We start from the raw sequence: 50,138 nt of genomic DNA, 5'->3' as shown, positions 1-50,138 counted from the left end.
TATTAGCACCAAAGCTAAAACAGCCAAATGATAGGAACCGGGTGCCTATTAATAAAACAATCCCTGCCGAAATCAAGCGAGGAGACAGATGAAAACAAAACAAGCAAAACCAGTGAAAGCCGAACAACTTAGAAGTTATTATGAAGAAAGCCGTGGCTTAGAACGTGATCTTATCAATGAATTTATAAGGTCGCGCAGAACGGCATGGCGTGTCGCGAGTACTGTGGGTCTTTTTGGCTTATTCGGTATGATATGTGGAGTTGTTGGATTTTCTCAACCAGCTCCTACTCCCTTAGTATTGCGCGTTGATAATACGACGGGTGCAGTTGATGTTATCTCAATCATGCGTGAACACGAAGAAAGCTATGGTGAAGTTGTAGATAGGTATTGGCTAAACCAATATGTGCTTAACCGCGAAACTTACGACTACGATACCATTCAACTGAACTATGACACAACAGCACTTTTAAGTGCGGCATCTGTTCAACAAGAATATTATAAAATCTATGATGGAGAAAATGCACGGGACAAAGTGCTTTCCAACAAAGCACGTATCACAGTTAAAGTACGATCAATCCAGCCTAATGGACTCGGTCAAGCAACTGTACGTTTTACGACTCAGCAACTTGACAGCAACGGTGCTGCTACTGGACCAAAGCAGCACCAGATTGCAACAATTGGTTACACCTATATCGGTGCACCCATGAAATCATCTGATCGATTGCTTAACCCCCTTGGTTTTCAAGTAACAAGTTACCGTTCTGACCCAGAAATACTGTTGAATGATTAAGGAATTGATTGTTATGAAAAAACTTGCGTTCGTTGTTCTATTGTCTTCGTTTTCTTCTCTTTATACGGTACCTGTGCAGGCGCTCAAAAGTCCATCAAATTCACAATATGATCACCGCATTCGCTATATAACATATAACGAAGCCGATGTGGTTCAAATTGAAACAGTTCTTGGTGTGGCAACACATATTATTCTTGAAGAAGGTGAACAGTATATAACTCATGCCTTTGGCGATTCTGAAGCCTATGCCTTTGCTCATAAAGGGCGGCATATTTTTATTAAACCAAAAGCAGAGCTTGCCAATACCAATCTCATCGTTGTAACTGACAAACGGAGTTACAAATTCCGACTACAGTTTCGGAATGACCGTGCGGGATCAACTTATGAATTGGCTTTCCATTATCCCGATTCAAACGATGAAAAGTCAGAAGAAAACAATCGACGCCTTGCGATTGAACGTGGTTTTCACCAAAGCGTCAACGGCTATAATCTCAGTTATACCATGAGCGGTCACCAAGATATTGCTCCGATAAATGCTTGGGACAATGGGCGCATTACTTATTTCAAATTTCCCGCTAACATGGATATGCCATCGATTTATGTCGTAGATGCTGAAGGCAATGAAAGCTTAATACCACGCACCGTTATCGGCAGTTCTAATGATATTATCGCCGTTCATAAGGTCAATCCTAAATGGCTCATACGGCTTGGTAAACGCGCTCTAGCTGTTTTTAATGAAGCCTATGACCCCAATGGCGGCGTACCAAACACAACAGGGACAGTATCTTCGGTGGTTTATCGTATCAATAAAGGAGGAAAATGATGTTTGACAATAAGGAAGGAGAGGGAAAAGGTACAAAACTGGACAACGTCGAGCAAAAACATATTGAAGGTGCCTATGGAGGGTCCGAACTAGGTTCTGAACGTCGTCCGACAATTCCAGGTACCCGTGCATTGTTAGTGGTAGGACTTATTGTCATAGTAACGATACCGATTGCATTGACTTGGAAAGCTTTTACAATGCGTAATACCGTGGAAGTTGAGGAAGAAAAACCACAACAAATAGTACAGCAAATTATACCAAACTACGTCCCTCGGATTATAGAAGAGCCAAAGACTGTAGAAGAAGCAGAAAAATCAACACAAATAGAAGATTCAAACCTAGATATTCCACCGGCCTTGAGTAAGCTTCTTCAAACAGCCATTCCTCCACATATGCTCCAAGATTCTGAAGAATTAGCACGCAAACGTATGCTCAGTTCTAGCCTTAACAACGGTGGTAGCGAAGGATCTACAGATACGAATAATAAAGCATCGAATAATGATAGAGGTAGTGGCGTATTATTTGATAACCTTCAGCCCGTGCGTTTAGGTCAATCACATGCGATGCAACTTCGTAACCGTGACTTTTTGATTACACAAGGAACGCAAATAGATTGTACGTTAGAAACAAAGATCATTACATCACAACCCGGAATGACGACGTGCTATTTAACACGCGATATTTATTCCACAAGTGGACGTGTTGTTTTGCTTGACCGTGGTTCTAAAGTCGTTGGTTTTTACCAAAGTGGCATACAACAAGGACAAACGCGCGTGTTTGTGCAATGGTTACGCATCGAAACACCTTCTGGTGTTGTTGTCAATCTTGACTCACCAGGCACAGGTCCTCTAGGTGAAGCGGGTATTGGTGGCTGGGTTGACAGACATTTTTGGGAGAGATTTGGTAGTGCAATTATGGTAAGCATTATCGGTGATTTAGGAGAATGGGTAAGAGGAAAAGTTAATAAAAGCAGCAAAGAAAATAAAGAGAATTCACAAAATAAAGATGCTCAGAATGCTGAATCTATAGCAATCGATGTTCTTCAAAATTCCATCAATATCACACCAACACTTTACAAAAACCAAGGCGAACGAGTAAATATTTTTGTTGCTCGTGATCTGGATTTCAGCAATGTCTACAGTCTCGTCACACGTTAACCCGATACAGAAAGATCAAGCAGTTTTTCAGCTTCTGCAACCGCTTGATTGTTTCTTAGAAGATCCCACGATCACTGAATTATCGATTTGCCGCCCCTATGAAGTATGGACGAAAAGCTTTAAGGGTTGGCAAGTACATAGCGTACCAGAGTTAACAACCACTTTTTTGCAAACGCTTATTACAGCTATTATCGTTTATAACGGTATGGCTCCCAGAAGTATTAATTATGTGCTCTTGCCTGGTGGACAACGTGGTACAATTATACAAACACCAGCTGTTGTTGATGGTGCTCTTTCCTTTGTAATTCGTAAACATTCTCTTGTAGTTAAGACGTTAGAAGAACTCAAAGAAGAAGGGGCATTTGACGATTTTTCTGATGTAAGTTTTAATAAGCCTTCAGCAAAAGAAGCCAATAACTTGTTATCGAAGCAGGACTTCACACGGTTGGAACCATTTGAAGTTCAACTTTTGCAACATAAACGTGATGGAAAAATTCTTGAATTTTTACAAGAATGCGTCCTTCACAAACGCAACATTATTATTGCAGGTAAAACAGGATCTGGTAAAACAACATTTGCCCGCTCTTTAATTGAAAAGGTTCCTGTAGAGGAGCGTATTATCACAATTGAAGATGTTCATGAGCTTTTTCTACCCAATCATCCCAATCATGTACATATGATTTATGGTAACAATGTAGGCCGTGTTTCAGCTGAAGAGTGTCTAGATGCGTGTATGCGTCAGTCGCCCGACCGAATTTTTCTCGCTGAATTGCGAGGCAATGAAGCATGGGAATATCTCAATTCGCTCAACACTGGCCATCCTGGATCGATTACAACGACGCATGCCAACAGCGCTTTGCAGACATTTGAACGATGTGCCACCTTGATTAAAAGATCAGAAGTTGGCCGGCAACTCGAGTTAGAAATGATAAAAATCGTTCTCTATACAACAGTTGACGTAGTGTTGTTCTTTAAAGATAGAAAACTCTCTGAAGTCTTTTACGACCCAATTTTTGCTAAATCAAAAATCGCTTAAGGGAAGCTTCCTCTCTCGGTAAGATGATACAAACAAACAATAGCCGTAACTAGTTGTTACGGCTATTTATTTAACTTTTCCTATTCTCTTTTCTTTTCCAATGGATCTTCTACACTCTTCATGAATAAAAGAAGAAAAAAGTTAATAGACAACAACTCTACGAGAAAACCAAATTATACATAAGGCTCTCTCTATTCTCTTACCTTTGATCATTCTTCCCATTTATCTTTTGAAAAAGTATGTTTAATGCAAAAAAAATAGCTATAAAATACATATTTCAACAAAAGAAAAGAAGAAATTTTGATTCGCATATCAATGAAAGCTTCGTAAAACAGGTCCTTTCAATCATCATAAATAATTATCGTCATCAAGACCAAAACTTACCGTTTAAAAATTCTAAGTGCTATTTTCAAGTGATTAATAAATATGTTTTTTCACCAAACAATCTCCAGATACGGAAAACCTCATACGAAATAAACTATCATTTCGATTTAGCATCCATAAACCACATTCTATTTGGTAATAAAAAGTATAGTCGCATATCGACGTCTTCTTCGGACGAAGAAAGATTCTTAACCTGCGGCTGTTCGTAAACAACTAAATTTCTCTTAAGCAAGCTTTGCTAACCATATCACGTGGCTTATGTCCCCATCCTAAAGAGGATATCCATAGACTACACAGGTAAGCTCTACTCTCTGAATATTCCTGCTCTCTTCTCTGCACCTCAAAAGCAAAAATTCCTAAAAGCACAGATATACAATCCCTCTTCTTAAGCCACGTCACATTGATTTATAAAGAGTGTTCATTATTTTGCGTGTTGGATAAAAGATCTTAGTACCGTAAGATTCTCTCATTTCAAAGCTGTCTACTAACCAAAACCATGCTCTTGCACATTACAAGCGAATAAAGCCGTATAGAATGAAACTGTACAAAAAAGCACTAAAAATACCTTTTATAAACCATCCACAATGCCAAAAACTGTCGCAACATTGGGAGTTTGCAAAGTGTCTAATGGCACCCAACTTGCTCTTTTATGAAGTGTAAAAATGGAGATGCTCTATAAATTTTATATTATTCATCGGAGCTTTACCATTATACCATCCACGAGCACTGTCGCGAAATGAGCTGGGGCTCCTTAAAGAAAGGTTTCTTTAAAACAAGCGCATAAATTGACAAGCCAGGTGTATTTGGGTTGGGGCGTTCTGTTTTGTATAAGGATTGTGATCTTATTAAAAAACGAGAGAAACAAAAGCGTGAAGCAATGCATAATCTCTATTATTTAAAAGACATTACTCTAGATACTTTTGAAAGTCATAAAACTGAACTAAAAAATGACGGCAAAATAGAAACTGGTTTGCACCTTTACAGCTTCATATTCTCCTCAAATTAGGAGGCTGTATACCGGTTTCAGAGATTATGCCAACAGAGAGATACGTAATACTCTTAACTCCCATCTGGTAAGTAAAAGCGGCAACAGCAAAAGCTCTTTTAGAAAAACAACGCCATAAAGTCATTAATGAACAGGCAATGAATTAGAGAAATGTTCCAGATTTTTATCAAACACTCTGCAAAGCAACAATAATGATACAACTGGCTTTGCGTCTGCTTATTCTTACAGGTGCTCGTACCCATCTCTTACATCAATTCGTGAAGATCAGATTGAAGAGGATATATAGACAATTCTTGGCTCGAGAATATGAAAGGTCTGTGTAATACTACAGGAGATTTCAGCATACCCTTATGATCAGAAGCATTAAAAATTTTAAAACAAGCGTGCTTGTTTTTTCGCAATGATTTCTTTTTTCTGCAACCGGTCGTGGTCCTTATTAATGTGAGTTTCCTATCACAATATATAAGAGAGATTAGTCTGAAAACCTGTCCACGTAGATTTCGCTCTAGTTTACGTAATTGGCTAACAGACTCCACCTATCACACCTCAAAGGGTGAAGCTTTTTACACGCACTGAGCTGCAAATTATCCGCCTCCTCGCCTAGCAGATTTCACCTTCTAACCACTTTAATTACCACATCCTAAATAAGATAGTGTTTTACAGCACAACAGAATAAATATCAAAACAATGACCGATTATACCGTTAATACTTGGACACCTCTCTTTCATGTTAAGAAATATCTTTTATGCTAAAAAATAAAATAAAAAACACTTTTACTGCTTAAATAACTTTCTTCAGCATATATACAAGAAAAAATGAAATCCCCTAACATAATAAATGAGACCTAAACCTAGAAACCTCTATTTTTTATAGATAAAAACATATAAAATCAAAACCTATGAAACTCATAAAAACACAACATGTTTTCTTTGATGATTGAATTCACTCAACTCAAACGAACCTATAAACATCCCTATTCCACATTCGCAACACGTGTTCTTAGAATTCTCACTAGCGTTTTCCAAATTTTTGGAAAAAACTATAAATTTGATATTTTTTAAAAACGTCTTATTTTCTCTTTAATGAATTTAAATCTATGACGTTACAATAGTTTTAAATTACAGCCCCCTTAACTGTATGATTATCTCTACACAAAAGAGAGGGATTTTACGTTCTCCATTTTGAGAACTATAAATTTTGTTTTTTAATGCGATTAACAATAAAATCTTTAAAATAAAAAATATGACCTTTATATATAATGCTTTTATCAAAAATTCCTAATCCATGAATATTAGCAATGTTTTCGATATTATAATAAATGTGTCGTAAAATGACGAACTGTCATAATAATCACTCCTGTGTATTTCATTTAAATAATTTACATGCGTTTAATGTTTGTATCAGGATTTATTTTTTGTTCTATATTTATACAGAGTTATCATTTTTTATAAAAAATGATTAATTGAATCTGCATCAAAATATAAATTATGATAATAATTTAATAAAAATAAAAACACATAGCATATTGATTTTATTGTTTTTACATAGAACGCTATTTAAAGTATAGTCTACCCAAAAGACTATTGCCTTTTTAAAGGCAATAATAACTATGCTAACCGCCTCATAGAAGCCAATAAATTTTTAGAGATTAAGCCTCAAAGAGGCACAAAAAACACGCACAATTTTCTATTTTTCTTTTTACTGTTCGTTAAAAGGTCAGTTTTCAAAGATAATATTCAACTATGAGTTTTCTGCTCAGCCATTGCAAGAATTGCTTAACTTTTTAGGGATTACTTCACTTTTAGAATGATTATAGCTACTGCGCCCCCATAAGCAGCCGATCTTCTTTTAGAGATTTAATTGCTAAAAGGAGATACAATTTTCCACCTTGCGCTTTATTTTCATCAATCAGTAAATTTTCAAAGGCGGCGTTCAACCATGAGTTTTTTAATTTCAGCAATCGCTTTCGCTGGATTTAATCCCTTTGGACAAGTTTGCGCACAATTCATAATCGTATGGCAACGATAAAGGCGGAAAGGATCTTCTAAATTATCAAGACGTTCACCACACATCTCATCACGTGAATCCGCAATCCAGCGATAAGCTTGAAGCAAAACAGCGGGACCCAAATAACGATCACCGTTCCACCAATAACTTGGACATGAAGTCTGACAACACGCACACAAAATACACTCATAAAGACCATCGATTTTTTGGCGATCGGAGTGACTTTGTAACCATTCTTTTGCAGGTTCAGGAGAAACTGTTTGTAACCAAGGCTCAATAACTCGGTGTTGCGCATAAAAGCGATTCAAGTCAGGAACCAAATCTTTAACAACCGGCATGGAAGGCAAAGGGTAGACTTTAATGGGGTGTTTTACATCATCCATACCTTTGGTACAAGCCAATGTATTGGTTCCATCAATATTCATCGCACATGAACCACAGATGCCTTCACGGCAAGATCGACGAAGTGTCAAAGTTGGATCAATATGGTTTTTAATAAACAAAAGCCCATCAAGAATCATAGGACCACAAGCAGAACGATCCACATAATAAGTATCTAAATGAGGATTTTCCTCATCATCAGGCGACCAACGATACACGTGAAATTCCGTCAGCTTTGTAGCACCTTCAGGTTTAGGCCAAACCTTTCCCGGTTTTACTTGAGAGTTTTTGGGAAGCTTAATTTGTACCATATTTCATTCTCCCCTTAATAAACCCGTTTTTTAGGTGCAATGCGCTTTAAATCGATCCCACCATCAGCTTCAGATGTTAATGGGTCCACATGGACAGGTCGATATGATAATGTCACCTTACCCTCTTTTGACAAATGTGAAAGCGTATGTTTCCGCCAGTTTTTATCATCACGCTCTGGATAATCTTCACGAGCATGAGCGCCACGGCTTTCTAAACGTGCTTCGGCAGAATGAACAGTCATGATTGCATTCGCCATGAGATTTTCAAGCTCTAATGTTTCAACCAAATCAGAATTCCATATCAGAGAACGATCTGTGACTTTGAGATCCGACAATTCCCCCCAGATTTTATTCATCCGCTGACATCCTTGTTGCAAAGAATCTTCTGTACGGAATACTGCCGCATCTTCTTGCATCGTGCGTTGCATTTTTTCACGCAATAGAGCTGTTGGTATCGCCCCTTGTGCAAAACGTAAACGATCAAAACGCGCTATAATTTCGTCAACAGCTTCTTCATTGAGGGGTGGAATTTCTGCATTCCGATCAATAACTTCCCCCGCGCGAATGGCAGCAGCACGACCAAACACCACAAGATCAATTAATGAATTTGACCCCAAGCGATTAGCCCCATGAACAGAAGCACATCCTGCTTCTCCTACCGCCATCAGCCCTGGTTGAATACGATCAGGCGAATCAGCCGTTGGATTGAGAACTTCCCCGTAGTAATTGGTAGGAATCCCACCCATATTATAATGGACCGTTGGCAAGATGGGGATAGGCTCTTTTGTTACATCCACACCTGCAAAAATCCGAGCTGATTCCGAAATTCCCGGTAAACGCTCGTGCAAGATTGCAGGATCAATATGGTTGAGAACCAAATGAATATGGTCCTTCTTAGGTCCAACACCACGTCCTTCACGAATTTCAAGTGTGATACAACGCGAAACCAAATCACGTGAAGCCAAATCCTTAAAGGAAGGTGCATAGCGCTCCATAAAGCGTTCGCCTTCAGAATTGATTAAATAGCCTCCTTCACCACGAGCTCCTTCTGTAATTAAGCAGCCAGAACCGTAAATCCCTGTCGGATGGAATTGCACAAACTCCATATCCTGAAGAGGCAATCCAGCACGTGCGATCATTCCACCACCATCACCCGTACAGGTATGCGCCGATGTCGCGGAAAAATAAGCGCGTCCATAACCACCGGTTGCAAGAACAACCATTTTAGCAGAAAAACGATGTATTGTACCATCATCGAGATTCCATGCCACAACCCCCGTACAAACCCCATCCGTCATGATGAGATCGAGTGCAAAATATTCAATAAAAAATTGCGCATTATGCTTTAAGCTTTGTCCATAAAGCGTATGCAAAATGGCGTGGCCTGTACGATCAGCGGCTGCGCAAGTACGCTGAACAGGTGGACCTTCACCAAATTGTGTCGTATGTCCACCAAAAGGACGCTGATAAATTTTGCCTTCTTGCGTCCGCGAAAAAGGAACGCCATAATGTTCTAATTCATACACAGCAGCAGGAGCATTACGCACCAAATATTCCATTGCGTCGGTATCACCCAACCAATCAGAACCTTTCACGGTATCATATAAATGCCACTGCCAATTATCAGGTCCCATATTTGAAAGCGATGCAGCAATTCCCCCTTGTGCTGCAACCGTGTGTGAGCGCGTTGGAAAAACCTTCGTAATACAAGCTGTCTTTAATCCTTGTTCCGCCATACCAAGCGTTGCACGTAATCCTGCACCACCTGCCCCAACAACAACAACATCAAATTTATGATCTACAGTGCGATAAGGGGCGTTACCTGCTTTAGCGCCCAGAGATGATCCTGTACCCGCCATATTTGTTTAACCCCCTAATGCAATTTTCAAAAGAGAAAAAATAATGATACCACCTATGAGAAAACAAAATAAAATATTTAACGTCAAAAAGAATATCCGGAAACCTTCACGTGGAATATAATCTTCAATCACCACTTGCATACCAAGTTTCATATAATAAAGGACCGAAAAAGTCATCAATCCCATCAAAATAGCAACAATAGGATGTGCAAGTCTTGCACGCACAATGCTATAGTCCTTTCCCACAAGCGAAAGAATAAGAACAATAAAAAATATCAAAAGTGGTAGATTGATAAACCCTGTCAAACGTTCTAGCCAAAAATGCTCTGTTCCTTCATGAGCACTGCCACGCCCCCGTACTTTTCCAAGTTCCGTTCGAAAATCTTTTTTCATATCTCTTTTCACCCCCAGCTAAACAACGGTATATCCAATAATCCAAATCGCAAAAGTAACAATAAGAGAAATAAACACTGTCGCCCAAGCAGTGACTGTTGCCTTTTCTTTTGCCAAAAGGCAAGGTTTCAGATCCCAAACAATGTGGCGAACACCACCAACCATGTGATGAACCCCTGCCAAAGTATAAAGAAACAAAATACACAATCCAAACCAAGAACTATAAATCTCGTGAACCGTTCTGAATGCCTCCTCCCCGCACGCAATAGCAATTAACCAAACAGCAAGAAAAACCGTTCCAACATAAAGTGCCATACCCGTAATGCGGTGTGCAATGGACATAGCCATAGTAATTGTCCAACGATAAATACTTATATGAGGGGAACGAGGGCGCTCTTTTATCCTAGTTGTCTCTGTCATAAAATATCCTGACCTGGTTTTTACTGCAACCGCAATGAACGAGAAAGTTCGCGCAAAACGACTAAATATATTCTCTCGTTTTCACTTGTTTGGCATCTCAAGATACCGATACTACAGGTCGGTTGTCTCAAATAACGGATTAAAGGTCACGCATAAAAAAACCGATTACTCCACGGATATGATCCGCAAAACTTGCTTTAATCTAATACAATTTTATCTTCACGTCAAAGGTCTAACATCTTTTCTCAAATATAAACAGGCATTTTTTCAGATTAAACTTATCCTTTTGAGTATCCATGATATATGCAATGGTATCTTAAATTGCACCCATGATTAAGGATAAAAAGAGGAAAAAATTGATAGATTAAACATTTTTATGTCCCCTCCAAGCCTCTTAAAAGGCAAAACGAATCACGAAAGACACAAATAAGCGGCATAAAAGCCGCTTTTGCATAAAGTTTAGCCGATATAATCTTTACTCAGCAACTTTCTTTTCAACATCTGTGCTGACAGATGCTGCTTCTACTTTCTCAATAACCTTTTCAGCTTTTTTCCGATAATCTCTCTTTTCAGCGATACGCGCAGCTTTACCTCTCAAACCACGAAGATAATAGAGTTTTGCACGGCGCACTTTACCACGGCGCACCAGCTCAACACCTTCAATCAACGGAGAATAAACAGGAAACACCCGTTCCACCCCTTCACCATAAGAAATCTTGCGCACTGTAAAGGTCTCATTCAACCCACCGCCTGAACGTGCAATACAAACACCTTCATAAGCCTGAACACGCGTCCGCGTACCCTCCGTCACACGCACCATGACACGAACTGTATCTCCTGGCTTAAAGGCTGGAAATTGGCGCTTTTCTTCAATTTTTGCACATTGTTCAGCTTCAAGTTGTGCGATAATATTCATTTCTTTTATCCTTCATGTTCTTTATCGAACAGTCAGAGCGCTCAACTCTTACCAAAAAAGCCTTTATTAAGAATAAGGAGCTCTTTAGGCTATGTCTTACACAGGAGCGAATACACCATTCCTTCATTTTAATTTTGGAACTACAGAAAACCTTTTATAAAAAACTCTCTAAAAAGAGAGCCATGCAATACACTACCTTATCATATGAATCAAGTTTTCTGATGATTTTTATCATAACGCGCATAAAGATCAGGGCGACGTTGACGTGTTAACAATTCGGCTTGGCTTTGACGCCAATCTGCGATCGCTTTGTGATGACCTGAGAGCAATACAGGCGGAATACCCCGCCCTTCGAAAAGAGAAGGGCGTGTATATTGCGGATGTTCCAGCAAGCCATTTTCAAAACTTTCACACCTTGCAGAAGCTGCATTCCCCATCACTCCAGGCAGAAGACGTATAATAGCATCTAAGATAACCAATGCGGCTGTTTCACCCCCTGAAAGAATATAATCACCAATAGAAACTTCTTCTAATTCTCGTGCTTCTATGACTCGCTCATCAACCCCTTCAAAACGTCCACAAACTAACGTTACACCCGTATCACGAGCCAAGCTATGCGCGTAAGCTTGGTCAAAAGGGCGCCCACGTGGACTCATCAACAATCTTGGCGAATCCTGTGGACAACAATCAAGAGCCGCCGCCAATACATCCGCCCGCATTACCATACCCGCCCCCCCACCAGCAGGTTTATCATCAACGCTATGGTGTTTGTCTAAAGCAAAATCCCTAATCTGTACCGTCTCCAGTGACCAAATTCCGCGCTCTAAAGCTTGCCCTGCTAAAGAATACCCTAAAAAACCAGGAAACATTTCAGGATAAAGGGTTAAAACGCGCGCCTGAAACTTCATTTTATTTCTCATCCTTATTTTCTTAAACAGACTCTTAATAGCAAAAATAGCACAAACAAGATTTTTAACGCTATAGCGTTAAATTGAATCTCCTTGATCTGCGCTTTATTCAATACGATCCTTCTAAATACTTGCACTAAAAAAGACTCTAAAAACTCAGAACTATTTCGAGATAAAGTGCTTACAATATCTGCTCAAAAGTGCATTTTTAATATTTCCACACATTCCACTTTTTATTGACGAAATTTATCTGTTATTTTTTCCTTCATCTTTATTTTTAGATTCAAGCTATTTCCTTTTTATCATTGTCTCCCCCATCACTTAAACCAGCTGCCATGGGATCAACAACAAGAAAACCAGAATTCATACAAACTTCTGGTACCGCCGCCTTACTAAAGGGAATAAGGACTCTTTTACCTGTATTCAAACGTATTTCAAGCAAATCACCAGCCCCGAAATTAAAAAAACCACACACTTCACCTAAGATTTTTCCCCCACAATCTTGGACACACAAGCCTATTAAATCGACTTGATAAAACTCATCCTCCATCAAATCATCAATTAATTGATCACGCGTCACATAAAGGCGAATACCTTTTAAAGACTCAGCCGCATTACGATTTTCTATCCCTTTAAAACGTACAATCGCCTTATTTTTTTGTATGCGAAGAGTTATAATTTCATAAGAACGCCCCATATCATCATAAAGAGTGCTGTAAAACTTAAAACGCTGTGGCTCAGCACTTAGAATTTTAACAAAAACATCTCCTTTTATACCATGAGGCATACCAATAATGGCAAGATAGACTTTATTTTTAAGCTTTTCTTTATTATACTTCATACGAAAATATTATCTCTCAAAAATGAACCTTTCAATCTTATAGTTTTCTATTCAATCTTGTTGCCATATGAGACAATCTTCTAAAAGACCTTTCTTGGTAACAAAAACAAATTAATAAAGGAGAAAGTCTTATGGCAAATATTATGCTATTTTACAAAGATATCACGCCAATCAACAAAGTTTCCCATAAAAATCTAAAATTTGCTCCTCCAAGTGATATGTCTTTTGCCAAGGATACTCACTGGGTTCCTTTAGCAAGTACTGAATATTTTCAAGCAGCACTAGACTATCCTATTTTATTTATGTGCGCCGAAGATGAACAAAAAAAACGGCACTACACATCCGCAGCTCTTGTCGGCCTTTCTAATGACGAAAATGACTATATCGCTTCTGATAAAAGTTGGAAAAATAATACTTATGTTCCTGCTTTTGTCCGTCGCTATCCTTTTGTTTTGGCACAAATTAGCAATGAAAAAGAACTTTCTGTTTGCTTTGATCAACAGTCAGGTATGTTTAATGAAGTTGCAGGAACAGAACTTTTTAATTCCGACGGCTCTATTTCTCCTTTTATGGAAGAACGTATTCGTTTTCTTGAAAGTTTTAAAATCGCTATGGAAAAAACCTCTGAGTTTATTGATGCTCTTGTAGAAATGGATCTTCTAAGCCAAAAATCTATCAATGTGAAAAACGATAAAGGTCTCTCAGCTCAATTAGAACATTTTTGGGTTGTTGATGAAGAAAAATTGAATAAATTATCAGCAAGCCAACTTGCCAAACTTCATAAAAATGGCTTTTTAGGATTAATTTTTGCGCATTTGATGTCAACGCACAATCTTGTGAAAATACTCTCTCTCAAAGGTGAAAAGCAACTTATCAATCGTGAAGAGCAACCCCAAAACAAGAATGGTCATTCTAACGATGAAAAATCTAAAAAGAAAGAAACTCTCAACTAGATAATGCCTATCAAAAACGACAAGAGAAAAGATGAAAATATTCCTCTCATTCCAGCAGACCATGCAATTTTAAACGCAAGGAAAAATTGGTTAGAGTGTCTTACCCAAACACGTCGTATGTCAGCACAAACAGTGCAAGCCTATGAACGTGATACGCGGCAGTTTTTGTCTTTTCTCTGTCAACACTTAAGTCATACACCAACCCTTACAGATCTTGCTCATTTACGCATCAGTGACTTGCGTGCTTATCTTGCTTATCGGCGTACAAACAATGTAAGTGCTCGTTCTTTAAGCCGCGGAGTAGCAGGCATCCGTTCTTTTTTCAAGTACCTATCACGTGAAGGAATCGTCAATGTTCCGGCGGCTCAACTTATCCGAAGCCCCAAACACCCAAGATCGCTCCCAAAACCTTTAGCGATCAAATCAGCACTTCACATAGTCAAACAAGAAAACCAGCTAGAAAATGAACCTTGGATTAGCGCTCGTAATGCGGCTGTCCTCATGCTTCTCTATGGCTGTGGAATGCGAATATCAGAAGCCTTAAGCCTCACACCAGAACAATTTTCTGATCCTGAAAAAACAAGTTTATTTATAACAGGAAAAGGTGGAAAAACACGCCTTGTTCCTCTCATCAAAATTGTTTACGAAGCTGTACAAAATTATCTCAAATGTTGCCCATATCCTTTAGTGGATAACCAACCCATATTTCGCGGGGCACGAGGCGGTCCCCTACAGCCCGCCATTATTCAGAAAACTGTACGCAACTTACGAGCAAGCCTTGGTTTACCAGAAACTGCAACGCCCCATACACTGCGCCATTCTTTTGCCACCCATCTTTTATCACGGGGGGGAGATTTGCGCACGATTCAAGAACTTCTTGGGCACGCTAGTCTTTCCACCACACAAATCTATACCCATGTCGATACAGACCATTTGTTAAAAATTTATCAAAAGGCCCATCCCCGTTCCTAAAAGTGTCTCATCAAAAAATTAGAGTGTTTCAACCTCAAGTGCCAAAGCATGAACACAAGTAGCTAACTCTTCTTGTAAAACTTTATAAATCGCTCGATGTATTTCTACGCGTGTCATATTAGAAAAAGAAGAAGATAAAATTTTCACTCGAAAATGTGTTTCTCCTTTACCATCAAAAGCATGTTCATTATGAGAATGCCCCTCATGAAGATGACTTTCGTTAATCACTTCAAGCTTTTGCGGATGAAAAGCATCCTGAAGCTTTCTCTGGATTATTGTTTCTATAAACATTTTTCATTCCTCAAACAAAATGAACGTGCAAAAATACACCTTTTTCATAATAGAATAAGTGTGAAAACAAATTTTTCAAAAGTCAATTCTTGTAAAATTAATCAATTTTGCATAAACCAATAATATGACAATAACATCTAAATTATTCGATTCAATTCGCATAAGCTCAAATAAAAAACAAAACGCTGAGCCAGAAGCACAACAGTGTCAGTGGGAAGGTTGTGAAAAAACAGGGGCCCATAAAGCACCAGCAGGTCGAAATCACGAAGGACAATATTTATATTTTTGTATTGAACACGTACGTGCCTATAATAAAAATTTTAATTACTTCTCTGGTCTTAGCAATAAAGATATCGCAAAATTTCAAAAGGATGCTCTCACAGGACATCGTCCGACATGGCCTACAGATCTGAGCAATGGTACATCGAAAAAAACAGCCGCTAATTATGCAAAGATTCGCTCTGGAACAGCTGCCTATCAAAATCGTATGCGCGATCCCTTCGCGCTTTTTACTGGGCAGCATTCAAGCAATAAATTCTCACGAAAATTAAAGCCCTTAGAAGCAAAAGCTTTTGATACACTGGGACTACAGGCAAACGCTTCAGCAGAAGACATCAAAATGAAATATAAAGAATTGGTAAAAAAGCACCATCCTGATTCCAATGGTGGTAATCGTGCTTCAGAAGAGCGCTTTCGTGATGTTTTACATGCTTATAATTTGCTAAAAAAGTCTGGTTTGTGCTGAAAACATGCGCTTATATGAGTCTATTTTCATTTAGACCATCATTATTTGCGCAAAATGTTACTTTTTTTGCAAAACATTATAGAATACGTAAAAAATCTTTCTTCAATATCTAAGGCTCTCATTATAGAGCATTGCATAAATACTCTAACTCTTGTATCGTTTCTAATGAATAAATAGCATCCTCTCCCTTCCAGAAACACAATGACAAATCTTACCGTTGAAAATTTGCCCGATATTACACTTTGTGCTCGCGATCTATTTCATATTGAAACAGATCTGAAAGTCCCTGCTTTTAGCACAAAAAGTTCCCATGTTCCTGATATCGATTCTGATTATCTTTTTGATCTGCAAACAACTTTAGCGATTCTCGCAGGTTTTACCTTCAACCGCCGTGTAATGGTTTCTGGCTATCACGGTACAGGGAAATCAACGCATATTGAACAAATTGCTGCACGTCTCAATTGGCCTTGTCTTCGAATTAATCTCGATAGTCATGTAAGTCGTATCGATCTTGTAGGAAAAGACGCTATCGTTTTAAAAGATGGCTTACAAATCACTGAATTTAAAGAAGGCATTTTGCCATGGGCTTATCAAAATAATATTGCTCTTGTTTTCGACGAATATGATGCGGGGCGTCCCGATGTTATGTTTGTCATCCAACGCGTTCTTGAAACCTCTGGAAAACTAAGCTTACTTGATCAAAGCCGAGTCATCTCTCCACACCCAGCCTTTCGTCTTTTTGCAACAGCAAACACCATTGGTCTTGGTGATACAACTGGTCTCTATCATGGTACCCAACAGATCAATCAAGCTCAAATGGACCGCTGGTCTATTGTTACGATACTCAATTATTTACCCCATGATAAAGAGGTTAATATCATTTGTTCAAAGGTCAAATCCTTTCAAACGACTGAAGGAAAAAAGATAATTTCACAAATGGTTCATGTTGCTGATATGGTACGCCAATCTTTTATCAATGGAGATCTTTCAACTGTCATGAGTCCACGTACCGTCATTACTTGGGCAGAAAATACAACGATTTTTCAAGATGTCGGCTTTGCCTTCCGATTAACCTTTCTCAATAAATGTGATGAACTCGAACGTGCCACTGTTGCAGAATTTTATCAACGCGCCTTTGGACAAGAGCTTCCCGAATCACTTATTCATGGTGTTTCGCCTTAAGGAATCTGTCACTCATGGCTACCGATATTGGCGACAACAAAAATCCGGCAAAAGATTCTTCCAACAACACTCTTAATATTGAAGCTTTTAAAAAAGCACTTTCCACCTGTATGCGTGCAATTGCAGGCACAAACAACCTTGAAGTTTCCTTTAGTCATAACCGACCATCTTTAAGCGAAAGTTGCGCGCGTTTACCAGAATTACCTCAATACGCAACGAATAAAGACATCACCATTACCCGCGGATTAGGTGATTCCATGGCTCTGCGCAAAGCATGGCATGATAACCGCATTCACATGCAATTTTCTCCACTAGAATCAGAAGCACGTGCTGTCTTTGATGCCTTAGAACAAACACGTGTTGAAGCAATTGGTACTTTAGCCATGGAGGGGCTTGCAAAAAATCTTGATATCATGCTCGCCGATAAATACAAAAGAGCCCATTATCATAAGATTAGCAACCAAAGTGAAGCCCCCATCCAAGAAGCAATTGCACTTTTATTGCGTGAAAAAATAACAAAGCGCGCAGCTCCAAGAGAAGCCGGTCCTGTCTTAGAACTGTGGCGTCAAGAACTCGAACAAAAAGCAGCAGCAGAACTCAATGAACTCCCACATCATATTTACAACCAACAAGATTTTGCACAGATTGTTCGCCAAATGCTTGTTACACTCAAAATGACAGTGCAACAAGCTGAAGCTTCTAACAGTGAAAACAATAAAAAATTAAAAAATGCGTGTGAACCTCAAGACCAAGGAGAAGAAGAGAGTAAAAACAAAAAACACGCTCAAAGTGAAGAACAAACCAGCACTGAACAAGAAAGTGATGTGCAAGATGACGGAAAAACACAAGCGACACAATCAAACAACAATGATCAAGCTGACGGCGAGCAAAAAAATGGACCTTGGCAAGAAAAGCCGAGCAAACCCAAACACCTTTTTTCTGATTCGGAACAAATGGAAAGACTTGGCAATTATAAAATCTTCACCCGTCAATTTGATGAAATTTTGGAAGCAACAGATTTTTGTTCTGAAAACGAGTTAGATCACTTACGCCGTTATCTTGATAAGCAAATCAATCATCTCCAAAACATCGTTGGACGTTTAGCAAACCGTCTCCAGCGCCGCTTGATGGCGCAACAAAATCGCAACTGGAACTTTGACCTTGAAGAAGGATATCTTGATACAGCACGGCTTCCACGTCTAATTATTGACCCCATGCAACCCCTTTCTTTTAAAATGGAAAGCAACACCCAATTTCGGGACACAGTTGTTTCACTTCTCATTGATAATTCTGGCTCAATGCGCGGACGCCCCATTAGCGTTGCTGCAAGTTGTGCTGATATTTTGGCACAAACTCTTGAGCGTTGTGGTGTCAAAGTTGAAATTTTAGGTTTTACCACCAAAACTTGGAAAGGGGGCAAATCGCGCGAACAATGGCTTACCCAAAACAAACTCCATAATCCTGGACGCCTCAATGATTTATGCCATATCATCTATAAAAGTGCTGATACCCCATGGCGTCGCGCACGACGCAATTTAGGTTTGATGATGCAAGAAGGATTATTAAAAGAAAATATCGACGGAGAAGCTTTGATTTGGGCTCATCAACGCCTTTTATCACGGCGTGAACAACGTCGCATCCTCATGGTCATTTCTGATGGCGCTCCTGTTGACGATTCGACACTATCGGTCAACGCCAGCAATTATTTAGAAAAACACTTACGCGCAGTGATTCAAGAAATCCAAACACACTCCCCTATCGAACTCATTGCCATTGGAATTGGTCATGACGTCACACGTTATTATCAACGTGCTGTAACAATTATGAATGCTGAAGAACTCGCCGACGCCATAACAAAACAATTAGAAATACTTTTTAGTGATAAAAGAACTCATTTTCATAAGAAATAAACCTGCCTTAAATCAGCAACGATTACATTTAAAACATTATCTCTATCATTAAACCATCGGAATTTGATGACTAACAACCTGAGAAGATAATCCCACAAATTGAATATCGAACTTTAAAGAAGCTTCTACTTTACTGGATGCATTATGAATCCTAAAAGAAATGCTCCAACCATCTTCAAAAATTATAATGAGTTTGTTTTTACTTTCTGGTTTTAGTGCAACTGATAAAACTTTTCTTGGAATTTTTCATTTACGTCCATATCCCAGAGTGCCATTCAAATTAAAAGACTGAATAATTACCCGTTTTTGTCTCGATCTTGTGTTATTTCATTATATTTAAATATTGAAATACACGTATATAGAAAAATATCTCCACTAGACATAGCTCTAAAGTGCTGCTCTCACAGAAAATATAATGCATAGACTTTCACCTTCAGTAACACAAAAAGATAAAAGTTGTATTTATTATACGCAAAAAAAGAATCATCCAAAGAGGATATTTTAAACACTAAGAATTATTTTATAAAAGAATCAGCATAAATGGATTCATAGCGATTTTTGCCGAAAAATCGCTAAAGCAAGCGAGAGCCAACCTGTTCCTAACCTTCCCAAAACAGTACTCACCACGGGTGATCTATCAACATAAGCTCCCATCTCCTGGATAAAAGAAAAAATCTTTACTCACATAAAATATAAGAAAAACACGAAAAAAAGAATATTACTTCATTCACGAAAAAGAACACACCATTATATATCTTATCCGCACTCCTACTTTAAAGAAACATTCTTCCTTGCTTCCAAGCTTATTTCACGACAGCGCCCATATATGGCATAATGCAAAATCCAGAATCATCCTTTACTTTACAAGCTACAAGCCAAAAGCAAAATCCTACTTTCAAGCTTCCAATGTTTTTAAGATAAATCAATATACTTCCAGCGCCTAATATTGCACTTCTATTACATTAAAGCTCTTCATAAGAGTATTGCTTTCTCAAATGACGTGTCCGCACGCCAATTCCTCTTATAACATAGGCAAGCAAATGATTTTTATTAACTCAATATAAGAGTATTTAAAACGCGTAAAATTTTATGATATTGAGCTCTTTCACTCAAATAAAAAATATAAGTTATCATTTTAAATCAATCTATTAATAAACATCAGTTGCAATTTCTGTCACATTTAATCATTTGTAAAAAGTATATTTAGCCCCTTCTCAAACAAATGACTTTATCTTTTCCTCACAAGAGAATTTTGAAATAAAAAACGCGTTTTGTGTTGGAGCTCTTACTTAAGTTGGCAAATGATAAAGTATCCATTATAAATAACGTGCCACACCAAGCATAGCGTACAATTTTCTTGGCTTCATGAAAAAAAGACAAAAATTATTATTTGTGACAAACAAAAGAAGAATCATCCTTTGAATGACTTTGATAAAGAGGAAGCTTTACAATATTAAGAATTGTCCCATAAGGAATCAACATCAACAGGCTCATAATAATTTTTACCGAAAAATCACCAAAAGCAAGCGATAGCCAAACTGGCATGCCTATCCCTCCCAAAACAGTACTCTCCACCAGTGAACTATCAGCATACCCTGTTATCTTATCAAGAACAGAAAACGAGCTAGAAAAAGCAAGAGCAAAAAACAGCACTGTATCCAAAGCTGAACCAACCAACGCTGCTGCTAAAGGTGCTTTCCACCATGTTTTACGTCGTAAAGGAGTAAAAACAACAATATCAAGGAGTTGCCCAAATAAAAATGCAAAACTAGAAGCAAGGGCAAGCCGTGGTGTCGCCAATATCCAAGAAACAAAGACCCCCGCAAAAAAACCAGCATAAACCACACGCCGCGCCGCAGATGGACCATAAAAACGATTGGTTAAATCATTGATCAGAAAAGCAAATGGATAGGTAAAAGCCCCATAAGTCAACAGCTCATTTAAATCAAACCAATAGACAGGATATTGAACCAAAATATTAGAAGCCGTAACAGCAAGGCACATTGCAAAAATAGAAAAAACAACATACCTTTTCTTTTGCTGTTCTAATAAAGGACCGCTTGAAGACATTTTTTTAACCTGGGATATGGAACCAATAAAATGAAACGATCAACCTGCAAAAAACTTAACTTCTAGAACAGAAAACCGAAATCAAAGCGTTAATAAACCAAAAAGAATAGCGCTAACAATTACGCTGCTTGTTCAGCCTTTTGCTCACCTTCTTGCTCAGCTTTTTTCTTAATGATTTGGCGTTTTAGCAAACGCGCACGTTGCGACAACTCTTTATCATCTGCTTTAACTAAAAAACCATCAAGGCCACCACGATGCTCAACAGAACGCAATGCACTTGCTGAAATACGCAAGCGATAACTTTGCTGTAACACCTCTGAAATCAATGTCACATTGCAAAGATTTGGTAAAAAACGACGCCGTGTCTTATTATTCGCATGGCTAACATTATTACCATACAGAACCGTTTTCCCTGTCAATTCACATGCACGAGACATAAACTTCACCCTTAAACTCTAAGAAACTTTCAAATCCCCATACCCAAAGGACACAATGAACGCAAAACACGCGCAATGCAACCTTGAACGGGCATCATTGGGAAGTTTCTTTCTAATAGGGGGTCGACAACAAAAGGTCAAGTCTTTTATAAAACCTTTTTCATCTCTTGTTGGCTCATTTTTCATCTTTTTCCTCAATAAGACGTGCAAATTCCGCCAAAAAGCGTACAAAATGTTTTTTTTAAATACATACCATGTTAGAATAAAAGCCTATTGTCCCGAAAGGAAGCATAAATCATGAGCAAAAAAGGGCCCCCCATGACAAAGCTTCAGGGAAATTCTTGCCGTTTTTCTTCTTTTTTATTTGGAACTTTATGTATTTGTTTTTTTCTTCTCTTCAGTGCATTAGGTATATGGCAAGTACAACGGTTAAACTGGAAAACAAATCTTATCACCAGTGCTAATCAGCGCATTCATTTACCCCCCATAAAAGCCCCCAAAAAAAATCAATGGTCAGATGTTACTTTTGAAAAATATGAATATCAACCTGTTGTTATCACAGGAAAATTTTTAACAGATAAAAATATCTTAGTCACTGCTGCCGCTCAAAATACTACAGGCTATTGGGTTTTGACTCCTTTACAAACTGCTGATAATACACTGATCTTTATCAACCGTGGCTTTATCCCCATGGATGAACGTAATAATTTTCAAAACTCAGAGAAATCGCATACAAATGCCTCATCTCAGCAAAATTCTACCACGGACACAGAACAAACAATGATTATAGGTTTATTACGCATGAGTGAAAAAAATGGATTTTTCCCGCGTAAAAATAATCCTGACAAAAATTTATGGTATACGCGCGATCTCCCCGCTATGGCACAAAAACTTGGTTTGTCCACTGTTGCTCCTTATTTCATTGATGCCAGAAAAACATCTCCACAAGCAAATCTTCCCGTCGTTGGTCTTACGATTATTCATTTTCGAAATAATCATCTCGTTTATGCAATCACGTGGTTTATTTTAGCTGCTGGTGTGTTAGGAGGTTTTCTTTTTCTGCTACGGCAAAAAAACTAAAAAAATACCTTTTCCATCTCAAGTAACAAAAATTTTTAGAATCTTGAAAACTGATAAAGAGAATAGAATCTACCAACTTGCGCCTTTGTTAAATAAAGATCATAGGCATACAATAGATCTTTATACCATTCACAAAAGATTTACGCGACACTCTTTAAAAAATCATCATAAAATGAGGGTTTATTCATTAAAAATGTAATGCCCAAAAATGTGAAGCAATGCATTATCTCCACTCTATAAAAAATTCACTCTTAAAAAACATTGTCATAAACGCTTTTGAAAAACATAAAGCCAAATTTAAAAATGATAGGAAAGATAGGCACTCATTTTTGCCTTTATAATTTTATATTCTTGCTTCATTAGATTGTTTCCCATTTCAGAGATTATTCCAATTGATATACGTAATACTTTCGCCTTCATATAGTATAAAAGCTAATATAGCAGAGAACATACGGAGGCATTTTTTGTTTCACAACTGCTATGAAGATGAGATGTTGAGTTATAAGCAACAAAAAAACATTTAATTTCTCAACGCGACTTTTATACCTATCACCACACCTCAAATGAGAGGTTTTTACAGGATAATAGAAAAAGGTGAGCATCCTATATTCTAAAAAGACAGTTTATCCTTTCAGTGTATTTTGCTAAAGGCTTATGCTATAAACGTATAAGCGTGTTTTACTAGAATTTTAACTCTTTCATTTTTAAGGCTTCTGTTATGGGTGTTGTTGCCAAAAATTTTCCCATACCTGATCTTCATCGGGTTCGTCGTGTTCTCTTTTCTGTGTCTGATAAAACGGGTGTGGTTGCTTTTGCACAAGCCCTTCATGCTACTTACAATGTTGAATTAATTTCAACAGGAGGAACAGCAAAAACCCTCATAGAAGCTGGTTTACCCGTAAAAGATGTTGCTGAAGTTACCGGATTTCCTGAAATAATGGATGGGCGTGTAAAAACACTCCATCCTTTGATTCATGGTGCTTTGTTAGGGGTAAGAGAAGATCCTAGCCATAGGGAAGCTATGGAAAAGAACAGCATTCATGGAATTGATCTTTTGGTGGTGAATCTTTACCCTTTTGAAGAGACGATCCTATCGGGAGCCGATGGGCAAACGATTCTTGAAAATATTGATATCGGTGGACCGGCGATGATTCGCGCCGCGGCAAAAAATTATGCTTATACCGGTGTTGTAACAGCGATAAAAGATTATGATTCGATTCTAGCTGAATTAAAGCAGCATAATGGATGTTTAAGCTTATCTATGCGTCATCAGCTAGCAATGCGCGCTTATGCACACACCGCTGCTTATGATACGGCAATAGCAACGTGGTTTGCACGGGATTTAAAAATTGAAATTCCATCATGGCAGAGTTTTTCCGGTCATCTTGAAAGTGTTATGCGCTATGGGGAAAATCCACATCAACAGGCAGCATTTTATCGCAATAATGAAAAACGTTTTGGTATTGCAACAGCAAAACTTTTACAAGGCAAAGCGCTTTCTTATAACAATCTGAATGATACAGATGCAGCCTTTGAGCTTGTGGCAGAATTTGATCCGCAAAAAACCGCTGCTGTCGCTCTTATTAAACATGCCAATCCTTGTGGTGTTGCGGAAGGAGAAAATTTGAAAGACGCTTATTTGAAAGCTCTTATGTGTGATAATGTATCGGCATTTGGTGGAATTGTTGCTTTAAATCAAACCCTTGATGAAGAATGTGCTGAAGAAATTGTTAAAATTTTCACAGAAGTGATTATTGCTCCTGATGCCACAATGGCAGCACGTGAAATTATTACCCAGAAAAAAAATCTTCGTTTGCTCATTACAGGTGGAGTTCCTGATCCACGCTGTGGAGGACTTCTTGCGAAAACACTTGCAGGAGGCATTTTAGTGCAATCACGTGATAACGTGGTGGTGGATGATCTTAAATTGCAAGTAGTGACAAAGCGGGCACCAACTCAAGATGAAATGCGTGATCTTCAATTTGCTTTTCGTGTAGCAAAACACGTTAAATCAAATGCTATTGTGTACGCGAAAAATAGCGCAACAGTTGGAATTGGAGCCGGACAAATGAGCCGCATCGATTCAGCAAAAATTGCTGCAAGTAAAGCCGCAGAAAGTGCGCAAAGAGCAGGCTTAACAGAAACCCTTACAAAAGGATCTGTTGTTGCATCAGATGCATTTTTTCCTTTTGCAGATGGTTTATTAGCAGCAGCTGAAGCAGGGGCAACAGCAATTATTCAACCAGGAGGCTCCATGCGTGATGAAGAAGTTATCGCCGCTGCTGATGCACAGGGTTTAGCAATGGTTTTTACAGGAACACGACACTTCCGCCATTAATAATTTTGCTGATTCCCTCTTCGTATGAGACAAATGTTTCAAGGAATTTTTCATAATCATCGTATAACTATTGATAACTATTGAAATGGAAGCAGTTATTCAATCCAAAGAATCTACACGTGAAGAAGTTTATCACCGAAGAAAATGCACATAATTTAGCCATTGTTTAGGGAAAGAATATTGTTCTTGTTGATATTTTTAATGGTTGCCCTTTCACATGAGGAAAATGTTAAAGGGATGTTATCTTGTATGTAGATGCATACCTGTTATGATATTATAACACAACTCTTTTTAGTAATATGCTCTATTCTTAAACTAAAGAGTGTAATGAAAAGTTTGAGTAGAGGATATGAATATTCTACGTTTTTATAGTAATTGGCGCCGTTATCGTCGAACCGTTAATGCGTTAAGTCGTCTTTCAACATATGAACTCAGCGATCTTGGAATTTGTCGAGGTGATATTGATTCAATTGCACGACGTTATTCGCGTAAATCTTTATGAAAGTTGTTTGAGATATTTGAGAGAATGCTTTGCTCTGAAAAAGCGTGCATTTTGTGATTTGTTATTACGCCTTCATTTTTAAGAGCAGAAGAGTTGTTTTTCTCAGCCATTGCTGTGTATTGTTTCTCAAATTTTCAGTGTTTCTGTGATATACAACATTTGATTTATAATGATAATTTAGCGTTATTCATATTGAATTAGAACTCCGAATACCGTGAGATTCTTCCATTTCAAATCTATGTATGTTGAATCAACCAAAACCATTCGCCTGCACGTTACAAGCGGGGAGAGCTGTATGGATAAAAACTATTAAGAAAAGGCTAAAAATGCCTCTTATGAACCATCTCTAGTGCCAAGAGTTGTTACAAACATTGGGCACTGATAAATAGTGTGATAGTGCCGAACTGCTCCTTCATAAGCATAAAGATGGGGGGTGCTTAATGGATTTACCGTTATACCCATCACGGGCATCGTCGCAAAATAGGCTTGGAAGCATTAAGGAATTTTTCTTTAAAATAAGTCCGTGAATATACAATACAATAGCGCTCTGTTTTTCGTGAGGAGTGTAGCCCTATTAATGCAACTCTCTCAGAGATAAATATTGATCCCAACAGCACACTTAAAAACTTATCGAAGATAAGCAACGGCTTAATTTTCTCTCCATATCTTTAAAGATATGAAGATCCTTAACCAGTACTCATCTGTCAACAATGGTCTTTCCAAAAACTTTTTTTCTGGAGCCAATCCCTTTTAGCATCACCTCATGAGATTCTATGAGCAAACCTTGCCTAAAAACATCCAACCCATACTCTAACAAAACTCTTCATGTATAAAATTGATATGATCTTCAAATTTTGAGAATATTACCACAATAAACGATAATGTTTTGCGACACGCAAGATAAAACGCAATATACTATGGGTTGGAATAATGTTCTAATTTTTTATCAAACGCTTTACGGATAAAACGCCAACGAACTTTTTCCTGAAATGCTGGACGAAAATATAAAACAATCTGTTGTGTCCGTTGTGGACCTGTTAATTCTGCAAAATCAATCGAATCTTCAAGACAAATATCTGCGTCAGGCGATATAAAATACCATACTTGTTCGCTCTTCACGTTCTCATTCTTTACGGTTAAACATACACGTTTGCCATCATAGTTAACTTCAACTTGTGGATGAAGATGAAACCGAACAGCAACATGATTTTTTTCATTTTGCACACTCTTGTGTCTCTTTCCCCCTTTATTGGGCATAAAAAAGCGATCAAAACCCTCAATCATATCTCCATTTGTCGCCAAAATAAGACCACGCTCATGAATAAGATTAAAGGGTCGCATATAACCATTATGACTCGCAATAAAACCCGTCTTCTCTGAATCCTCTATACGGCACACTTGAACATCTGTTGGTCCATCAAACAAAAATGGCGCGCCATTTTTCTTTTTATGATAAAAAGCACCTACTGAACAATCATTAAGCGTAGCTGTTGAATGTGCTGCAGTAACACGCCCTAAATGTCGATAATCTTCCCGCCCATCAGGATTAACACCGGTATTGATAATAAAACGGTGCCCTTGTGAAGACATTTCAAAAGACAAACACCCCGAACAAGCCTGCTGTGCTACAGAGCGGGGTGGAAACTTTCCTGTATCTGCAAGCACTGTTGTTTGATTGGCTTTTAAGCGCTGAAATCCTGAATAACGGGCATAACTAAAAGGATGGCCTCCTGTTTCATCAAGCTCCAAAAGTGATGATAACCGTTCCGATACAAGGGGACCAACCCCATTAAAATGGGCCAACGTTTGATCCTCATGGATAAAGAATCGTAAAGCTGGCAACATACGCTCAACAGAATCAATCAAAATACGGGGTGCTGTTTCATTGCTACGCATAAAAAGATGCCGTAACGACAATAAATCCGATAACAAATTCAGCAAAATAACAGGACTACGGGAAATATGCCCACCATCAACTAGGATTTGACGGGAAAGCTCCTCTATAAGTGTGGTTTGTACCTTTTTTTTCACTGCCGCTGAAACAGGCAAAGCAAGAGATGCGAATGTCAAAGCCACTGCTGCTTGTAAACGTTGATCATTGTGCTCCATACTACAAATTGTTACGCGCAAATAACGAAATTGCAAACCAAGTGCACGTAAAAAGCGTTTTTCAAACCGTTCACTTGCCCCTTCTAACAACATTTTCGAATGACAAATCCATGAAATCAAGCGCCGCGCCACAACAGGATCACTCCAAGCAAGCCCTTTTACCTTCTTACCAGCATGGTCAAACCAGTCTTCTAAAAGAGAGCGTGCATGTGCAGAAGCTAAATCACTTCCTGCTGCCTCCATATGGCGCAACCAATGAAAATCATGTAGAGCCGCTTCCCATTCTAGCGTTGGTGGAACCAATGAAAACGGAGAAACAGCACCAGAATGAACAATGTGACCAGCAAAAGCAAAACGACCATGATAAAATTCATGCGCCATCATCGGATCAGCTACATGCAAATCCATGGGATGCGCTAAAATTTTATGAGGACGAAACCCTGAAAACCGCCAACGAAACAATGGTCCAACCCATAAACGCCGCATAACATTCTGTATCGTATCGATACAGGCTGCCACTTTTACCTGAGGAGCTTTTACCGCAACCGCCAAAATTTTATCTCCATTTATGCTGAATCAAATACAATTTCGACCATTTTTGTAAATGAAGCGTTAATTAAGCAATTTTTCGTAAGCGCGCAGCAAAAAAACCATCCATTCCTAAAAATACGGTTTTCTCAGCATCAAAATTTTTATGACAAAAATCCGCAGGCGTTGTCCGTAACATCCCCCCACAAAGCAAATGTTCCAGTGCTCCCATTTCCTCTGGATAAATAGGGTCTAAAACAATGTCATTGCGTGTCGATAAAATTTTTTCAATAAGATCTTCACCTTCTTCTCTTGCCAATGAACAATTGGAAAAAACAATCCGTCCCCCCTCCTTTACCAAAGAAATTGCTGCGACAAGCAAATCATATTGCAACGCCACTAACTTGACGATATCTTCCCTCGATTTCGTCCATAAAATATCCGGATGACGACGGATTGTTCCTGTAGAAGAACAAGGAGCATCAAGAAGAACTGCATCAAAAAGCTGTGTGGGATAGAAATTTCTCACATCGCCCTGCCAAATGTGAACTGAAAAATGAAGCCGTTCCATATTTTCTTTTAAACGCTTTACGCGGTTAGCAGAAAGCTCAATTGCTGTCACCTCTGCCCCTTGCAAAGCCAATTGTGCTGTTTTTCCCCCAGGGCTCGCACAAAGATCAGCAACGCGTTTACCCTCAATACTCCCAAGTAAACAAGCAGGCAAAGCTGCTGCAAAATCTTGGACCCACCAAGACCCTTCACGATAGCCTGGTAAATCAGAAACAGAACACTCCAGACGCTTCAATCGAACAGAACCATTGGGCAATACCACACCGCCAAGCCTTTCAGCCCATCCACCACTATCAGATTTCACTGTCAAATCGAAAGGAGGTTCCACACTTTGAATTGCGATAATCTGATGTGCCTTTTCTGTTCCATAAGCTGATATTAAAAGCTGTCCAAACCACGCTGGCACACCTTCAATGGTAGGAACTTGTTGACGTAAAGGCTCTGCCTCACGTGCAACATTGCGCAAAAGAGCATTCACCACCCCTGAAAAACGGCGCATTCGAGGATCAAGTTTCGCCACACGCACAGCTAAATCAATAGCCGCATGATCGGGAATATCAAGATAAAGAATTTGTGCAACACTGATATGCAAAAGATGCTGAAGTGAAAGTGCTTGTGAAGGCAAAGGACGCGCCAAAAAGCGTGAGAAAGCCGCCATAATCTGCCCTCGATGACGCAATGAAGCTGTTAAAACAGCCCGACATAACAAACGATCTCGTTGTGAAAGCTTCAAATATTGTGGATGTCCGTGTTCATTATCCGTCAAACCAGACAGAGGCGTGTACTTATCAACTACCGCCCCCAAAAGACGCACACACACCTGTCGAACAGCTAATCCTGGAACATTTTTTTCAGACACATGCCCCGCTTTTTTGTGTTTCAAACCACCACCTTTATATCACAGTTTTCTCAAGAGCTCCCTCAATAATTCTATGAACGAGATCTTTTTGAATTTTCATAACGAAGCCAAGAAGGACGTTTTGTAACACGCTGAAAAGAACTATTTTCTTTCTCACCTAATGCATGAGTCTGACCACTATGAAAATCTCCATAGTTCATCCCGCTGCTTTTTTCATGTATAGCGTCTTCTTTATTCCATCCCACACTTTTGGCAAGAGCCCCTTTCATCTCTTCTGCTTGCTGATAAAGAGCAGCAATACGATTTGCAGTTGCTGGATGTGTCGAAAAAAGACTATCCGCTCCCTCACCGCTCAAAGGATTAATAATAAACAGATGCGCGGTTGCTGGATTATGCTCTGCTTCTTCATTATATACCCCACGTCCCCCATCAGCAATCTTACGCAATGCCGAAGCCAACCATAAAGGATTACCACATATTTCAGCCCCTCTCCGATCCGCAGCATATTCCCGTGTACGGCTAATCGCCATTTGCACCAGCATCGCTGCAAAAGGCGCCACGAGCAATGCAATAAATCCTCCAATTGCCCCAGCGCCATGAGAATCTTCTGAAGAGTTACGCTGTCCTCCCATAAAGAAAGCAAAATTACCAAGCATTGAAATTGCCCCTGCAATCGTTGCGGTCAGAGTCATTGTTAACGTATCACGATGCTCAATATGTGCGAGCTCATGCGCCATAACGCCGGCAATTTCCTCAGCGCTTAACCGCTCTAACAACCCAGTACTTGCAGCAACAGCTGCATTTTGCGGATTACGTCCCGTTGCAAAAGCATTTGGCTGTGCATTCTCAATAACATAAACCTTTGGTTGAGGAAGAGAAGCCTTTTGTGCTAAATCGCTTACAATCTTATAATAAACTGGTGCTGAATGCTGATCAACTTCACGCGCCCCGTACATGCGTAAAACGATTTTATCTGAATTCCAATAAGAAAAAAAGTTTAAACCACTTGCCATCAAAAGAGCAATGACCATGCCACCGCCCCCTCCAACAAGATAACCAACTCCCATAAAGAGAGCAGTTAAAAAAGCCAAAAGCATAGCTGTACGCATTATATTCATTACTCAAAAAACTCCATGATAAAAGTCAATCAATACTATATGATGGTGTTTTCTTTCTGCTTCTTCAATGGAATAGGTGTAAAATGAATAAAAAAGATGAGAAAACAAGCAAAAAAAATGCAACTGTCGTTAAACAGCAATCTCTTTCTCCCGCAGCACAACGCGCCCTTAAAGAAGCTGAAGAAAGACGAAAACGCGCAGCAAAAAAAGAACAACCTTTAGAAAACGGCGGACGCGGCGGCAAAGACCCTTCCCGCTATGGAGACTGGGAAATTAAAGGCCGCGCCATTGATTTTTAAAACCATTGATTTAAAAAAAACGGCGCAATTTAAACAAGCAGCTTTTTAATGAAAATCCGTTTTTGATAGACAAAAACGGATAATATTTATTTTTCTAAAGCTTTTAAAAACACATTGATTAAACAATCATGCTTCTTATGCTGAAGCAGATTCTGCTTCAGCCGCTGCCGCTGCTTCTTCTGCTGCTTGCTTTGCTGCTGCTATACGTTCTTGTGCTTTTTTACCCGGTTCACCTTTATGTGGATTATTACGAGTTGGACGCTTTTTCAAGCCAGCTGCATCTAAAAACCGTAAAACGCGATCTGTTGGTTGAGCCCCTTGCCCAAGCCAATATTGGATACGTTCTTCATTAAGTTTCACCCTCGGTCCATCTTTAGGCAACATTGGATCCCATGCACCAACACGTTCAAGAAACCGCCCATCGCGCGGACTACGAACATCTGCAACGACGATATGATAGTAAGGACGTTTTTTTGAACCTCCACGGGACAAACGAATTTTCAATGCCATATTTTATCTCCTATTGTCAGCTCTGGCTTTCGTTTAAATTGACTTTTTTTGTTTTTTGCTCTTCAGCAATAACTTCATGATGACTCACAACTTCTTTAATAATAAATTTTAAAAATCTTTCAGCAAAATCAGGATCAAGATCACTATCCATAGCCAATTGCCGCAAACGCGCTACCTGATATTGCTCACGCAGAGGATCTACTTTAGGCAAATCATAACGGGCTTTTAAGCGCCCAACAGCTTTCGTACAACGAAACCGCTCTGCTAAGATATGAATCAAAGTTGCATCAAAATTATCAATGGATGCTCGTAAATGTGCCAATTCGTTTAATACTGTTTCCTGCATTATATTCCTTTCCCTCTTTACATCTTATTTTTTCTTAGGATGCTGAGGAAAATTTCCCCCATCGACAATGCCATTGGAAAGACCAGGAAAAGTAGGTCCACGCTTGGGAAGTCCGGGCAAAAGCTTCCCTCCATTACCATTTTCAATTTGCTTTTGAAGCGTTGAGAATTGCTTTGGATCCAATCCCGACAAATCCGGCATAGCTGGAGAATCCCCTCCCAAGTTTCCCATACCACCAAAACCCATTTTGGAACCAAGGCCTCCCAACATCTTTCCCATAAAACCACTTTTTCCTTTACCACCCATGGCTTTCATCATATCAGCCATTTGGCGATACATCTTCAAAAGTTTATTAATATCAGCCGCCGTTGTACCAGACCCCTTAGCAATTCGTTGTTTGCGGCTATGTTTTAAAAGCTCTGGATTCGCCCGCTCTTTGGGTGTCATAGATGAAATAATGGCCAATTGACGATCAAACAAACGATCATCAAACCCCGCAGCCGCAATCTGCTCTTTGACTTTCCCCATTCCTGGCAACATGCCCATAATACCGCCCATTCCACCCAGTTTTTTCATTTTCTGCAACTGTTCTGCAAGATCATTCAGATCAAATTTTCCGGCTTGCATTTTTTTTGCAAAAGCAGCAGCTTTCTCATGATCCATTGTTTCAGCAGCTTTTTCAACCAAAGAAACAATATCCCCCATTCCGAGAATACGATCAGCAATACGACTGGGATGAAATTCTTCTAAAGCATCTATTTTTTCACCAGTTCCAATTGCTTTAATTGGTTTACCTGTAACAGCACGCATAGAAAGAGCAGCGCCACCACGCCCATCACTATCCATACGTGTTAAAATAATCCCCGTAATCCCTACACGCTCATCAAAAGAACGAGCAAGATGAACGGCATCTTGCCCCGTCAAACTATCAGCCACCAACATAATCTCATGAGGAAGGGAACATGCTTTAATTTCAGCCAATTCGAGCATCAAAGCTTCATCAATATGATTACGTCCTGCTGTGTCAAGAAGAAGCACGTCATAACCACCTAATTTAGCAGCCTGCACGGCACGTGATGCAATATCAACGGGCAGCTGACCCGCAATAATAGGCAAGCTTGCAAGTTTTGCCTGCTCTCCCAATTGGCGCAATTGCTCCTGTGCAGCGGGACGGCGTGTATCTAATGACGCCATGAGAACTTTTTTATTGTGCTTATCAGTAAAACGTTTTGCAAGCTTTGCTGTTGTAGTTGTTTTTCCGGAACCTTGCAAACCAGTCATCATGATAACAACTGGAGCTGGTGCATTTAAATCACTCAGAACGCTTTCATTTCCAAGAATATGAACCAATTCATCATGAACAATTTTAACCACCATTTGGCCTGGTTTAATTGATTTAACGATTTCGGCCCCAACAGCTTTTTCCCGAACTCTATCGGTAAAAGAGCGCACAACATCAAGAGCAACATCAGCTTCCAATAAAGCGCGACGAATTTCACGCAGCGCCTCTACAACATCCTGATCCGATAAAGCGCCACGTCCCGTCAAATGAGACAGGATAGAACCAAGTCGCTCTTGCAAGGATTCAAACATCATTTACCTCATTGTTGCATAACAAACAAACCAAAATAGCATCCGAGAACGCATCGCGCCGTCGGATGTTGACCTCTGAGATCTCTTTATACCCTTAAACTGGGGTCTCAGTCGGTGGCTCCAAGTTAATTTTGTCACTGAAAGCTTGCTCCTTCAAACAATAAAACCCCAGCTTTGTCAAGTTTTATCATAAAATATCTTTTTATACGAAGAAATAAAAACAACAAATACTATACTTCAAAACTTTCAACTTCAACACGCATAAAACAACCTGTTTCCTGTTCCATGCTCCATAATTTTCCGCTAGAGATATCAAACCAAACCCCATGCAATGTCAAAAAACCTTGATCTTTGCGAAGCTTTATCCACGGAAACGTCTCTAAATTTCTCAACGAATGGCGAATAGAAAGCTGCTCTAATGCCGTCTGTTTTTCTGGCCAAGACAGCGACTTATTATTCAAAACGATTTCTGCTGCTGGTGCTAAGAGACTTATCCATTGACCGATAAAATCATTTGATAATAAAGATTTATATGTCTCATTAAGAGCAGTACGAATGCCTCCACAATGGGCATGACCAAAAACGACAATATGTCTCACCTCAAGCAATTGCACAGCATATTCAAGAGCTGCTGATGTTGCGTGATATTGGTCATCAGGAGAAAAAGGAGGAACCACATTCGCCACGTTGCGCAGGGTGAAAATTTCCCCTGGCTTAGCATCAAAAATCATTTCTGGTACTGCACGCGAATCACAACAAGCAATGACCAAAACTTCAGGTTTCTGCCCCTCAATCGCCAATTGCTGATAATCTGCTATTTTATATAAAAAATGATTGTTTATAAAGTTTTGGTAACCACTTAAAAGTCTTTCTGGTAAACGCGCCATTCTCTCTTTACTTTTGCTTCTTTTTTTACTTTTATTTTGTATATTTTAAAAAACAAACTATTAACATACAAAAATACTAAAAGTGCCCTTTCCTTGAAGCAAAATATTTCTTTAAAGTGCAAAATATTACTAAAAAATAGCAAAAACAAACTCATTCTTTCCAAATAAAGAGCTATTTTCTTTAGAAAGAAGGTGTTACAGTATATAAAAAATATAATGGTCTGCTTTTAATTAAAGACCCCTTAAGAGCAAAAAGGGAGAGTGAATGTGTTGCAACAAAAAAAAACAGAGACAAAAAACACCCAAGATAAAATAGAACAAATCCTTTTTGCCCAAACCGATAAAGAAGATATTGCTTATTATGAAAATGAAGAACTTCAAAAAGCCACAGCCATCGCGGTAAAAGCTTTTAATCTCCATCAGACGGGAAAAAATACCATCTGCTTTGAGCAAAATTTAACCCGTAGTAACAGACCTATAACCGTTATCACGCTTGTCAATGATAACAAACCCTTTCTTCTCGATTCTATTTTAAATGTTTTTAATCAACACAAAAACCATATCTATTTGATTGCACACCCCATTATTGATTGTGCTTCTGGAAAACGCATCAGTCTGATGCAAATTCACATCGAGTCATTAAACAAACAGCAAATACAAAAACTTGAAAATGAACTCACCTTAGTTCTTGAACAGGTTAATGCTGCTGTACAAGACTGGAAACCTATGCTTGAAGAAGTTGAAAAGCAGATTCATGCCTACCAAATAAGTCTTCCCCCACACTACAAACAAGAAGGCGAAAAAGCTATTGAATTTCTTCACTGGCTAATGGACGATAATTTCATTTTCCTTGGTATGCGCACTTACAACTTCATCAAAGACCAAAAACCCCTAAAATCCTTTACAGCCAGTAATATTGAACTTGGTATACTCACGGATGCTTCTATTCATATTGTTGACGATAAAAGCATGAAAGAACCTCCTCAAGAAGTTTTATCCTTCATGGAAAGCGATAATCTGTTTATCGTGACAAAAGCGAACAGCCGCTCCAAAATTCACCGTTCTGTTTGGCTCGATTATATTGGTCTTAAAATCTTTGATAAAGAAAACCAACTCTGTGGAGAATTACGCATTGTAGGGCTTTTTACCTCCTCAGCTTATACACGTTCTATTTTGCAAATTCCTTTCTTAAAAGAAAAAGCCCGAACTATTATTCAACGACTTGGACACAATCACGCCGATTATTCAGGAAAAGCACTCATCAGTGCTTTAGAAACCTATCCAAGAGATGAAATGTTTCGCTCTGATGTTGATACATTGACAGAAAACACTAAGCTTATTCTACAATTAGATGAGCGCCCACGTTTACGGGTTCTTGCCCACACTGATTCTTTTGGACGCTTTGTTTCTATCCTTGTCTACGTACCGCGTGACCAATATAGCAGCAGCTTGCGTGAAAAAGTTGGCGAACATTTTGTTGAGCTTTATAAAGGTGACTTTTTTGAATCTTATCCGCTATTTTTGGAAAGCACCCTTATACGTGTCTATTATATCATCCATCGCAAAGGAAACGAAACTGTTCCCCTTCATGAGCGCTCCACACTTGAACAACATGTACGTTCGATTGCACGAAGTTGGGAAGACAGGGTTCAAGCCATCGCTCTTACCCAGAAAATAACAGAGCAACAAACACGTCTAGCCAGTGAATTCCCCAACAGCTATCGTGATTTATTTTCAGCTGAAGACGCTATTAACGATGCCGGACATATTCTAAGTCTTCATGATGAAAAGCCCCTTTTCGTGATCTTTTATCACGCACAAAACAAAGAAAAACAGTACATTTCTCTTCGGCTTTTTCACCGCCATGAAGCTCTTGCCCTTTCCAAACGTGTACCACTCCTTGAAAATATGGGGTTTCGCGTTATTGCTGAACAAACCCTTGAATTACCAGATGGCAATGGGCGCTCTGTGTATCTTCATGATATGCAGCTGGAAAGTACTTTCCAGCGCTGTATCGATTTTGAAAAAGACGGGCAAAAACACGCCGAAACCTTTGAAGCCATTTGGGCACAAAATGCTGATAATGACGGCTTTAATGCTCTCACACAAACAGCTGAGCTTGATTGGCATGAAATTGTTATTTTGCGCCATTATGGGCGCTATCTCCAACAAGCTGGAATTCCTTATTCGCAAGATCGCGTTGCCCAAACTTTAAATGCTTATCCTGACATTACCCAAGATCTTTATGCTTTATTTCATTTAAAATTTCATCAAAGCCATACAGAAAAAGAACGGGAAAAAAACCAACAAGTTATTCAAAAGCGCATTGAAGAAAAATTACGGAAAGTCTCTGGTTTAGATGATGACCTGATCTTACGCCGTTATTGTAACCTTATTGAGGCGAGTTTACGAACGAATGCCTTTACGCCTCTTCCTGATGGAAATCCACGGCGTATTTTAGCCACCAAATTAAATCCACGCCAGATTGAAGGTTTGCCTGAACCGCGCCCTTACCGAGAAATTTTTGTTTATGGACCAGAAGTTGAAGGGGTCCATTTGCGTTTTGGACCTATCGCTCGTGGCGGCATTCGTTGGTCTGACCGTGCATTAGATTATCGCACCGAAGTGCTTAGCTTAGTCAAAGCCCAACAAGTTAAAAATGCAGTTATCGTTCCTGCAGGTGCAAAAGGTGGCTTCTATCCCCATCGGCTTCCCCAAACAAATGACCGTGCTGTCATCATAGAAGCAGCACGACAAGCTTATACAGACTTTATCACAGCTTTGCTCTCCATCACAGACAATCTGATTAACGGCAAAATAAGTTCTCCCCATAATGTCATCTGTCATGATGACCCTGACCCCTATTTTGTTGTCGCGGCAGACAAAGGAACAGCAACTTTTTCTGATACAGCCAACGCCATCAGCCAAGCAAATCACTTTTGGCTCGATGATGCTTTTGCCTCTGGAGGCTCAGCAGGTTACGACCACAAAGACATTGGTATTACAGCTAAAGGTGCATGGGAAGCCGTCAAAAGACATTTTAGAGAATCATTTAATCACGATATTCAAACAACGCCCTTCACCTGTGTCGGTGTTGGCGATATGTCTGGTGATGTCTTTGGCAATGGAATGCTGCTTTCCAAACAAACAAAATTGATTGCCGCTTTTGATCACCGCGATATTTTTATTGATCCAGATCCGAACATAGACGAAAGCTATGCAGAGCGTACGCGTCTCTTCAAACTGCCTCGCTCAAGCTGGCAGGATTACGACCAAAGCAAATTATCAAAGGGCGGTGGTATCTTCTCACGAAAAGAAAAAACCATTACTCTCTCACCTGAAGCAGCACAAGCCATTGGTTTCGAAAAACAAACAGGAACACCCTTTGAAATTATCTCTGCTCTTCTCAAAGCCCCTGTTGATCTTTTATGGTTCGGTGGCATTGGTACTTATATCCGTGCTGCAACAGAAAACGATGCCCAAGTAGGTGATCGTGCAAATGATGCAATACGCATTACCGGAGAACAAGTGCGTGCAAAAATTATTGGCGAAGGGGCTAATCTTGGTGTTACACAACGTGGACGAATTGAATATGTCTCAAATGGTGGTCGATGCAATACGGATGCCATTGACAATTCTGCTGGTGTTAATTGTTCTGATATTGAGGTCAATCTCAAAATTGTTCTTGCATCAGCACTACGTGCCAAAACGTTAACCCGCGAAGATCGCAATAAGCTCTTGAAAAAAATGACGCCTCAAGTCGAGCAACTCGTCTTGCGCAACAATTATCTACAACCTCTTGCGCTTTCTTTGGCGGAAAACCAGAGCACTGCTGATTTGCCCTATCAAATACGCTTTATGCACGACTTGGAACAAAAAAAGCTTCTAGATCGCAGAGTTGAAATACTCCCTGATGAGCAAATTTTACGACAAAGAACAACCCAAGGCAAAGGTCTTCTCCGTCCAGAACTCGCCGTTATTTTTGCCTATGCTAAATTGACCTTAAAAGAAGAAATTGCTAATAGCCCCATTGTTGATGATCACTATTTCAATACAACCTTGCTGAACTATTTTCCAACCCAAATTCAAGAAAATTTTAAGAAGGAAGTTATTAACCATCAATTGCGTCGTAATATTATCGCAACGCTGATTGCCAACGATATTGTAAATCGTGGAGGCCCCACTTTTGTTAATAGACTACACGATGCAACAGAACAAAAGACTGAAAATATTATTCGCGTTTTCATTGCTATCCGCGATGGTTTCGAAATTCCTCAATTGTCTGAGCAAATTGATAAGCTTGATAATAAAATACCCGGTCTTGTCCAAAATAAATTCTACGCAGCAATGACCCCAATGCTCTTTGAAACAACCAATTGGGGTTTGCACAACATAGATCTCTCACGTCCATTAGAAGAAATTGTAAAAACAATAAAGCAAGCCCGTAGCGTTATTGAAAAAGAGCTTATGCATTCTCACGACAACGATATTAAGCAAAAGATTGAAGAAAAAGCATTACACTACAGTGAAGAGGGAGCACCAAAAGCATTAGCGAAACAATTAGCTCTCTTGGAAGCTGCTTCAACAATCTGTGATATTTCTTTAATTGCAAAAAAAAGCAACAGTGATCTTATTAAAACCGCAGAGATCTACTTTTCACTTGCGCAAATCATTCGTATAAACCGCATTAACGAAGCAAGTCGTATAATCCCTGTAGTAGATTATTATGATAGTATGGCTTTAAGCCAAGCCAAAGAAAATGTTTCTGAAAGCTTTCGGCAAATCGTTATGAAAATCCTCAAAAATTATGGAAAGAAAAAAGATCCTTTTGACACTTGGAAAAAAACAGAAGAAGATCATATTCACAACATTACAAACCGCATTAGCGCCCTTATTGAAAATGATCTCAATATTTCTCGTTTTACTTTTGCAGCAGGATTGATTTCTCAACTTCAAAATATTGGCTTTCAAACCTAAAGCAAATACAAAATGACCCACTCAATCTCCCGTTCTATCCCACCACCACGACAAACCAACTAAGACAGAGCAGAAGTTTGCATTTTAGACATAACACCAACAATAAAAATCTCGCTATTTATCACAATAGAACTGTTTGCAACAATTTCAAAAAAAACACCAGGATTGATTTCTCACCCTAAAAACATAAACTTTCAGACTTAAAAGCAGTACAAAACAGCTAAGCTTTTGCTCCGTTCTATCCCCCCATGACTAATCAGCAAGGGAAGAACGAAAGCCCTATCCTGCATTTTTAGACAGAGCACTCAAAATAAAAAATAAATTCAGATTTTACTGTCAAATATCCTTCATCATAAAAATATAATATATTGATTTACAATCATAATTTTATCATTTTTATGATAACTGATAACCCGATATTCTAAATTTGTCTCATTTAAAATCTGTTTATATTCAATCAATTAACCCCATTTCCCCTTGCATATTGCAAATGGGAAAGCCGAATAGATAAAAACAGTAAAGAAAAGACTAAAAATGCCCCTCATAAACCGCCTCAAATGCCAAAATCCGCAGTAACATTTGGAGTTAGCAAATATAATATGATGGTGTTGCCCCAGCTTATTACTCCATAACCGAAAAGATGGTAGCCCTTAATGGCTCTATCGTTATACCATTCATAGGCGACATCGTAAAATAAGAAGTACTGAGAAATATTTTTTTAACAAATGCGTAAATATGCAATACAAATATATTCTGTTTTACGTGGAAGACATATAGCTTCATTAAAAAACATCAGAAAAAAAAGGATAAGCTTAATCTATCATTTAAAATGATATAACTGTAACTGCTTTTGAAATGCGTAAAATCGAATAAAAAATGACAGTAAAGATGGATGTTGATTTTCCCTTTACAACTTCATATTCTCCTCCAACTAGGCTATTTACTTGTTTTAAGAGATTACTCCCAAACAGATATATGCAATATGCTCATTCCATATATAAAGAAAAAGGTTCCTAACAAGCACCACACCACCTGTATAAAAAGACAATTCAGCATACTTTAAAATGCCACTTTTTCCATACAAACACTGTTACTATATGTAGTTTGATATAAGATTTTGTACTAAGTGAAAAGAGGTTGGACGAATTAGGAGTAGGGGGTAATTTTTTATTTTTATAGCTATTTTTTTTACCATTAAATACGCATTTTGTTAAAATAGATTTTGACACTCTAAAATTGCAAAAAAGTATGAAAATCAGAAAAAATCGAAATTTTGTGGTAAAAATTAAAAAAGGCTTTGGTACAACACCTAAAGCGGAGCAAGACGACCAAGTTTTAAAAAGCCTAATTTTACCCACCCATTGTTAATGAGCAAGGAAAGAACGGGAGCGCCGTCCGCATTTTTAGGCAAAGCACCTAAAATAAAAAATAACGCTTGAAGATTATTGGTTTGCGCGGGAAATAAGCGCTGCAGAGTGTCAAGAAGTTTCATAGACTGAATAAGGACAAGTTCAAATTTTGCTGTCAAATATCCTTCATCATCAAAAGAAAAAGGTCCACTAATACGCACTGCACCACCTGTATGAAAAGTCAATTCACCTTGCTTTAAAAGTCCACTTTTTCCATACAATCGCTGTTGCCAATTTTTTTCTTCATTTTCAAACAGAAGAGAGGCATCATTTAAAATCCATTTCAAATTGCCATCAATTTTAGGAATATCAACAAAAGAAGATTTTAAAAAGGGAGAAGCATCAAAACCGTCAAAAGTTATATGTCCCGATAAATCATTCTTTTCATGTTTAAGATCAAGTCGAAAAAATTCTGCCGTTATTTTTGGGGAAGCTTCTTTTGGCTCTAACGGCTGAATAATCACGTTATGCGTATTTTGCAAAGATGCCTGATCTTCAATATTTTCTTGTGTCGTTTTTTTATCTGTCGTTTGTGCTCCTAACGCTTCTTGAAGCTTTTGACCTTCAAGGGAAGAAGAAAAAGGTGAAATCTCAAGCCCTTCAGCTATAAACTTCAATGTCTTACCCGTTTTCCAATAAGGTTCTGTTTCAATCATCAAATTGCGCCAACTGGATACTATGGAAGTTTTTCCAGAAAAAACAATTAATGCAGGGGAATGAACATTAAACTCGACCAAATGAGGTGCATAAATTGGTGCACCAGCTGTTAAACGCCCCGTCGATAAAGAAACCCCATGTAAAGGCCAAGAAAATTGAAACTTGTCACAAACAACACCGACACGTAAAGGATAACCATCCTTGTGCACATTCTCACATACCGCCGCCATATTATGGGAAGATATTTTTGTGAATATATCAGAAACATAGTCTTCTATTTTACGTGAAAAAAAAACCAGAGCGCGCTATAAATAAATACCAAAGCAAGACAAAAGAGCCCACAAATTAAATAACTCAAAGAAAAACTTTTTTGTGATGATGGTATTTGAAAGGATTTAGACAATATTCAAACTTTCTTTATCTCTTAACTTCCTCCCCACCCTAAAAAGGATAAAGATTCCCAACCACGGTCAGTTTATACACAATCCAACTTCTTAATCGACCGGATTTTATCTACTGGTCACTTCAAGAAGTCCCTATACATCGTTCTAAAGTACAGTATCTCATAAGCTCAACAAACAAGATTTTCTTAAAAAACCCTTTACACCCTTTAACAAAAAACACCTCATGTGTAAAGTTTTACATAGATTTTCTACCTCTGCCTTAAACCATACTGTTTTACAGCACAAAAAAATGATAATGAATAGTGTTTCTTAACGATAAAACCATTGAGCACCCCCATCTTTACGCTTATTGAGGAGCAAAGCCAGCACCATCATTATATTTGGCTACCCCCACAATTTTGCGATAGCCCTTGGCACTTAAGACAGTTCATAAGAAGCATTTTTAGTCTTTTCTTATACAGTTTTTGCCCACACGCCAGCCCTACTTGTGACAGCAAGCAAGAGGTTTTTATTGAGTCAACATACACAGGTTTGGAATGAGAAAACCTTACGATATTCGGGGTTCTCATTCAATATGCAAAACAGTAAATTATCTATATAAATCAATGCGTTGTCAATAATCACACAAGTACGGGCGGTGTACAAAAAATCTGGTGTAATGCGCTTTCAAACCATTGGCTCAAAGCTCGATCATAGATTAAACGACCTTTCAAATGTGCACAAGCAGGTTGAGCACCTTTTTCAGTCAATTTATGTGCCGAACGCACGACCAAACGCCGCATCATAGCGCGTGTAAACTCAGCATGAAACTGCAAGCCCCATGCATTGTTTCCATAACGAAAAGCTTGTGTAGGATATGTATTCCCTGTTGCCAAAAGCATTGCCTCTTTCGGTAAATCATAAATACCTTCATCATGGAAATGGTAGACCATTTCTGGCCAATTCATCAATTCCTTCCCTTGTGGGGTTGCTTCTAGTGGATACCAGCCGACTTCAACAGTCCCATCACTTCTTGTACCAACGCGCCCCCCTAGATTTCGCGCTAACATTTGTGCTCCAAGACAAATACCCAAAAAAGGCTTATTTTCCTTTAGTGATAACGAAATCCAATCAATTTCCTCACCAATATAAGCTTCGCTGTCATTCACACTCATCGGCCCCCCTAAAATAACAACACCGGCATAATGCTCTAATGTATCAGGGAGTTTTTGTCCAAAAATAGGACGATAAATATCAAGAACAAAACCTTTTTGTTGTAAAAATTTTCCCAAACGACCAGTATAGGTAGAGCGCCGATGAATAACGACAGCAATCCTTGGTTTGTTATTTTTTTGTTTTTTATCAAGACATCTCTGATTTAAAAACATTTTTTAACCAATCACCTCTGCTACCAAGCAAAACTTTATTTTTAAAGCATAAGAGAATAATTTTATTGGAAAAGACTAACGATATTTTTTCTTCTAGGTCAATTGTTTCTTCTGAGAAAACATTCGTATTATCACATTGGTGCAATTTAAAATAAACGAAACTTTTTCCTCGATAAAGATGTGTCTTCTTCTGTTTTAACCCCTGGATCATCAACATTTAAATGAATTTGACTGAACATTTTTACATCTTGTTCTTTTATATCTTGTTTCTCCACCTGCGCATTATGCAAAAGAGAATTATCTATAGGTGTTAATTTTTCAAGCTTCTTATCTTCAACATCATCACTTTTTCCCATAACATACTCTTTGTCTTGCTTTTTCGGCACAATATTGTCCGCCTCTAATGTGAGAGAAGGCATACAGGGAGGCGCCTTCCATTCAAAACAGCCCAAACGTCCACTGATTGGAGAAACCGCTGACCAAGAAGAAAAAATGGACCCATCACACATCCATACTGGATCACGTTCAGCACGAAGTGCTAAAGAAAGCCATTGACGCACAGCACCTTGATTGTTTCCCTGTGCCTCTTCAATATCTGCCAACAATAAATAAACACTTTCCCGTGGATGATATTGTAATGCTTTTTGTGCCTTCTCTCTTGCTAATGCTGTTTCACCAGCATCCAAAGCTGCTTTAGCAATAAGAAAAGCCGACTCAAATGCATCTTTATTATAAGAAGCAAGTGTCTTAGCCCTTTTCAATCGCCCAATGGCTCCTTCTTCTCTTTCAAGATAAAGCGTCCCCAAATCAGGATGAGGATTCTTTTGCCAAGCCGCTATAATCATTTTATCCGCTTTACGCGTTTCATTTAACTTATAAAGAATATCAGCAGCAATAACTATTATTGGAACAAAATCAGGCGCCAATTTATGGGCTTTCAAAATAGCTTCACGTGCTTGTACAGGATGTGTATCAAACAAAGAAAGTGCCTGCCCACTTAGTAGTAAAACCTGTATATGCTGCCGCTCTGGAGTCGCGCGAGCAGAACGCGGGAGAGCTTTTTGCGTTCTTTCAAAAACAGTAAGTGCCTTATCCCATTTACCTTCAGCACTTAACCGATCAAGCACCGCCTTATGCGCCCATAAAAGTGCTGGCGATAAGGTCAGTGCCTCTTCGGCATATTGTTGCGCTGCCTCATAAGCTTTACTCTTCATTGCTTCACGAAACAAACCATAAAGTCCAACCAGTTTTGTCGGATCTTCCTTTCTCATCTCCTCATAAAGACCGATGGCGCGAACAGAGTCATTTTGTAAAGACAAGGTTTGCGCTTGTAAGAGTTTTACCAATGGCTCTCGTTTTCCTGCAAGATATTTAGCAACCCGTGCTTCCATTTTTTGCGCAACCATACTATCACCAGCAAAAGTTGCAAGAATCCCCTTTGAAAGAGCTTCGTAACCACGCTTTTGGTGGCGTTTATAAAAATAATTGGAAAGAGCACTCGGTATGGAAAAAAAGAAAGATAATAACCACCATAAAAGCACCAGCGTTATAAAAAACAAAATAAGCACACTTAACACTGTAAGAAATGAAGCAGAAAATCTGAAATGCAAAAATGTGAGAACAAAAATACCATTGTGATTAGCAACCCACGTGAAAGCTAAACCGAGGATACAAACAACAAAAATATAAATAAAAACACGTATCATCTTGGGCCTATTTACATCTTTGTTGCTTTAAAAGATCCTTGTTGCACAGACAATAACAATTGCTGCAACAACTGTTGAATAGCAATATGTCTTTCAAGCTGCTTAACAAAATCCATTGAAACATCTTTTGCACTTTGAGGCAATGATTGCCATTCGCTCAAAGCCTTTTCGTAATCACCAGCTTGAATGGCAACTTCCATGCGTGCCGCAATAGCCTCCAGCGTTGTCCCTTCAACATTTCCAATCGGTCGCGAAACAATGAGCCCTTTTATCCACGCTAAAATTCGGTCAAAAAAACCAGCATCTGACGCAACAAGATTTTGCGTACCAACAATTGCATCGGCAACATGAGCAAAATCAACTGAAAGTTGTGCTGAACTTGGAAGACCCACAGTAGCTGTTTTTTGCAACACATCAAGTCCATTAATTGAAGGCGATAATTGTTGTAATAGCTTTAATTCATTATTATAAGATCCACCACGCTCTACAGCATTTTTTAATGAACTAATTGCAGTAAAGAGCGCGGTATCTATTTCTTTTTTCTTACTATTTTTAACAGCAGTTTCTTCCTGTAGTGCTTCTAACTGTTGTTTTAACGCAGCAAGATCATTTGCATTGCTCTGCCCAACAGACAAAGCCGTCTCTATCTCTTTCGACTTTCTAACAAAAGTTTGTACAATTTCTTCAAGAGCTTTTACTTTTTCCTCTAAAATCGCAAAAGCTTTTTTGCTTTCTTCTTTCGATAGTTCATCATTTTTCGTTGTTTTAAACTGTTGTGATGAAAAAGAAGACAACTCTGTTTTTAACGCATCGATTTCTTGAAAGACCCGCCTCAATTGTTCCTTTGTGTCTTCACCTTGACTTTTTGCGGCTTCAGCAATCTGCAAAGCTTTTTCTCCTCCAGCAGAATTTTCCACAAAAGGAGAAGGAAAAAAACCAGCCCATTGAAGCCCCATAAAAATTCCCAAAGCAATGAATCCTCCCAAAATCCCAGAAAGGGATAAGAAAAGCCAAGTTGTACTAGAGGGACTTTTATCCTGACCTTGCATATTCTGTTTTTCTCGCGCATGAGATTCTACAGAATTGTGGATTTTTTCCTCTGAATCATGGGGAACAGCTTCATGTTCAATAACTGGTTTCTTACGGCGCGTACCAGCATAATGTGGTTTAACTTTTGGTTTTGAAGAATCGACCATCTCTGTCACTTTTCGTGCACACTTTTTTTAATGATAAAATAATAAAATGAAAAAAGTTTTAAAAACGCAGCTTTTCTCAATAATATTTACAATTATCGCCTTTAATAGACAAGTTTTTAAAAAAACATTTGCATTTTATACTCGAAAATACAGCTTTATTTTTTAATCAACGATATCATAAAATTCAAAGAAAATGCCAAAACACATATTTTTCATAGAAAAATCAATTCTAAGAGAAATACTTTCCATCTTTTTCTGTTCATGGTACGCACGCAAGAAAGAAGCTTCAATATAAGGTTTTGTTTAAAATGCGTCTGCTGGGAATAGAAACAAGTTGTGATGAAACGGCAGCGGCTGTCATTGAATATAACAATGAATCAAACAGCCGAATTCTTTCCAATGTTGTTTGGAGTCAAATTGATCACCATGCACCTTACGGCGGTGTTGTTCCTGAAATTGCTGCTCGTGCCCATGTTGAAGTTCTTGATCATTTAATTCTGCAAGCACTAACAGAAGCAAATACAAAATTAAAAGATATTGATGGCATTGCAGCCACCAGTGGTCCTGGTTTGATAGGAGGATTGTTGGTAGGCGTTATGAGCGCAAAAGCACTCTCTCTTGCCACTGGCAAACCATTTATTGCGGTAAATCACTTAGAGGGACATGCTTTAACAGCTGTGTTAACGCACAACGTCAGCTTTCCTTATTTATTACTTTTAGTTTCAGGAGGTCATACACAAACAATCATTGTTCATGGAGTAGGCAACTACCAACGTTTAGGAACCACCATTGATGATGCATTAGGAGAAGCCTTTGATAAAACTGCAAAACTTTTAGGTCTTCCTTATCCTGGTGGACCAGCACTTGAAAAAGCAGCTTTATTTGGTGATAAAAATCGCATCCCTCTTCCACGACCTTTAAAAGGTGAAAAACGGTTAGACTTTTCTTTTTCAGGACTCAAAACTGCTGTTCGACAAGCCGCAACAGCCATAGCTCCCCTTACAGAAAATGATATTGCTGACATTGCCGCAAGTTTTCAAGCCGCTGTGACCGATACAGTACATGATCGTATTCACCTAGCCCTACAACACTTTACCCACCAATATCCTCTCTCTCATGATCAAGAAAAGCGTTCTCCTGCTTTGGTTGTCGCAGGCGGTGTTGCCGCAAACCAAGCCATTCGCTCTACGTTGCAAGAACTTGCCCATCAACATGGTTTTGAATTTATAGCCCCTCCTCTTTCCTTGTGTACCGATAATGCTGCAATGATTGCTTTTGCCGGTGCACAAAAACTCGCACGAGGAGAAACAAGCTCTCTTGACATTGCACCCCGCTCACGCTGGCCATTAGATGAAAAAGCCGCGCCCTTGATCGGGATGGGACGCCGTGGAACAAAAGCATAATAAAATTGACGTCCCACACACACCTTAAAGAACGAAGATTTCTACTCAATCCGGTTTATAGATAGCCCGAATTCTCTATCGAGCAGATTCCAACCTGCTTCCCATTCACACAATTCACTTAACCCAAAGCTCGACACGTAAACCTAAATATTCACCACATATTCTGAAAACCTTCATGTTTCAAAAAACTGCCTTATATCATTACATTTCAAATGACGGTATTTTACAGCATAATAAGCTCTACTCTCTCCCACGAAGCATAGATATGAATGCCATTCGTTGACCTCTTCATCTTTGACCATTCATTCGTTTCATTATCATTGTAATCTTAAAGCTTTTTAGAACCAATTTTCTTCATTTTTTCCCAAAAACTCTTATAGTGACCGCATTTCAAACCATAGCTGAAAAGATAAGAAAAGAGCAAAATACCTTTATACAACATGAAATATCAATGGAGCGCGTCTCTCTATTTTGAAACAAGAAAACACAGATAATAGCCGTTCTTTACCCCATTTTAAAAATCATCGTTGATGGTATTACAAAGATACTTATAAAAATACATAACAGTCTATGAAAAAGGAGAACTCATGGCTTATTGGCTTTTTAAATCTGAACCCCATAAATGGTCATGGGAGATGCAAAAGAAAAAAGGAGTTAATGGCGAACAATGGGATGGTGTACGCAATTATCAAGCCCGTAATAATATGCGCGCTATGAAATATGGCGATAAAGGTTTTTTTTATCATTCAAATAAAGGTTTAGAAATTGTAGGAATTGTAGAAATATGTGCTGAAGCGCACCCTGATTCTACAAGCTCTGATCCACGCTGGGAATGTGTGGACATCCGTGCACTTTGTGACATGCCAACACCTGTTTCATTAAAACAAATTAAAGCCAATCCCAAACTAGCAAATATGGTGCTGGTCAAAGCCAGCCGCTTATCAGTGCAACCCGTAACAGAAGATGAATGGAAAGAAGTCTGTTTGATGGGCAACCTTAAGGAGGAAATGCTTTTATCTTAAAACAATAATTTTTTATTCATTAACTCATATAAAAAGATGCTTCATAGCGCAGAAGAATAAGCTCAACACATCCTTCTGTTGAGGTATTCTTATGCTAAATGCATAAATATGATATTTTTTATCCTGCACTCTTTCTCAATACAGTCTCCTTCCAAATTACACAAAAAACCTCTTTATGATGCATCTTTTCGGCATTGCTAAAGGCAAAGCTTGCTCAACGATTATAATAAGCACCACCACGAACATAACACACAGCCCCCTTCACACACAAATGCAACAAAAAAACAAAACTGAACGTGGATAAAAACAATAAAAACGATCGTGAAGTTCTCCTAAACAGTGCATATGTGCTAGGTGTTGCACAATTCTCTTCACGCTTAAAAAACGCATCATATTGCGTGTTCATTGTTTTGCATGTTGGACGAGTGCGCCTCATGCCGCAGGATTCTCTCATTCCCAACCTGTTTATATTGAATCAATCAAAAGCTATTTGCTTGCACATTACAAGCGGAGAAAGTCCCATATGGATAAAAACCGTGAAAGAAAGGACTAAAAATTCCTCCTATGAATCGTCTCAAGTGCCAAGGACTATCCGCAACACCCACGAGCTGGCAAAGTGAATGATAGTGCTAGCTTGTTTCTCCATAAAGCGTAAAGATGATGACACTCAATAGCTAAAACACGTTCTAGAACATAAAAAACGCTTCCAACCAATACGTAAAATACTCTGCAGACGGAATACCTTCTTTTCAGCAAGCAACCATTAGAAATTATAAAAGTTTATTTTTTAGAAACGCTCTTTTTTAATTTTTCTCTTTTAATTTTTCTTGCATGAAATCTCATTTTTCATGAAACTATACCAATCAGTGCATCAACATGCCTATAAGGAACAACATGAACCACTATACTCTTTTAATCGTTGAAGATGATGATCTACGCCCCATTTTAGTAGAACAATTGCAAATGCATCAAGAGTTTAAAATTTTCCAAGCAAAAACAGCAGAAGCGGGAATGAAAATAATCCAAGAAGAAAATATTGATCTCACTATTTTGGGACTTCAACTTCCTGATCTTGATGGTTGCAAAGCAGTTAAACAATTACGCTCCCAAGGATTTCGTGCCCCCATTATCATGATAACGAATTATGATACAGACTGCGATAATATTTTAGATCTTGAAACAGGCGCCAATGATTATGTGACAAAACCCTTTCGCTTTGCGGTGTTATTAGCGAGAATTCGAGCACAGTTGCGCCAATATGAACAAAATGAAGACGCAACCTTTCATATTGGTCCCTATACTTTTAAACTAAGACAAAAACTTCTTCTTGATCAATGCAACAATAAAATCTGTCTCACAGAAAAAGAAGCAGCGATCCTTAAATGTCTCTATTATGCCAATGATAAAATTGTCAGCCGTGAAACATTGTTAGAACAAGTTTGGGGATATAATGAAAATATTATCA

The 50,138-nt window shown here is 38.7% G+C and carries 39 protein-coding genes and 1 pseudogene (1 of these 40 cut by a window edge); 18 read left to right on the top strand and 22 right to left on the bottom strand.

Translation table 11 applies throughout. From position 1 onward, the window contains the following. The 5 genes and pseudogenes from ACFILN_RS06225 to virB11 all read left to right on the top strand — a co-directional run. A pseudogene (locus ACFILN_RS06225) lies at positions 1-92 on the top strand (TrwH protein); the annotation flags it as partial. Next, positions 89-790 carry a virB8 family protein gene (locus ACFILN_RS06220; protein WP_273790051.1) on the top strand — a complete coding sequence of 234 codons (702 nt, stop codon included), beginning with the start codon at positions 89-91 and terminating at the stop codon, positions 788-790. The pseudogene ACFILN_RS06225 and the gene ACFILN_RS06220, both read left to right, overlap by 4 nt. Before the next feature lie 13 nt (positions 791-803). After that, positions 804-1,613, top strand: coding sequence for a P-type conjugative transfer protein VirB9 (gene virB9, locus ACFILN_RS06215; RefSeq protein ID WP_273790052.1), 810 nt, complete (start codon positions 804-806; stop codon positions 1,611-1,613). Further along, complete coding sequence (gene virB10 / locus ACFILN_RS06210) at positions 1,613-2,770, top strand: type IV secretion system protein VirB10 (protein ID WP_375671088.1); 1,158 nt, start codon at positions 1,613-1,615, stop codon at positions 2,768-2,770. The genes virB9 and virB10 overlap by 1 nt, the downstream gene beginning before the upstream one ends. After that, positions 2,745-3,806, top strand: coding sequence for a P-type DNA transfer ATPase VirB11 (virB11, locus tag ACFILN_RS06205; RefSeq protein ID WP_273790054.1), 1,062 nt, complete (start codon positions 2,745-2,747; stop codon positions 3,804-3,806). The genes virB10 and virB11 overlap by 26 nt, the downstream gene beginning before the upstream one ends. A gap of 3,310 nt (positions 3,807-7,116) precedes the next feature. Here the strand turns inward: virB11 and ACFILN_RS06200 are convergent. The 7 genes from ACFILN_RS06200 to rimM form a co-directional block, all read right to left on the bottom strand. Beyond that, positions 7,117-7,896, bottom strand: coding sequence for a succinate dehydrogenase iron-sulfur subunit (locus tag ACFILN_RS06200; protein WP_273790055.1), 780 nt, complete (start codon positions 7,894-7,896; stop codon positions 7,117-7,119). A 14-nt stretch (positions 7,897-7,910) separates the two neighbouring features. Continuing rightward, a complete protein-coding gene (sdhA, locus tag ACFILN_RS06195; protein WP_273790056.1) occupies positions 7,911-9,755 on the bottom strand; it encodes a succinate dehydrogenase flavoprotein subunit in 1,845 nt (614 codons plus the stop codon). 6 nt (positions 9,756-9,761) lie between these two features. After that, entirely contained in the window at positions 9,762-10,148 is a 387-nt protein-coding gene (sdhD, locus tag ACFILN_RS06190; RefSeq protein WP_273790057.1) for a succinate dehydrogenase, hydrophobic membrane anchor protein, read from the bottom strand. A gap of 18 nt (positions 10,149-10,166) precedes the next feature. After that, entirely contained in the window at positions 10,167-10,568 is a 402-nt protein-coding gene (sdhC, locus tag ACFILN_RS06185; RefSeq protein ID WP_254492571.1) for a succinate dehydrogenase, cytochrome b556 subunit, read from the bottom strand. A gap of 475 nt (positions 10,569-11,043) precedes the next feature. Further along, a complete protein-coding gene (rplS, locus tag ACFILN_RS06180; protein ID WP_273790058.1) occupies positions 11,044-11,484 on the bottom strand; it encodes a 50S ribosomal protein L19 in 441 nt (146 codons plus the stop codon). Between the two features lie 209 nt (positions 11,485-11,693). Next, positions 11,694-12,392 carry a tRNA (guanosine(37)-N1)-methyltransferase TrmD gene (gene trmD / locus ACFILN_RS06175; RefSeq protein WP_273790059.1) on the bottom strand — a complete coding sequence of 233 codons (699 nt, stop codon included), beginning with the start codon at positions 12,390-12,392 and terminating at the stop codon, positions 11,694-11,696. A 283-nt stretch (positions 12,393-12,675) separates the two neighbouring features. After that, positions 12,676-13,233 carry a ribosome maturation factor RimM gene (gene rimM / locus ACFILN_RS06170; RefSeq protein ID WP_375667582.1) on the bottom strand — a complete coding sequence of 186 codons (558 nt, stop codon included), beginning with the start codon at positions 13,231-13,233 and terminating at the stop codon, positions 12,676-12,678. 131 nt (positions 13,234-13,364) lie between these two features. Here rimM and ACFILN_RS06165 point away from each other — a divergent pair, with 131 nt between their 5' ends. Both ACFILN_RS06165 and ACFILN_RS06160 read left to right on the top strand, forming a co-directional pair. Next, on the top strand, positions 13,365-14,186 hold the full coding sequence (locus tag ACFILN_RS06165) for a SapC family protein (RefSeq protein ID WP_375630713.1): 822 nt from the start codon (positions 13,365-13,367) through the stop codon (positions 14,184-14,186). 3 nt (positions 14,187-14,189) lie between these two features. Then, a complete protein-coding gene (locus ACFILN_RS06160; protein ID WP_375630711.1) occupies positions 14,190-15,158 on the top strand; it encodes a tyrosine recombinase XerC in 969 nt (322 codons plus the stop codon). Positions 15,159-15,176: 18 nt separating this feature from the next. On the opposite strand, the gene ACFILN_RS06155 is transcribed toward ACFILN_RS06160, so the two are convergent. Then, positions 15,177-15,449 carry a BolA family protein gene (locus tag ACFILN_RS06155; RefSeq protein WP_375622119.1) on the bottom strand — a complete coding sequence of 91 codons (273 nt, stop codon included), beginning with the start codon at positions 15,447-15,449 and terminating at the stop codon, positions 15,177-15,179. 124 nt (positions 15,450-15,573) lie between these two features. Here ACFILN_RS06155 and ACFILN_RS06150 point away from each other — a divergent pair, with 124 nt between their 5' ends. The 3 genes from ACFILN_RS06150 (at position 15,574) to cobT (ending at position 19,286) form a co-directional block, all read left to right on the top strand. Next, a complete protein-coding gene (locus ACFILN_RS06150) occupies positions 15,574-16,194 on the top strand; it encodes a J domain-containing protein (protein ID WP_375671087.1) in 621 nt (206 codons plus the stop codon). A gap of 201 nt (positions 16,195-16,395) precedes the next feature. Next, positions 16,396-17,376 carry a cobaltochelatase subunit CobS gene (cobS, locus tag ACFILN_RS06145; RefSeq protein WP_375671086.1) on the top strand — a complete coding sequence of 327 codons (981 nt, stop codon included), beginning with the start codon at positions 16,396-16,398 and terminating at the stop codon, positions 17,374-17,376. Positions 17,377-17,390: 14 nt separating this feature from the next. Next, on the top strand, positions 17,391-19,286 hold the full coding sequence (gene cobT, locus ACFILN_RS06140) for a cobaltochelatase subunit CobT (protein ID WP_375630708.1): 1,896 nt from the start codon (positions 17,391-17,393) through the stop codon (positions 19,284-19,286). 48 nt (positions 19,287-19,334) lie between these two features. On the opposite strand, the gene ACFILN_RS06135 is transcribed toward cobT, so the two are convergent. The 3 genes from ACFILN_RS06135 to rpmB all read right to left on the bottom strand — a co-directional run bounded on the left by ACFILN_RS06135 (position 19,335) and on the right by rpmB (position 21,793). Next, positions 19,335-19,529, bottom strand: coding sequence for a HaeIII family restriction endonuclease (locus ACFILN_RS06135; RefSeq protein ID WP_375630741.1), 195 nt, complete (start codon positions 19,527-19,529; stop codon positions 19,335-19,337). A 1,143-nt stretch (positions 19,530-20,672) separates the two neighbouring features. Beyond that, positions 20,673-21,356: a VUT family protein gene (locus ACFILN_RS06130; RefSeq protein WP_375637337.1), complete on the bottom strand. Its 684-nt coding sequence runs from the start codon at positions 21,354-21,356 to the stop codon at positions 20,673-20,675. Positions 21,357-21,475: 119 nt separating this feature from the next. Continuing rightward, the gene (gene rpmB / locus ACFILN_RS06125; protein WP_273787609.1) at positions 21,476-21,793 is read right to left on the bottom strand and encodes a 50S ribosomal protein L28; all 318 of its coding nucleotides are present in this window, start codon (positions 21,791-21,793) and stop codon (positions 21,476-21,478) included. 297 nt (positions 21,794-22,090) lie between these two features. On the opposite strand from rpmB, the gene ACFILN_RS06120 reads away from it, so the two are divergent. The 3 genes from ACFILN_RS06120 (at position 22,091) to ACFILN_RS06110 (ending at position 25,713) form a co-directional block, all read left to right on the top strand. After that, positions 22,091-22,873 (top strand): SURF1 family protein, encoded by a 783-nt coding sequence (locus ACFILN_RS06120; protein WP_375630704.1) that lies wholly within the window; start codon positions 22,091-22,093, stop codon positions 22,871-22,873. Positions 22,874-23,591: 718 nt separating this feature from the next. Continuing rightward, the gene (gene purH / locus ACFILN_RS06115; protein WP_375671085.1) at positions 23,592-25,211 is read left to right on the top strand and encodes a bifunctional phosphoribosylaminoimidazolecarboxamide formyltransferase/IMP cyclohydrolase; all 1,620 of its coding nucleotides are present in this window, start codon (positions 23,592-23,594) and stop codon (positions 25,209-25,211) included. 349 nt (positions 25,212-25,560) lie between these two features. Continuing rightward, a complete protein-coding gene (locus ACFILN_RS06110; RefSeq protein ID WP_273790070.1) occupies positions 25,561-25,713 on the top strand; it encodes a DUF1127 domain-containing protein in 153 nt (50 codons plus the stop codon). Positions 25,714-26,628: 915 nt separating this feature from the next. On the opposite strand, the gene ACFILN_RS06105 is transcribed toward ACFILN_RS06110, so the two are convergent. The 3 genes from ACFILN_RS06105 to htpX form a co-directional block, all read right to left on the bottom strand. Further along, on the bottom strand, positions 26,629-28,374 hold the full coding sequence (locus ACFILN_RS06105) for a heparinase II/III family protein (RefSeq protein ID WP_375658005.1): 1,746 nt from the start codon (positions 28,372-28,374) through the stop codon (positions 26,629-26,631). 64 nt (positions 28,375-28,438) lie between these two features. Further along, positions 28,439-29,803 carry an RsmB/NOP family class I SAM-dependent RNA methyltransferase gene (locus ACFILN_RS06100; protein ID WP_375671083.1) on the bottom strand — a complete coding sequence of 455 codons (1,365 nt, stop codon included), beginning with the start codon at positions 29,801-29,803 and terminating at the stop codon, positions 28,439-28,441. 47 nt (positions 29,804-29,850) lie between these two features. Continuing rightward, positions 29,851-30,897: a zinc metalloprotease HtpX gene (gene htpX, locus ACFILN_RS06095; RefSeq protein ID WP_375659680.1), complete on the bottom strand. Its 1,047-nt coding sequence runs from the start codon at positions 30,895-30,897 to the stop codon at positions 29,851-29,853. 83 nt (positions 30,898-30,980) lie between these two features. Here htpX and ACFILN_RS06090 point away from each other — a divergent pair, with 83 nt between their 5' ends. Beyond that, positions 30,981-31,196, top strand: coding sequence for a DUF1674 domain-containing protein (locus tag ACFILN_RS06090; RefSeq protein WP_273790074.1), 216 nt, complete (start codon positions 30,981-30,983; stop codon positions 31,194-31,196). A gap of 135 nt (positions 31,197-31,331) precedes the next feature. Here ACFILN_RS06090 and rpsP read toward each other — a convergent pair whose 3' ends face one another. The 4 genes from rpsP to ACFILN_RS06070 form a co-directional block, all read right to left on the bottom strand. Then, positions 31,332-31,706: a 30S ribosomal protein S16 gene (gene rpsP, locus ACFILN_RS06085; RefSeq protein ID WP_273787601.1), complete on the bottom strand. Its 375-nt coding sequence runs from the start codon at positions 31,704-31,706 to the stop codon at positions 31,332-31,334. Positions 31,707-31,722: 16 nt separating this feature from the next. Next, entirely contained in the window at positions 31,723-32,052 is a 330-nt protein-coding gene (locus tag ACFILN_RS06080) for a chorismate mutase (RefSeq protein WP_273790075.1), read from the bottom strand. A 24-nt stretch (positions 32,053-32,076) separates the two neighbouring features. After that, a complete protein-coding gene (gene ffh, locus ACFILN_RS06075; RefSeq protein ID WP_273790300.1) occupies positions 32,077-33,645 on the bottom strand; it encodes a signal recognition particle protein in 1,569 nt (522 codons plus the stop codon). A 230-nt stretch (positions 33,646-33,875) separates the two neighbouring features. Continuing rightward, positions 33,876-34,532, bottom strand: a complete 657-nt coding sequence (locus tag ACFILN_RS06070; protein WP_273790076.1) for a carbonic anhydrase — start codon at positions 34,530-34,532, stop codon at positions 33,876-33,878. 267 nt (positions 34,533-34,799) lie between these two features. On the opposite strand from ACFILN_RS06070, the gene ACFILN_RS06065 reads away from it, so the two are divergent. Continuing rightward, a complete protein-coding gene (locus tag ACFILN_RS06065) occupies positions 34,800-39,509 on the top strand; it encodes an NAD-glutamate dehydrogenase (protein WP_375666821.1) in 4,710 nt (1,569 codons plus the stop codon). Positions 39,510-40,818: 1,309 nt separating this feature from the next. Here the strand turns inward: ACFILN_RS06065 and ACFILN_RS06060 are convergent. From ACFILN_RS06060 to ACFILN_RS06045, 4 genes are all read right to left on the bottom strand, one after another. Continuing rightward, on the bottom strand, positions 40,819-41,805 hold the full coding sequence (locus ACFILN_RS06060; RefSeq protein ID WP_375658002.1) for a DUF2125 domain-containing protein: 987 nt from the start codon (positions 41,803-41,805) through the stop codon (positions 40,819-40,821). Positions 41,806-42,599: 794 nt separating this feature from the next. Continuing rightward, positions 42,600-43,346, bottom strand: a complete 747-nt coding sequence (locus ACFILN_RS06055) for a glutamine amidotransferase (protein WP_273790078.1) — start codon at positions 43,344-43,346, stop codon at positions 42,600-42,602. A 146-nt stretch (positions 43,347-43,492) separates the two neighbouring features. After that, positions 43,493-45,052, bottom strand: coding sequence for a heme biosynthesis protein HemY (locus ACFILN_RS06050; RefSeq protein WP_375671081.1), 1,560 nt, complete (start codon positions 45,050-45,052; stop codon positions 43,493-43,495). 11 nt (positions 45,053-45,063) lie between these two features. After that, positions 45,064-46,248 (bottom strand): COG4223 family protein, encoded by a 1,185-nt coding sequence (locus ACFILN_RS06045; RefSeq protein ID WP_375663351.1) that lies wholly within the window; start codon positions 46,246-46,248, stop codon positions 45,064-45,066. A gap of 308 nt (positions 46,249-46,556) precedes the next feature. Between ACFILN_RS06045 and tsaD the strand changes: the two genes are divergently transcribed. From tsaD to ACFILN_RS06030, 3 genes are all read left to right on the top strand, one after another. Then, positions 46,557-47,651 (top strand): tRNA (adenosine(37)-N6)-threonylcarbamoyltransferase complex transferase subunit TsaD, encoded by a 1,095-nt coding sequence (gene tsaD / locus ACFILN_RS06040; protein ID WP_375637323.1) that lies wholly within the window; start codon positions 46,557-46,559, stop codon positions 47,649-47,651. A gap of 587 nt (positions 47,652-48,238) precedes the next feature. Then, the gene (locus ACFILN_RS06035) at positions 48,239-48,673 is read left to right on the top strand and encodes an EVE domain-containing protein (protein WP_273790082.1); all 435 of its coding nucleotides are present in this window, start codon (positions 48,239-48,241) and stop codon (positions 48,671-48,673) included. A gap of 894 nt (positions 48,674-49,567) precedes the next feature. Beyond that, positions 49,568-50,138 carry the 5' portion of a response regulator transcription factor gene (locus tag ACFILN_RS06030; protein WP_375664027.1) on the top strand. It continues 110 nt past the right edge of the window, so 571 of the gene's 681 nt are visible here — the first part of the coding sequence; the start codon lies at positions 49,568-49,570; its stop codon lies off the right edge, out of view.

The sequence above is a fragment of the Bartonella sp. CL434QHHD genome, from assembly GCF_042195145.1.
In the GTDB taxonomy this organism is placed as follows: domain Bacteria; phylum Pseudomonadota; class Alphaproteobacteria; order Rhizobiales; family Rhizobiaceae; genus Bartonella.
The sequence above is the reverse complement of the archived record's forward strand: the minus strand, read 5'-3'. Positions and strand labels throughout refer to the sequence as shown.

Coding starts and splice junctions, on each gene's coding strand:
- ACFILN_RS06165 (WP_375630713.1), top strand. CDS start 13,365: ATGGCAAATATTATGCTATTTTACAAAGATATCACGCCAATCAACAAA.
- ACFILN_RS06150 (WP_375671087.1), top strand. CDS start 15,574: ATGACAATAACATCTAAATTATTCGATTCAATTCGCATAAGCTCAAAT.
- ACFILN_RS06160 (WP_375630711.1), top strand. CDS start 14,190: ATGCCTATCAAAAACGACAAGAGAAAAGATGAAAATATTCCTCTCATT.
- ffh (WP_273790300.1), bottom strand. CDS start 33,645: ATGTTTGAATCCTTGCAAGAGCGACTTGGTTCTATCCTGTCTCATTTG.
- virB10 (WP_375671088.1), top strand. CDS start 1,613: ATGTTTGACAATAAGGAAGGAGAGGGAAAAGGTACAAAACTGGACAAC.
- rimM (WP_375667582.1), bottom strand. CDS start 13,233: ATGAAGTATAATAAAGAAAAGCTTAAAAATAAAGTCTATCTTGCCATT.
- ACFILN_RS06050 (WP_375671081.1), bottom strand. CDS start 45,052: ATGATACGTGTTTTTATTTATATTTTTGTTGTTTGTATCCTCGGTTTA.
- rpsP (WP_273787601.1), bottom strand. CDS start 31,706: ATGGCATTGAAAATTCGTTTGTCCCGTGGAGGTTCAAAAAAACGTCCT.
- sdhD (WP_273790057.1), bottom strand. CDS start 10,148: ATGAAAAAAGATTTTCGAACGGAACTTGGAAAAGTACGGGGGCGTGGC.
- purH (WP_375671085.1), top strand. CDS start 23,592: ATGGGTGTTGTTGCCAAAAATTTTCCCATACCTGATCTTCATCGGGTT.
- ACFILN_RS06070 (WP_273790076.1), bottom strand. CDS start 34,532: ATGGCGCGTTTACCAGAAAGACTTTTAAGTGGTTACCAAAACTTTATA.
- ACFILN_RS06045 (WP_375663351.1), bottom strand. CDS start 46,248: ATGGTCGATTCTTCAAAACCAAAAGTTAAACCACATTATGCTGGTACG.
- ACFILN_RS06220 (WP_273790051.1), top strand. CDS start 89: ATGAAAACAAAACAAGCAAAACCAGTGAAAGCCGAACAACTTAGAAGT.
- tsaD (WP_375637323.1), top strand. CDS start 46,557: ATGCGTCTGCTGGGAATAGAAACAAGTTGTGATGAAACGGCAGCGGCT.
- ACFILN_RS06155 (WP_375622119.1), bottom strand. CDS start 15,449: ATGTTTATAGAAACAATAATCCAGAGAAAGCTTCAGGATGCTTTTCAT.
- ACFILN_RS06130 (WP_375637337.1), bottom strand. CDS start 21,356: ATGTCTTCAAGCGGTCCTTTATTAGAACAGCAAAAGAAAAGGTATGTT.
- htpX (WP_375659680.1), bottom strand. CDS start 30,897: ATGAATATAATGCGTACAGCTATGCTTTTGGCTTTTTTAACTGCTCTC.
- virB11 (WP_273790054.1), top strand. CDS start 2,745: ATGTCTACAGTCTCGTCACACGTTAACCCGATACAGAAAGATCAAGCA.
- ACFILN_RS06060 (WP_375658002.1), bottom strand. CDS start 41,805: ATGGCGGCGGTATGTGAGAATGTGCACAAGGATGGTTATCCTTTACGT.
- ACFILN_RS06035 (WP_273790082.1), top strand. CDS start 48,239: ATGGCTTATTGGCTTTTTAAATCTGAACCCCATAAATGGTCATGGGAG.
- rpmB (WP_273787609.1), bottom strand. CDS start 21,793: ATGTCTCGTGCATGTGAATTGACAGGGAAAACGGTTCTGTATGGTAAT.
- ACFILN_RS06090 (WP_273790074.1), top strand. CDS start 30,981: ATGAATAAAAAAGATGAGAAAACAAGCAAAAAAAATGCAACTGTCGTT.
- sdhC (WP_254492571.1), bottom strand. CDS start 10,568: ATGACAGAGACAACTAGGATAAAAGAGCGCCCTCGTTCCCCTCATATA.
- sdhA (WP_273790056.1), bottom strand. CDS start 9,755: ATGGCGGGTACAGGATCATCTCTGGGCGCTAAAGCAGGTAACGCCCCT.
- trmD (WP_273790059.1), bottom strand. CDS start 12,392: ATGAAGTTTCAGGCGCGCGTTTTAACCCTTTATCCTGAAATGTTTCCT.
- cobT (WP_375630708.1), top strand. CDS start 17,391: ATGGCTACCGATATTGGCGACAACAAAAATCCGGCAAAAGATTCTTCC.
- rplS (WP_273790058.1), bottom strand. CDS start 11,484: ATGAATATTATCGCACAACTTGAAGCTGAACAATGTGCAAAAATTGAA.
- ACFILN_RS06080 (WP_273790075.1), bottom strand. CDS start 32,052: ATGCAGGAAACAGTATTAAACGAATTGGCACATTTACGAGCATCCATT.
- cobS (WP_375671086.1), top strand. CDS start 16,396: ATGACAAATCTTACCGTTGAAAATTTGCCCGATATTACACTTTGTGCT.
- ACFILN_RS06120 (WP_375630704.1), top strand. CDS start 22,091: ATGAGCAAAAAAGGGCCCCCCATGACAAAGCTTCAGGGAAATTCTTGC.
- ACFILN_RS06200 (WP_273790055.1), bottom strand. CDS start 7,896: ATGGTACAAATTAAGCTTCCCAAAAACTCTCAAGTAAAACCGGGAAAG.
- virB9 (WP_273790052.1), top strand. CDS start 804: ATGAAAAAACTTGCGTTCGTTGTTCTATTGTCTTCGTTTTCTTCTCTT.
- ACFILN_RS06110 (WP_273790070.1), top strand. CDS start 25,561: ATGAATATTCTACGTTTTTATAGTAATTGGCGCCGTTATCGTCGAACC.
- ACFILN_RS06055 (WP_273790078.1), bottom strand. CDS start 43,346: ATGTTTTTAAATCAGAGATGTCTTGATAAAAAACAAAAAAATAACAAA.